The organism is Candidatus Omnitrophota bacterium (assembly GCA_028715965.1).
Classification (GTDB): Bacteria; Omnitrophota; Gorgyraeia; order Tantalellales; family Tantalellaceae; genus JAQUQS01.
The window spans coordinates 1-55,710 of sequence record JAQUQS010000009.1 but is presented as its reverse complement, the minus strand read 5'-3'; the positions used below and the strand labels follow the sequence as shown (position 1 = coordinate 55,710).

Genomic DNA, 55,710 nt, shown 5'->3' with positions numbered 1-55,710 from the left:
TTGGATGCAGAGCCCAGAGGGGTTTCGAGAACCGTTAATGACATATATTATGAAAGATACTACAAACAAAAACACAAGGTCAGATCACTCCTTAAGTTGTGGGGGATACAGGAGCTGTCAAGATTCTATTGCCGCTTGGCTTTTCTTTTTGATCGGATTGATAGCGACTGTTGCTATACGTGTAGTCACGGTTTTGATGCATTTGAAGCCTATCTATGGAAGTATAGCCTGGTATATAGGGATAATTGGATTTTTCCTGTTCTTTGTTTATAAATTCAAGGTTGGACATGCCCGTGCCAAACGCATTGAGGAAAGCGGTCTATCTGAGAAGATCACAAAAAACAAGCCACTAGATTGCGATGATTACGCGCTAATAAATTCTATTCTTTGTGGTATTGGTTCTAAAAAAGAAAGAGTGAACTATTTTTTCATTTTTTTCTTGTCAGCGATCGCGCTTATAATAGCCATGTATATGGACTTTGTGAGATAGAACAGTTAATAGCATTTCACCAAAACCCTTTTTGTCTTCAAAGCTAAAGCTGTCACTGGTTTTGATCTCAAACCTGTACCCTACAAGTGATCAAAACCGTTTTGAGTATGGGGCGTAACCTCGGGCAAAAACGGTTTTTATCCTCCCGTCGGGTTGATGTTGGCAAATGGGGGTGAAAATGTGGGGATGACCCGGGGCGTGGCCCCAGGAAATGCCGAAAACTAGAGAGTTTTTGGCCTGGTGCGTCCTCGGTCCGGTCGCTTTACCGCTGCCTTACGAGTTCTTTTTCTTCCTCTTCTTCCTCAACAGAGGGTAGGGGGAAGTAGCCCGAACTCAATATGCCGCGGAGTTCCTCCTCGATATATGGCCAGATATCTTCCTCGTCCTCGTCGAATTCCCGTTCCGGAGAAGCGAGATATACGCCTGCCGGGACGAGTAGGGCGAGTAAAGTGACCACGGCCAGGATACCCTGTACGCCGGGTGAGAACCACAGGCAAAATTCCTGTGTTCCGCAGATCTGATAGAACGTTTCCATGTTTTCCTCCTTATTTTTGTCCTTCTTTTTCGGGTACAGTGTATCAGGGGAGTGTGAACGCGGGCTTACGGAAAAGTGAAGTCCAGGTGAAATTAAAACCGTTTTTGTTCTTGAAGCTAAAGCTGTTACTGGTTTTGCTCTCAAACCCGTCTTTAAATGGGTCTTCTTATCCTGTTAGGGTTGATAGGGGTTAGCGGAAGTGGTATATTTGAAATGATAAACATAACCGCACAGGCAAAGGAAGTTCCCGTGGGAATCGGGACGCTGACCAGCAACGGAAATGCCGGAGTATCCGGACGAGCCCGGTCTATTGCCAGTTTTGGTAAGTACCTCCTGGGGTGAGGGAAAAGGTCGCTCTGTATTTTTTGAGCGCGTCGAACCGGCCCTGTAGGGCCGGTTTTGTTGTTTCTGGCGGTTGATTTTTATCAACCGGAGCGTTATTGTAATTTTTTTTTACCAATATACACTGGAGGTAACATGAAGATAGGAAAGATCATCAAGAGATTAAGGGAAAAGAAAAAACTGACGCAGCTTGATCTGGCGAACGCTTTGAGGGTCAGTCCTCAGGCTGTTTCTAAATGGGAAAGGGACGAGAACCATCCGGATATAAACACCCTTGTCAAATTCGCCAGGATGATGGAAGTTTCTACGGATCATGTTCTCGGGGTAAATGAGCCGGGAGAGGAAGGGTTCAAGGCTTCGGTACTGGTTTCCAGCATGAACGATTTCGCCGTAAAGTCCACAAAAATGGGTACCAGACAGGTGGCGGAATGGGCGAATGCCGTTTTTTATCATATGACGGAATCCATCCTGAAATACGATGGCGTTCCGGTCAAGTATATCGGCGACGGGTTTCTTTGCTTTTTCACCGGGAACGGTCACGCCGAAAGGGCTTTAAAAGCGTCGATCGATATAAGGAAATGCGCAAATACGGACGCGTTGGTCATAGCCATAAACACGGGAGATATATACCTCGGGACTATAGGACATCCCGAACATTCATCAAAAGATATATACGGTGACGCGGTCAACAGGACGTTCCTTATGAATGAAGAGGCATCCAAAAAGGTCAAAAGCGGCATAATCTTGAGTAAGGCCGCAAAAGATGAGATAAAAGGCGAATATGGTTTCAAAAAACACACGAAAGTGTTGGTCGGACGGCTTAACGAGAAGATCGATATTTATGAAATATCCGGATGATGTACTTAACGGGGAGGGAATATGAAGACTTACGCTTATGGTTTTCCCAGGATAGGGAGGGGAAGGGAGTTCAAAAAAAATGTTGAAGCTTACTGGAGCGGGTGCCTCAAGGAAAAGGAACTTGTTAAGGCAATGTACCGGCTTGAAGAAGAGAGGCTTTTAGGATACCAAAAGCATGTTGATATATTCCCCCTGGGGGAGTTCACCTATTACGACAACATGCTCGATACGGCGCTTATGTTCGGTGTCTACAAAGCGAAAGACCTGGATGATTATTTCGCATACGGTAGGGGTAAAAAAGCCCTGGAGATGAAAAAATATTTCAATACTAATTATCATTATCTGGTGCCTGTCATCAAAAGGGACCAGAAGTTCAAGGTTTCCTGGAATAAACCCATGGCGTATTTCAGGCGCTTTAAGGATAAGGATAAGCCGATATCGATAATAGGACCTTATACTTTTTTAAAACTTTCCAGGGTAGAGGGGAATTTCGAAAAAACCTTCAATGATATATGTGGAGCTTACGGGGAACTGTTTAAGAGGCTTGAGGGGGAAGGGGTAAAGGCCATTCATCTTGAAGAGCCCGCGTTCTGCCTGGATGTCCCGGGAGCGGATGTCACGAGTATAGTTAGGAACTTTAAAAGGATGATATCGGAAGGGCCGGGGATCAGCCTTATTACGTATTACGGTAGTGTAGATTTTTTAAAGGAACTTTACGATGTGCCTTTTTCCGGTCTGGGTCTTGATCTTGTCGCGGGGAAAGATAACCTCGACAATCTCAGGAAGTGCGGGTTCCCCAGCGGCAGGCATCTCATATGTGGAGTGGTCGACGGAAGGGACGTGAGGCGTTCTGATATAGAAGCAAAGGTCAGGCTTGTTAAGGATATCAAGAAGGCGGCTGGGACCGGCGATGAAAATATCCTGGTCTCAAATAGCGCCCCCTTGTTCCATTTACCGGTCTCAACGATCCTCGAAAACGGGCTGAAACGCTCACATAGGGATCTTTTGAGCTTTGCGTTAGAAAGAATGCATGAACTGGGGTTGATAAAAAAAGCTTTTTACGGCGATAAAAAAGAAGCGACGGAGTGGAGCGAGGCTGTCGCGGGCACGAAGATAAGACGAACCGAAGGCATATTCGATACCGCGTCTTTACCGGAGAAGGTCTACGATAAGAGGAAAAAGCTACAGGCTAAAGAACTGGCCCTGCCGTTATTTCCCACGACCACGATAGGAAGTTTTCCCCAGGACGCCGAAGTAAGGAAGATGAGGATGGGATACAGGAAGGGACAGATAGGGGCCGGGGAGTATCGTGATTTTCTCAAAGGAAGAATAAGGGAACTTGTAAGGAAAGAAGAGGACTTGGGACTCGATGTCATTGTCCATGGTGAGTTCGAAAGGACCGACATGGTGGAATTCTTCGCCCAGAAATTGGAGGGTTTCCTGACCACAAGTAACGGATGGGTCATATCCTATGGCACGAGAGCGTACAGGCCGCCTATTGTAATGGATAAAATATACAGGAAAGTACCTCTTACCCTGCGAGAAACTTTATACGCGGGGAAACTGACAGACAGGCCGGTCAAGGGTATATTCACCGGTCCTGTGACCATTCTTGCCTGGGGTTTTTGCGTGAGGACCGAACCAATAAGTACGGTTGCTTTTGAACTTGCCAGGGCTTTGAACGAAGAGGCGAGGGACCTTGTCTCGAAAGGTGTGAAGATAATACAGGTAGATGAACCGGCGATAAAGGAATTCTGCCCCATCAAGAAAAGGAAGGAAGATGCTTATTTCAGCTGGGCGATAAGAAGTTTTAACCTGACCACAAGATTGCCGGAAAAAGTCCAGGTACATACCCACCTATGTTATTCGGAGTTCTCGACCATAATAGACCGTATACTCAAAATGAATTTTGACGTAATAACCATAGAAACGGCAAGAGAAAAAGGTAAGGTCCTTAACGTGTTCGCGAAGGCGGGGTTCAGGCGGCAAATAGGTCCAGGCTTGTGGGATATCCATTCCAAATACCCGGCTAACAACGCCACGATAAGACGTATCCTCGATAAGGGCATAGAACTTTTCGGCGCGGAGAATATATGGATGAATCCGGATTGCGGACTTAAGACAAGGGGATGGGAAGAGGTGGAGGTCTCCCTTGATAAGATCTGCAGTTTGGCCCGGGAATACAGGAAAAATACGAAGTACGCCAAGAACGGTTAATAATACGAACAGGACCGGGATCCTGGTCGTTCTCCGCGAAATAAAAAGCCCCCATCAGAGATGGGGGCTTTTTATTTGTAACTTAGTACCCGGACCGGACTATACCGTGCCTCTTCGGTCCTCAAGTATTTCGCGTATCTCGTGGGTTCTTTGTTTCGTAAGAGGTATCCTCAGAACGAAGAATATCGCGGCCAGAAGCCCTACGACCGGCAGGGAAGCAAGACTCGCCCTGATCCAGAAGATGGTCTCGGGCGCCTGTATCGTAAGCTTCCAGGTGAACCCGGACCATGTCAGGATAAGGCCTGAGAAATAATAACCCAGTGAGTTCCCTAATTTAAGGATGTAGGAACCGCACGCGGTGAAAGAACCTTCCCGCCTTTCATGCGTGTTCATCTCGTCATAATCTATGATGTCGGCGCCTATGGAAGAGTGCAGCATCCAGAGAGAAGCCGCCGCCATACCCATGAGGGCCGAAGCCGTGGTCTGGAGCCATTGGATGGCCGGCGTGTAGAGGAACCAGGACCCGCCGTAACCGCATATACCAACCAGGCAGGCTACCACCGCGGCCCGACGCTTGCCGATCTTATGCGCCAGCATAGCGTGGAGCGGAACGCCTATGAGGCCGCCGATCATGAAGGCCACACCCATCCAGAACTGCCAATTGTCACCGAGTATCTTGTTCCCCTGGGAGACGTAAAATACGGTGGCGTAATAACCGAGAGAACCTACCATGCTGGTGCCGAGAGTAAAGGCACCGCCCATGATAATGAGGTTACGGAACGGTTTGCACCTCAAGGTCTCGCCGAACGAGCTCAATATCGATATCTTCTCCTTGACGTTCACGACCACCTTGTCATAGTAGCGTTCCTTGACCCTGAAGAAGATGACCAGCGCGAAGATGGCCATGACCAGGCCCAATAACGCCGTGTATACCTGCATACCCAGCAGGGTGTTCTTCTGGTCCGTGCCCGGGATGAGGAACCAGGCAAGGTTGGTGAACCGCAAAGCATAAAAATTTCCCAGTTCCGAGACTTTCTGTGTCATACAGCGATAGGACATGATGGATGTACGTTCCTCATAGTCAGGCGTCATTTCCGCGCCCAGGCTGTAATAGGGCACCGTAAAGGCGCTGATTATGGGGATGTAGAACATGGTCGACAGCATCATGTACCAGAAGACTACTGTCACGCCGAGGAATTTTATCTCCACCCACGACGGCGATACAAGGAACAGGATCGGCAGGCACAAGCCGCTCAATATACCGGCTATAAGTATGAACGGGCGCCGGCGTCCGTGCCTTGAACGCAGGTTATCTGATAGCCATCCGACTACGGGATCCACGATCGCGTCCCAGATCCTAATTAGCGTCAGCGCCAACCCAACCAACCAAGGTTCAACACCAAGGTACATGTTGAAAACCGCGAAGGCGACAGCCGGGTACAGCCAGAGGCCCCACATATCGACCGCCGTGCCAAGGCTGTAGAAGAATTTCGTGGGGATCGGGAGCCGATCTCGTAGAGGTTTTTTCCTATTAGTAACGTTGGTTTCCTGCACTACGCTTCCTCCTTTGTTTTTAGCGATTATAACAGGCGTCTATTAGACGCTTTATAGTGGTTGTGGCCACGCATTGTACCGTATCAGCGCCGCCGTAATAAACTTTGACCTCGCCGTTCTTTTCCGGGACCACCCCGCATGTGAATACCACGCTGGGGGTCTGTCCCACAAGCTCGTATTGTTCCTCGGGTATCAGGATAGCGTCCGCGGACATGGCCTTGACCTTTGACGGGTCCTTCAGGTCCAGCAGGCAAACGCCCAGCTGGTAGACGAAATGCGCTTTACATTGTGCCCGCACCCCGTGGAATATCGTGAGCCATCCTTCGCGTGTCCTTATCGGCGCGGCACCTGGGCCGATCTTTGTCCAGGCCCAGCGGATACCTTCCCAGTTCCTGAAAACGCATTTACTCTTTCCCCAGAAGATGAGGTCAGGGGAGTAGGATACCCAGATGTCGCCGGTGTCGGCACCGGTATTGGGCCGATCGAGCCGCGCGTACAGCCCGTTGATCTTTTCCGGGAAAAGCACGCCGTTGCGGTTATCGGTCTCGGAAATGAAGCCCATCCATTTGAATTTCTTGAAGTCCGTTGTTTTTACCAGGCTCAGCCTGCATGTGTGGCCGCTATGCGCGGCATGGACGATGTAATAGTCGTTCCCGACCTTTGTCACGCGCGGGTCGTAGTACATGCCGCAAGTATATTCCTTGAATTCCGGGTCGTTATGAGGCATATCCACCGGTTTCGGCCGCGGCTTGAAATTATAACCGTCCTTGCTTTCCGCGATCCAGAAACGGTCGACAAGGGCGGAGTTCTCCACCCGGCAGACCATTACATATGTGTCCTTGTATTTTACGATGCCGGAATTGAATACGTTCTTGATGTCCGCGTCAGCGGGAAAATCCTTTCCCGTAAGGATGGGATTGCCTTCATAGCGCTTGCATATTGGATACTTCTTCGATTTCAAACGAGACCTCCTTGTTTCTGATTAAGTGATGTCCAGCCACTCCGTGTCGGCCCTGTTCCATTCCAGTATAGTGTGGTTCCTGTCCTCAAAGAACTCCCGGACCTTGCCCTGGTCGTATTTCAGGAGGTCCTGGAGGATAGGCACCAGTATGGCCAGCACGTTATCCGAGATAACGCTTCTCCGGCATATATGCCCCATGTAGGGTGCCGGGGAAACGGTTATGGTATATCCCTGGTAAGATTTGACGTGTAACATCACATGCACGTCACTCGAGCCGTCACCCACGTATATTATGGCGTACCTGGTGACGTTCTCTTTTTGTTTCAACATGTCGAGGGTAGCTACTTTCGCGTGTCCGGCGTTAGTTCTTTCGACGTCCTGGACAACGTTCTTGTCGAAGAGGAATGTCGTTCCGTAGATGTTCTCGATTGGGAAAATGCCCGCTACCGCTTTCTCGATACATTCTTTGGGAGCCGCTGATACGATATACGTGCTGAAACGGCAGCTGTCTATGCCTTTGGCCAATATGCTCATAAGCTCGGGCACGCCTTTTTTCAGCTCGATCTCTTTGCCGACCTCATAAAGAAGTTCCTTCGTGACCTTTCCGGTATAGTCGGGATCACGTGTAATGAGATGGGCGAGCTCGCCACCGAGTTGTACGATGTTCCGGCTTCTTATGCCTTCGATCTTCCTGTCGAAATTTTCAGGAGATATTCCCAGCTTTCCGCTTAATATATATCCAACGTCCCCCTTAGAAAGGGTTTTGTCGAAATCGGAGACAAAGAGTATCTTTCTCACCATTATAAGAACCCCCTTTTATATATCTGAAAGGAATTCGCTCGCTAACGTATCCGGTAACTCTTCTTGATTTTATCTGTTCCGACGGATATCAGAACAGCTATACGCAAGAGGCTATTAGTCTACCATCGTTAAGCCCAAATGACAACATAATTTTGGTATATCCGGTCACGCCGGACAGGGGAAAGGCAAGTCCCCCTTTTCCGGCCGAAAAAGGGGAAAAAAGGTATATACTGCCGGCCTCGAAAAGAGTAAAATATCAGGGTCGCCTATAATATCAAGATATAGAAAGAGGGAGCGCGTACTAATGAGCATAGAAGGAGCATTATTGAACGATCTTGGGATGGACCGTTTGACGGGTCCGGACCTCAGGGAGGCGATAGGGCGTTACGGGGGTCTTCCGGACCGTGAAAAAAGGCGGATAAACCGCGAGATCGCCGGGGATGTCATAAAGACCATGGGGGAGGCTTGTATCTGTGCCGGTAAGGGGAGCGGGACCGGTTCGGGGAAAGCGTCCCTGCCGGGGACCAGAGTGCTGGCGGTGAACCATGCCGGCCCTCTTGACGTCACGATGGAATGGAAGACCGGGCCGGACGGGGGGCTTGAGCTGGTGGAATGCTGTGTGGACTCGGGCGGGGACCAGGTGAACGTATCAAAGGTGTTCAGCCATTTCGGTGAGTATATCGCTCTTATAGCGCTCGTGGGTAATAATGACGGAGTGATAACATCCGAATGGAAGAAGAATTTTCTCGCGGGAGGCATAATAACCGAATTCATCCCTTTTACGGGAGAAGACCAGCAGGTACAAATATATAATATAGTTGATAGGGAACATCTTCCGGCGATGGACGGCTGGGCGGACAGGATTCCGGCAGGCGTGGTCGAAGAGATCAACGGTAAAGCTCTTGATATGCTGGGGGAAATGTCCAAAGGAGGATCGGATAATATATGGATGCTCCTTTCGGCTGGAGGGCCCATAAGGTATGACCGGGAACTCGCCTGCTATGCCTCCCTGGTAAGGCGTGTTAAGGGAAAATACGGTGACAGGGTCAAGTTCCTTATAGATTTCAAGCATATGTCCGGGCCCGAGGAGGCCATGTCGGTCCTGGAGATATCCAGGGATACCCCGCAGGATATAATAAAACCTAACCTGGAAGAATTCGTACAGATCCTTGTTTCAAGCGGTCTCGTGCCGGCCGGCCGTACCACTAAGGATACGATAACCGAGGAAGAGGTCAGGAGATACGCGGTGAAGCTCCGGGAAAGATACGGCCTTCTGGGGGTCCTTGTTTCTATGGACAGGTCGGGGCTTATGCTTGTCCTCACGGACAGGATGATCAGGGAAAAAGGTATAAACATAAATGTGGCATGCCATACGGCAGCCGGGGATTCGCTCAAAGCGGGATTCGTTTACGCGCTTTCGAACGGTAAGTCGTTCGAGGAGGCCGTGCATACCGGTAACCTTTTCGGGGCGTCGACGGCCTCGATGGCCGGGTCAAGGACGGTCACCCCCGAAAAACTCGCCGAGATAGAGGTCTTGGCGCGCGCTCAGGGCGTGGAGCCTGAGGTCATATCCATAGTATAGTTATCCTCCGGGAACGCCAGGCGTGTGGCAAGATCGAACGGTAGCCTGTGGGCGGCAGGCAGGAATGGAAGGGGTAATGAGGAGAATACTATTTTCGCTGGTCTTTCTGTGCATCGTCGCGGTATGGGAAAGCCCGGGATATGCCCAGGAAGAGGAGCTTTTGAATGGCCTGAATCCCGAACAACCTATCCCGGTAGGCGGCATTATCTATAGAAGCGTATTTTACGCTAAAGGCAAGGATCCCTCCACGGGGAAAACGATGGAATTAGAGTTTTTTGTGTATTATAAGGGTGTGAAAGATAATAACATCGTTGTTGAAGCGCATGACGCCGGGAAGGTCTTTACGTTTGAACGTCCACTGAACGACGACAAAAAAACTTTATTGAACCTGACGACCACGAGAACGTACAGCGTAGAAGTGGTCGACGTCAAGGACCGTATCGTGGTAGAGGAGACCGACGGCTATATCAGGGACATCCCCATAAGGGTATATCCCGACCTAAAGCAAATGGTCATCTCCAAGTCGGATGATTTCCAGGATACTATGGGTATACTTAGCGCTGTCGAAGAGCGGTTCGGTATGGAAAAAAGTGATAAAAAAGGAGCGCAAGAGAAATGAGGGTTCCATGGTAAAGCATGTGGGGACCAGCCGGCAAAAGGACATATCCCGGACGCAGCGGTGCAAGAAAGCGCAGATCGGTGCCAGGATAAAAGCCGCCAAGAAAAAGAAGGGCCGGTATGCCTAATATATTTGAGGACATACCCGAATATATAAAGGAAGAGCTTTTTGAGGAATTGGCCGGGAAGGACGGGATCCGGATCGAACGTATCGTCTCCGAGGGGCAATGTACCCCCCCGGGAGTGTGGCTCAGCCAGGAGCGGAATGAGTGGGTACTGCTCCTCGCCGGGGAGGCCGAGCTATCCTTCCGGAATGCCGGCGGAAAGCTCTATATGCGGCCCGGAGAGCATGTACTCATATCTTCCGGGACCGAGCACCGGGTCGAATGGACGTCCACGGAAGAACAGACCGTCTGGCTCGCGGTGCATTTTTGATAGGTATGGCCCCCAGGGCGGGTTTAGAAGGGGATAGAAAAGGCCTCATTTTGCCAAAACGCCTAAAATAAAATATTTACATAATCTTGTTGACTTTGTCATATAATAGCGTAAAATAGTAATCGTTAAGTAGTAGGCGAGCGCAATAAACTTGAACCACAAGGGAGAGCGAATTGCCTTGTGGTTTTTTTTATGTGCGCGAGCTACTAAAGGTAAACACTAAAAGGAGGTAGTAAGAAATGGCTAGAGGTACAGTAAAATGGTTCAATAACCAAAAAGGTTACGGGTTTATTACTCCTGAAGACGCGGGTAAAGATGTATTTGTGCATCACAGCGCTATTCAGGGTGAAGGCTATAAATCTTTGGATGAAGGCCAGGCTGTTGAGTTCGAGATCAAGCAGGGCCCCAAAGGTGCTGAAGCTGCTAACGTAGTAAAGCTCTAACTCTGTAACGGATCCGGGGCCCGATGAGATAAAACTTATCGGGCCCTGTTTCTTTCGTGATACAAAAAGACCTACCAAAAGGCCCATGGGTGTTTATTTACCACAAGGGCGTCCCTATCTTAAATCCGGCTATTTTCAATACAGACATATTGTGATATAGTTAAGATTATACTTTTTTATATTTACCGATATACCGGCATATATGAAGACCGTAAAGACCTGCATCATATCGCTGACCTTATTTTGTTCCGCCATGTGCGCTGAGGCGGCCGCGCAGAATTGGTACGTAATAAATATCTATGACATAGAAAGTGACCGTGGGAGCGTTATCCAGATGAGGGTGGCAACGAGGACCCCGGATGAGGATGTATGCTACGCTATGGTCGGCAGGCCCTGGAAACTCGAGGTGGGAGAGCTTAAATGCGTGAATTCCGACTGTTTCACGGGGCTGGAGTTCGACCATGCCCTGCAGCCTGTTTTTGACGGTACTCCCCAGGAAGAGCCGTATATAATCATAATAGACGCGGAGGGATTGGAATCGGTCATAGATTTCCTGGATGTACCCCGGGGAGATATCGTGCCTCTTACAGAGGGAGTGGCCAAGGAACTGGGTAAGTATATACCTGTGGTCAACGTTATATATTCCGCCGCCTATAAACCGTATGTGGAAGAAGGCGCGCAGGCGGGCGCAACGACGGAAGCGGATGTATTCGGGACAGGTTCCGGGATGGATGAGGTCACGCGTATCCAGGGAGAGCCGGACAGTAAGGCCGGTAACATATGGTTCTATGGATATGATTTTCTGATATTTGACGCTGACGGAAAGGTCAAGGAGATCCGGGATTTTTCAGGCACGCTTAAGGCGAAGAAAAAGAAAATAAGTATATCGCGGCTTATACCCGGAGTGGAAAGCCAGGATGGGGACAATGAGGAAGCCGACCGGGCGATGATAGGGCTGCTTTCACGTTCAGAACTTGGCGAAGAGGAGATAAAAGAACTGGTCGCGGAATTCGAGAGCCTTGGCATAGGCGTGCCCGACATTTCATCCGGGACCGCGATGTCTTATGACAAGGAACTCATAAAAAAAGCCGCCGCTATTGGGCGGATCGCGCACAACATGACGCTTGCCTTGCCGGATACGGCGTTCGCCGAATATGGCAGGCTGGTGAGCCTCATAGATGAAGTGCTGGCCCTGGATACGGACGAGATGCGCAAGGTCATGGACGGGAAAGGATATGACTCGCGGTATTGGCGCACATTGCGGGACAGTATCATGAAAGAGATAACGAGTGAGAAAGCGCAAGTGTTCGGGGTGAGATGAACTTTGCCGGACAATAAAAAAAACCACGCATATGCATGCGTGGTTTTTTATTGTCCGGCCGTGAAGACCTTAAGAGGCGCTTTTTGACGCGGAAGCGAAATGCGTTCTCAACCTGGATACTTTCCTCGCGGCGTTCTCTTTTTTTATGATATGGCTTTTAGCGGCCCGGTCCAGTTTTGACTCGAGCGTACGAAGCAGGGTCTCGGCTTCGTTCTTTTTGCCGTCCGTTATCAAAAGACGCGCTTTTTTCGTCAGTGTGCGAAGCTCAGATTTGACGGCTTTGTTCTTCGCGTGCTTTTTCTTGTCTTTTCTGAGGCTTTTAATAGCTGCTTTTTTATTGGGCATAGAACTTAACTCCTTTACATGCTTAACTTTCGCAAAACAATTAATTTAGGTGCATAATCTAACATACGCCAAATATTTTGTCAACGCTTTTTTGCGGGAGGGGAAAGGCGTCCACGGCCGGGACCAAAGTAAAACTGGCATATTTTCACTTCTATGATATCATTATAGAGATAAATACAGGGCCTCCGTGCCCCGGGGAAAACACATGTCCAATCGCAAACTCATAAAGTCAACAAGTATAATAGGTTCCGCGACTACGGCAAGCCGTATACTGGGGTTCATACGTGATATAATGCTCGCCAGGTTCTTCGGGACCAATATCTTCGCCCAGGCTTTTGTCGTGGCTTTCCGCTTGCCCAATATGCTTCGGGACATGGTGGGTGAAGGGGCCACGGACGCGGCTATAGTGCCGATACTTACCGAATACAGGCATACGCGCCCGGAAAAGGAGTACTGGGAAGCCGCCCGCGTTATACTTAACCTGATGTTAATGGTGCTTATCACCCTCTCTGTTCTGGGAGTGCTGTTCTCGCCTGTGCTGGTACGGCTGATAGCTCCCGGGTTCGTTGTTACGCCGGAGAAATTCCGTATAACGGTCGATCTCACGAGATGGCTTTTCCCATACATATTGTTCCTTGGACTCGTAGCGTATTGTAAGGGAGTGCTCAGCTCGTTCAATTATTTCACGACCCCCGCTTTTTCCCCGGTGATACTTAACATGGCAATGATAACATCTCTGGTATTCCTGTGCCCGGTGTACGGCGTAAAAGGCATAGTGGCGGGAGTGCTTGGAGGAGGGGTGCTTGAGGTCCTTATTCAGGTACCGCCGCTCGTGAAACGCGGGTTCCGTCTTGAAGGCGTGTTCAGGATAGCCCATCCGATAGCGTCCAGGATCGGGAAATTACTTCTTCCGCGGGCATTGGGTACCGCCGTTTACCAGATGAGCGTTTTCGTGGATACGATACTGGCGTCACTGTCGTCGGTAGTCGGCGCCGGAGGGGTCGCGGCTTTATATTATTCCAACCGTCTCGTACAATTGCCGCTCGCGGTATTCGGGATATCACTGGCTACGGCCGTGCTCCCGCGGCTCAGCCGTGAGGCCGCGACCAGGGATATGAACGCGTTCCGAGATACGGTAGCGTTCTCGCTTCGAACGGTGTTCACCATAATGATGCCCGCTATCTTCGGCCTGATGATACTGGCCGAGCCCATGATGAGGATACTTTTCCAGCGCGGCGAGTTCACGGCGTATTCCACCGGGATAACCTCGGCCGCGCTCTTTTACTATTCGTTCGGTCTTTTCGCGTATGCCGGTATCAAGATCCTGGTAAGCGCGTACTATTCCATGGGGGATACTAAGACCCCTGTGAAGACCGCTTCCGTCTCGCTACTGGTGAACATCGTGCTTAATCTGATCCTTATGTGGCCGCTCAAGATAGGGGGTCTAGCGCTTGCCACGTCGATCGCCGCGATAACGAATTTCATCATATTGTACATATTGCTGGCCAGGCGTATCGGTGACCCGGGGACTAAGGGCCTGGCGCTGGCTACCATGAAGATGCTCCTGGCGGCGGGGGTGATGTCCGTTTTCACCTGTTACATGAAGGCGCGTTTCCTGCAGGGGGGGGCCGGAGGATCGCTCATCAAGTCGATAGTGACGCTCGTGGGCACCGTGATCGCCAGCGGCGGTGTATACGTGGTATCGGCTTATTTCATCGGTGTGCCCGGGGTCAGGAGGATCACGGGCTTGTTGCGTGACAGGATGCCAAGTTCCTGACGGGAGAGGGTGTATGGACCGGAAAACACCGGATATCAGGGAAAAGGTAAGGTCATTGCCGGATTCTCCCGGTGTGTACATGTTCCTTGACCGACGCGGCAAGATAATATACGTAGGGAAGGCCGCCAGGTTAAGGCGCAGGGTATCGTCATACTTCAGGAGTTCGAGCGCGAAAAGCGGTAAATTACGCAGTCTTGCCCGGGAGACCAGGGACATAAGGATCGTCCCGGCATCATCGGAAGCGGAAGCGCTTGTTTACGAGGCCGGGCTCATAAAAGACCATTCTCCCAGGTACAATGTAGACCTCAAGGACGACAAATCCTATCCATATATCAAGCTTACGGTGAACGAGAGTTTTCCCAGGGTGGTCATGACGAGGCGCAGGGTGAACGACGGGGCCCTGTATTACGGTCCATATGTGGATGCCGGGCTCCTGAAGGACGCGCTTTCTTTCATGAAGAAGATATTCCCCTTGAGGACATGTGGCCGGTTCCATAAGAACGTATGCCTGGAATACCATCTTGGGCAATGCCAGGGGCCGTGCGAGGGGCGGGTGACCGAGAAAGAATACCGTGAGACAGTGGAGAACCTCAAGAAGTTCCTTGAGGGCAGGAAAGGAGACCTTCTCAGCGCGCTGCGTGAAAAGATGATACGTCACGCGGAAAAACGCGAGTATGAAAAGTCCATGGCGATAAAAGAACGAATAGAGGCGCTTACCGCCGTACGCGAGTTCCACGGCGGGACGAAAAGGCCCATGTACGGGGAGCTGGACGAGCTCAAGAACGTGCTTGGGGCCGTGGCGATGCCTGAGACGATAGAATGTTTCGATATATCCAATATATCCGGGCAGAAGCCCGTAGGGTCCATGGTGAAATTCCGGCATGGCAGGCCGTCGAGGAAGGAATATCGCAAGTTCAGGATAAAAGGTGTCAGCGGCATAGATGATTATTCCATGATGCGTGAAATAGTAAGGCGGCGTTACGCCCGGCTTGTGGCGGACAAGGGGGAGCTTCCCGATCTTGTGCTTATAGACGGCGGAAAGGGCCATCTTTCGGTGGCCATGGCGGTCATGGACGAACTGGGCATAAAGGATATGATGCTGGCCAGTATAGCCAAGGAGTACAACCACTTATACCTGCCGGGACGCGCGCACCCCGTAAGGCTGTCTCCCGGTTCGCGTCTTTTGTCGTTGGTCCAGAGGATACGGGACGAGGCCCACAGGTTCGCGATAACGTACCACAGGAAGGTGAGGGGGAAGGCTTATTTCGGCGGTATGCTCACGGACATAAAAGGCATAGGCCCGGCCAGGGAACGCGAACTTATGGAAAAATTCGGGTCACGCGGTAAGGTCTCTGAGGCTTCTTTTGACGAACTTATCGCCAGAGGTATCGATCGGAGAACGGCTTCGATAATTTCCAGCTATTTTTCTACAGGTAAAGAGCCACGCTAACGTCCCGCATTTACATACACTTTACATATATAGTATATATTGTTATAATGCGCCCTACGGAGGTAAACCATGCTTGAAGAATTAATGAAGTCCATAAAGTCGGTAGATGTTAAACTTGAAGAACTCCGGGGGTATCTTTGACCTCGCTCACAACGAGGAAAGAGCCAGGGAGCTTGAAACTGAATTGAACGATCCGGATATCTGGAAGAACCAGCCCAGGGCGGATTCCCTTTCGAGGGAACTCCGCGCCATAAGGTCGCTTATAGGCCCATATAAGGAAATAGAGGAGCAGTACGTCTCCATACGGGAACTTTCCGAGATGATCGAGGCCGGTGACGAGGATTCCATCAATACCATACACGTGGAAGTCGAGGATGTAAAGGGCAAGATAGACCGTTTGGAGTTCAAATGTCTCCTCGGCGGGGAACTGGACAGGTGCAACGCCATACTCAGCATCAATTCAGGAGCGGGAGGGACCGAATCCTGCGACTGGGCCTCAATGCTATTCAGGATGTACACGAGGTGGGCGGAGAACCACGGGCATGTCATTGAGATATACGACCAGCTCCAGGGGGAGGAAGCCGGCATCAAGAACGTTACCATGCTTGTTAAGGGGGATCTCGCGTACGGGTACCTGAAGGGGGAGTCCGGTGTGCACCGGCTTGTCAGGATATCCCCGTTCGACTCGAACAAGCGCAGGCATACTTCTTTCGCCTCGATAGACGTTATTCCCGACATAGACAAGGAAATAAACGTGGAGATAAACGAGAACGACCTCAGGATAGATACATACAGGTCCAGCGGGGCCGGTGGGCAGCATGTCAACGTCACGGATTCGGCCGTGCGCATAACACACCTACCGACGGGGATAGTTGTTCAATGCCAGAAGGAAAGGTCGCAACACAAGAACAAGGCTACCGCCATGAAGATACTCAAGGCGAAGCTTTATGAGAAAGAGCGCCGTGAACGTGAGAATGAGGCCATGAGGCACCACGGCGAAAAGAAAAAAATAGAGTGGGGAAGCCAGATAAGGTCGTATGTGCTGCATCCCTACAAGATGGTCAAGGACCACAGGACGGGAGAACAGACGTCGAACGCTGAAAGGACCCTGGATGGCGATATAGATATGTTCTCTGAAGCTTACTTGAGGTACATGGCGGCACAGAATAAAAATTAACATTTGGGAGACTAGGGATGTTCAATATCATAAAAAGGATATTCGGTACGCAGAACGAGCGGCAGCTCAGGAAATACACGTCGGTGATCAACGATATCAACGCCAGAGAAGCCGGGATATCGGCCATGTCCGATGACGAGATAAGGGCAAGGATGGCGGGGATAAAAGAGGTCTTGATCAAGGAACGTTCCCAGAACGCCGAGGAGGAGAAGAAGGTCAGGGAGATGATGGTGTCGTCATCCTCGGACGCCGAAAAGAACAAGCACAAGAAAAAACTCATGGAAATAAAGAACCTGCCACTGTCCAGGCACCTGCCGGAAGTTTTCGCGCTAGTGCGGGAGGCCTCAAAGCGGACCATAGGATTGAGGCATTTCGACGTGCAGATGGCGGGAGGCATGGTGCTGCATGACGGGAAGATAGCGGAGATGACCACGGGAGAAGGAAAGACGCTTGTGGCCACCCTGCCGGTATGCCTTAACGCCTTGAGCGGGGAGAGCGTGCATGTGGTCACGGTCAACGACTACCTCGCGAAAAGGGACAGCGAATGGATGGGGCCCATATACAATTTCCTGGGATTCTCGGTAGGGGTGATACAGCATGATATGCGTACGCACGAGAGGCAGAAGGCGTACGCGTGCGACATCGTCTACGGGACCAATAACGAATTCGGGTTCGATTACCTGAGAGATAATATGGTCACGGATATCAGTGAGAGGGTGCAGCAGCATCTAAGTTTCGCCATAGTCGATGAGGTCGACAGCATACTTATTGATGAGGCCAGGACCCCGCTTATAATCTCCGGCCCGGTGGACGAGACCAACGAGGCTTATGACCATATGCGTCCGGTGGTTGAGGAGGTCGTGAGGGAACAACGTAAGCTTGTCCGGGAGTATATCTCAAAATTCCGGGAAGAGGACCGCAAGGGTAATAACGAGGGGGCCGGACAGTTCCTGTACCTCGTGCATAAGTCCGATCCCAAGAACAGGGAATTCCTGGACATCATACTCAAGGAGAAAAAGGCAAAAGAGGCTTTCGACCGCGCGCAGTCGCTACTGGACAGTAAGATCATGGACAAGGAACGCAGTGAATTGCTGGAAGAGCTCTTCTTCGTGTTCGACGAACGCACGCGCGAGGCGACGTTCAGCGCGCGCGGGCAGAGAATGATGAAAGAGCGTTTCGGTGTGGAGTTCATGATAGAGGATATAGAGGCGAAGATAGCGGAACTTTCGGACCGGGATATGCCGGAAGAGGAAAAGGTGAAACAGGAAACAGAGCTCATATCCGCCTATACGAACCAGCAGAGGATAGTCGAGAGCATAAAACAGCTCCTCAAGGCGTATATCCTTTTCCAGAAGGACGTTGATTATGTCATCAACGACAATAAGATAGTCATAGTGGACAGTTTTACCGGACGCATGATGCCCGGGAGAAGGTTCTCCGACGGTATACACGAGGCCATAGAGGCCAAGGAAAGAGTTGAAGTACAGAGGGAGAGCCAGACGCTCGCGACGATAACCCTGCAGAATTATTTCCGCATGTATGACAAACTTTCGGGCATGACCGGTACCGCGAAGACCGAGGAGGTAGAGTTCGAGAAAATATATCTGCTGCCGGTCGTCCAGATCCCGACGAACCGTCCGCTCAAGCGTGACAGCATGCCGGACCGCATATACAAGACCGAGAGGGAGAAATTCAACGCCGTCATCGAGGAGATCTACGAATGTAACAGCATCGGCAGGCCGGTACTTGTCGGCACCGTATCCATAGAGAAATCCGAGGAGCTCAGCCGGCTTTTGCGTTCCAGGGGCGTCAAACACAACGTATTGAACGCCAAATACCATGAGAAAGAAGCGCATATAATCGCCCAGGCGGGAAGGTTCGGCGCGGTCACCATAGCTACGAACATGGCCGGCCGGGGGACTGACATTCTTCTCGGGGGTAACGCCGAATACCTGGCGGATGACGCCGTGGAAAGAATAGAATACGACAGCCCGTCCGACAGGGAGAAGGCCATGGAACGTTTCACGGAAGAGTTCCGCCACAAGACCCGGGAAGAAAAGGAAAAGGTCATACAGGCCGGAGGGCTCCATGTTGTGGGTACCGAACGCCATGAGTCCAGGAGGATAGACAACCAGCTGCGTGGACGATGCGGCAGGCAGGGTGACCCGGGTTCCAGCAGGTTCTATCTTTCCCTCGAGGACGACCTCATGAGGATATTCGGGTCGGACCGGATCAAGGACATAATGGAGCGGCTCGGGATGGAAGAAGGGGAGGTTATCGAGAACCCCCTTGTGACCCGTGCGGTGCGTACGGCACAGAAAAGGGTAGAGGGGCAGAACTTCGAGGTAAGGAAACATCTCCTGAAATATGATAACGTAATGAACCAGCAGAGAGAGGTGATATACAGGCGCAGGCGTATGGTCCTTGAGGACAGGGATATAAGGGAAGAGTTCTTCGAGTGCCTCGAGGTCGGGCTGGAATCGCTTCTTATCGGCTGGGATACGCTACCCGATCCGGATAAACTTTCAAAGGCGCTGATGTACCGGTACGCGATACTCATAAAACCGGATGAATTCATCGGTATGTACGCGGCGGAGGTCGTGGAAAAAGTCAAAGAGGCCGCCTCAAAGAGTTATTCCGTCAGGGAATCGTTCATCGGGAGCGAACGGTTACGCGGTCTCGAAAAAATGGTGATGCTCTCGGTCATCGATTCCAGCTGGAAAGAATATTTGAGGGAGATCGACGAACTGAGGGAAGGTATCTACTGGAGGGCGTACGCCCAGAAGGACCCGCTTATAGAGTTCCAGCACGAGGCGTTCCAGATGTTCCGGGACCTTATAATAAAACTCGACGAACAGGTAGCCGAGAAGATAATGAAGATATCCGCTATGGAGGAGCAGTACAAGAAAAGCGTTTTCCAGACGGGGAAAAAGAACTTCGAGCACAAAGAATACTCGGCCATAGGTGCCGCTTCGAACGCGCGGAATGATATCCGGGACGAAGGCACACCGCCGCCTCCGCTTCCGGGACATCCGGGAACAGCCCGTACGGCGAGCGGTGAGGAGGCCTACAGGAGGGAAAGTCCCAAGGTTGGGCGTAACGACCCATGTCCGTGCGGAAGCGGGAAAAAATATAAAAAATGTTGCGGAATGTAAAACATCCGGTGGAGGGAGCAGGTGCTGAACATAAAGTGGAGAACACTTTCGACCGCTAACAGGTATATGCTGGCGGCGTTATCCGGGATTGTAGGGGGTATGGCCTTTCCACCCGCGGAGCTTTCTTTTACGGCATGGCTCTTTCTCGTGCCGCTTCTCTTTTCGGTCAAAGGCGTGAATGCCCGTACGGCGTTCCTCCTGGGATGGACATCGGGGCTCACTTTTTACGGGACAGTACTCTACTGGATGGTCAATGTTACCGTGCCGGGTACGGTGATCCTTGTTATGACATTGGCGGTCTTTAACGCGGGTTTCGCTCTTGTCGTGTATATGGCCTTCAAAAGGGGGATCGACCTTATGATACTCGCGCCTGTATGGGTGCTCCTTGACTATATCAGGGCGCACCTGTTCACGGGGTTCCCATGGGGTATGCCTGGTTATTCCCAGTCGAAGAACATAAACCTTATCCAGATAGCCGACTTCGCCGGGGTTTACGGCGTATCTTTCATCATAGTCGCTTTTAACGTAGCGCTTTATTCTTATATCACCCGGGGGCAAAAAAAGACGATACATATGTTCATGGCGCTCTTTTTTATCGTAGGCGCCACGGTCTATTCCGTTTCAAGGATAGACGGCATATTCACGGCGGATGGGCCCAAGGTCTCGGTCGTTCAGGGCAATATCCCGCAGAGTTTCAAATGGGACCCGGTCCGCGCGTCGGAGATAATAGAAAAATACGATATCCTTACCCTGGAGGCGGCAAAGGACCGTCCCGACATGATCATATGGCCGGAAACGGCGTTCCCATATCTGGTCGAGGGAAAAGACGAAGCTTCGTATGGCCGCCTGTCCGAAATATCCGAAAGGTCCGGGATACCTCTCCTGGCGGGTATGGTAACTGAACGGGATGGCGAATACTACAACAGCGCCGGGTTTTTCAGCAGGGTGGGAAAATTGGGCGATATTTACAGCAAAGCGCATCTCGTGCCGTTCGGGGAGTATATACCGTTCGAAAAAGCCATGGGTTTTCTCAGGGGTGTCATTGACAAGCCTATCGGAACATACGCCAGGGGTGGGAAAAAGACGATATTCACGCTGGCAACGATAAGAACGGACCGCACTGAAGAAGGGGCGCTTTTGAGGGACACTTCTTTCTACCGTTTAGGCGTGATGATCTGTTTCGAGGACGTCTTTCCGTATATCGCCAGGGACCTGGCGGCCGGAGGAGCGGATCTATTGGTCAACATGACGAACGACGCCTGGTTCGGGCCCACCGCCGCCCCCATGCAGCATATGCAATCGTCCGTGTTCCGGGCCATAGAGAACAGGAAGCCCGTAGTGAGGGCGGCTAATACCGGCATATCGTGCTTTATCGACGTATACGGCCGCGTAACATCCATCTTTTCCCGTAACGGGAACTATACGGATGAAGAAGGAGTACTCACCAGCGATGTGTATGTTTACAAGGGTAGAACGTATTATACCCTTTACGGGGATGTCTTTGTCCTCTTGTGCGCTATCCTTTTTATCATGAGCATGGTCGCGGAGGAGATGATGTCCCGTAGAGCGGATAAGAACGGGGAGGGGAAGGCTTAGAGGGAAGGCGGATAACGCGGGGCACTCGTCCGGTAAGGCTTGCGGAGCGGTGATCCCGGGACGGGATATGAGGGATCTTGGTACGGCGTTCAATAATGAATATAACGACTTGCATCAGTCGTATTCTGAAGGTAAACTTCAGGTGGAGGAGTGTATGTGGCGGTAAAGTTCACGTATGGGGAAAACATGAGACATATAACTAAAATTTCGACATATAGGATAGCGGCCGCTATATTCATCTGCTTTTTCATATGTCCCGATGTATCATATGGAGATACCGTGGTCATGGCGGATAATGAACGTGTAAAAGGCGTTGTCGTAGAGGAATACAGGGACAGGATAGTAATATCCACGATGGACGGCGAGAAAGAGATCATGCGTTCGGATATCAATAATATTATATATGACCTGGAAGAACAGAACCTCACAAGCGTAGGGGATTATTACCAGGATGCCGGCAAATACGAAAAAGCGTATTATTATTACAGCAAGGCGCTCGAGGTCAACCCGAACTATAAGAAGGCCAGGGAGGCGTTGAACCATGTCGGGACATATATACAGCTTACCGGCAGACGCCGGAAGCTTGACCATGTCCGCAGGCTCAATGAGGAGATGACGGGCTTGCGTTCCCCGGTATCTTCCGGGGACGAGAGCAGGGAAAGCAGGCTCGAGGAGGGGCTGGGCATCGGCATCAGGAACGCCAGGGAATCTTTCAAGATAGACAAGGTCGTAATAGGGTCCCCGGCGTCCAAGGCGGGACTTAAAAAAGGAGATATACTTTCGGCGGCGTGGGGAAGAGCTATTGGATATATGGAGCCGGACGAAGTGATGGACAAACTCCTTACCCCGGGCGTTATGGACATAAATATCACGATCGTAAGGCCCCTGAAGATCGATCTTTCCATGGCCACCAAAAGTTATGGGAACCTGCTGGGAGTAAAACTGGGGTTTTCCGAGATGGAAGGTCTTATGATCGAGAAGGTCAAAGAAGGGAGCGCGGCGGCCAACGCGGGGATCGAGCCTGGAGATATAATCATGGCCGTGGACGGGAAGTCTTCAAGATATATGGATATCCGGGACGTGGAAAAAGCGATAGATTCCCACAAGAACAACGCTATTTCCCTGGAAATAAAAAGGGACATAGTCATATGGAAAAAATTCAACAATGACGATATGATGATATAAAAGATTTGGAGGCACGATGCCAAGAGCGGGGAACAAAAGAAAAAAATATATTATACTTCTGAACTTTCAGCTCAAATACATAATATATATACTGCTTTTTCTCTACATCGGCGCGGCTGTGGCCGGATACACAGTTTACTATACGACCTGGACCACGCTCGGGGAAAAGCTCGCCAATGTCTACCCCAGAGGCAGACTTTTCTATATATTCCGCGACGCCAACATCACGCTTCTTTTCCGCATACTACTCATAACCCCGCTTTTTGTTATCCTGGGTGTTTTCATTTCACACAGGATAGCGGGACCTATATACAGGATAGGGAAATACCTGGACCAGCTCATCGGGGGCGATTATTCGAGAGGTCTCGTTCTCAGGAGGAAGGACGAGCTTAAGATGCTGGCCTTCAAACTTTCCAAATTAAGGGATAAACTTCTTGAACAGAGGGAAAAGCGCAACAGGGTGGTAGAACATGTGGCTAAAATGCTGGAGGGGGATATTCCCGATAATGATACCCTGAAAGAGGTAAGAGAAAAACTTCTGGAACTCAGGGAGGGATAGGCCTTCAGACGATCATCCGGACCCTCGCGTAGAAATATTCCGAAGGTGTCCTCCTGCCATGTGGATATGCCGCTCCCGGATAGAATATCCCGTATTTAGCCGAGAAATAGAAATTCTCATAAACCTTCCAGTGCAGATAAAAATCCAACTCCTGTCCTATGTCCGGATCGGATTCAGTAGCGTCAACGTCATATATGCCGCCGAGTTTCTCATCCTTTCGATACAGAAAATATTTCGCGCCTACAGCCACGTTCTCGCCTATGTATGGCATGAACTCGATCGGTTTACAGCTGGCCTCGACCTTATATATGTACATGTTAGAAAGCCTTGGCGCCAGGGCATAGCCCGCGTTGAACACGCCAAAATACATGAAATTAGTGTCGCGCCCTGATACGTTGCCTCCGCTGGTGTTGGTCACCCTTGAACGTTCTTTGTCCCCGGAGCCGTACGCCATTTCCACGTCGACCTTGGGGTGAGAATACGCATCGATGGAATATTTAGCCCCGATATCAAATGCCCAGGCATCTATGTCCTTCCTGGCCAGGTTCGTCTGGGCGGCGTCGGTATAGCTTTTACCATATTCCTTGATCACCTCGAACCAGTACGAAAGGTCGCCGCTCCGGCCAAGGCCACCTATGCCGACGTATTCCGAGTCGTATGTATAGTTCTGGGTGTGGTCGGTAGGGTTTTCATGGGAAAGGTCCCGCTGGACAAGTGTGTAAGCGTAGAAGACCATGTTCCCGGCGATGAAAGATGCTTCCGCCCCGAAAAAATGCCTGTCGCCTTCGTCAGTATATCCGGGTACGCTGTAATCAATATTGTTGTCGAACTCTTTTGTCTTCGAAACGAAGGTCTTGACGTTAAATCTTTTGCCTATCTGGTAACGCATTTCCACGCCATCGTGCATGTCGCTGTAGGTGATGCCCCGGCCCAGCGTGAGGAATTGCCTGCCTACCCGGACCGAAAGCGGGATATTGTACCTGTTGTGCAGGAAAAGCTGGCCATACAGGGAGTCCACTTTAGGCCCTTCCAGGTCGTCGCCTATACCGTTGTACGCGCTACTTACGTTAGGTTTCCATATATAAGTTGTCTTAAGGCGGCCGTATATCATGAACATATCGTAATACATGGCGTTGACCCATAAGCGCGCGTCAGCCGTATATATGTCCTTGATCCAGTCTTCTACCTGTTTGTCGTTGTCTATGTTGTTATAGTGGCGATAGTCCGCCATCAGCCATATGCCGTAATCCAGGGCAAAATCCTTTTCGGCACCCGCAAGGGGGGCTCTCTCGGTAACCTTCAGCTGGCGGTTCTCCTCATCGGATATCTGCCTGTCCTGCTCCTGAAGTCTCAGGGAGGAGGCCTCATCGCTCTGGGAAAAACAGGTAAGAGGAAAAGAAGATAGGCAAAATAATAGCGATAGACAAAAGTTCAATGCCTGACGTGATGCCAACATTTTGAGGTGTGTATTAGTTTTTTGCATTTTTATATAGTATAATAAAAAAATATGAGAAAGCAATCAGGCTTTTAACCATCACGGAGAGAATATGTTCATGAAAAGCTTAGGCGTAGTATATAGATACCTGACCAGGGGGCTTCTTCCCAGGTCCCTGGCACTGGCGGTGTTGCTTTCCCTTGTGTATTTCCACCTCATATTCCCGATGAAGACCGCAAGGACGTTCAACTTGCGTTTATTCGACATCTTTTACAAGCTCAGCCTGGATATGAGGCCGCAAGAGGCGCCCCTTGAGGATGTGGTCATCGTGTCGATCGACGATGAATCAATGAGGGACCTTAACGTGAGATGGCCCTGGCCCAGGGGGATGATCGCCGGAGCGATAAAGAACCTCGCGGAGAAAAAGCCCGCTGCTATGAGCGTTGACCTTGTCTTTATCGGAGAAAGTGAGGACAAGGAGCAGGACCTCATACTGGCGAAAGTGCTCGGGGAGTCGGATAACATATATATTGCTTCGTATTTCGGGGCCGACGGCAGGTATGTCGTGCCCGAAAAGCTTATCGCGAACAGCGCGACAGGGTTCGGCTTTGTGAACAAGCCCAGGGACGCGGATAATTCAGTGAGGCGCATGAGGCCTTATGTGCTTGCGCGTAACGGGAAGATAATAGATCATTCCATAGGCGTAAAGGTGGCTTCACAATATACCGGACAGAGCATAGACGGTCTTGTCGAAAATATGCCTATCCTCAAGGATAACACGGTATACATAAATTATTTCGCGGACAACAAAAAAATAAAGACCATCCCCGTGTGGAAAGTCCTGAGGGGGAAGATAGAAAAGGCCGAGATAGAGAACAAGATAGTTTTTGTCGGGGTCACTTCCGAAGTGTTCCACGATATATACCAGTCCCCGGTGGGGATAGTTCCGGGGGTGTTCATAGGCGCGAATGAGGCCCTTACTTACATTACGGGCCAGTTCATGGTGCATGATGACAGGAAGATGGATCTTTGCGCGGTCCTTGTTTTTGGCCTGTTCGCTATCCTGGTAAGCATGCGGCTGCCGGCTTTTCCGGGTCTTGTCGCTATTGTCCTGGAGGCGGCGGTCTTTTCGGCTATCAGTACATGGCTCATGGCCAGGAACGTGATAATAGAATACTTTGGTGTGTTTTTCGTGATAATATCGGTGTTCGTTATCATATATTCCATAAGGTATGTGCGTCTTACTCTCGAGAACATGTGGCTAAGGAAAGAAGCGGTAACTGATGGCCTGACACGACTGTACGCGTACCGGTATTTTGAGGTCAGCCTTAAACGCGAACTGAAAAGGGCCAGGAGTTCCGGCGGGTACCTGGGTTTGGCAATATACGACCTGGACCATTTCAAGAACATCAACGATACTTATGGCCACGAGTTCGGCAACAAGATCCTCAAGGACGTATCGCGTATAATGCTATACAACTCAAAAGGGGCCGATACCGTAGCCAGGTATGGCGGTGAGGAGTTCTGCGTCATCATGCTCGGGATAAAGCCGGACGACGCTAAGAACGCGGTCGAACGTATACGGCATAAGATACAGGAAGCGAGATTTCAGACCAACAACGGCGACGAGGTCGGGATAACGATAAGCGCGGGGATAGCTACCATAGAAGATATAGATACCGACCAGTATATGGATTTCGTGCGCGCGGCGGATACAGCGCTTTACAAGTCCAAGGACAATGGCAGGAACAGAAGTACCATGTATCGGGATATTAAAGAGGGGTAGTAAGGTAAAGAAGCGGTTATTTCGCGTGGTCATCGACGGCGCTTGAGACAAGCATGTCGCCGACATAATAGGTGCCGCTTCTTACAATAAGGTTATACGAGTTCTCTTCGGTCGGGACGGGAGTAACGCTCTCGACCATTTTACCGTTGAACAGCATGTCGCCTGGGGCGAGTTCTCCGGCGGGTCTTATCTCGCCGTCCGCCATTATGAACGGATGGTTCGGTGTGGCTTTTATGCCGTTTATCTCGAGTTCGGGTTTGCCTTCGGAGACTTGTACTTCCAGTACCTCTGAAAAACCATCCTTGCCGAGTACCATCTCTCCCGGCATGATCTCCGAGATATATTTTATGCCTTTATCCGTAGCTACCTGGGTCAAACCGCCGAAACATATCGGTACGCAGGTTATGACGGGATCCGAGTCCCCGGGGCCTATCCATACCTGGGTGTCGTCGCCGGCGCATCCTCCGGGCATAGTGAACCAGTGGCCAGTATCTACGGGTTCATCCATCCGTACAACGGGCGCGCTGAATTGGAAGGCTATCGTTCTCTGGATGGATTCCCGATCCAGCATCGCTGTCTGCAGGCCTACGTTCTTTTCCTCGGAAACTTCCGCTCCGGGGGTGAACTGCGCCGTCTTGTCTGTTCTTTCCGCCTGCATCTTAATGCCTGATACGGCCGCAAAATCCAGACAGCTGGCTTCTTCCGCTTCATACCAGTCGTCCGCGTAAGAAGTCATGTTAGTCATGCCCAGTATGGGCAGTACTAGCAGGCTAGCGAATAACGCTACACATATGTAGGTGGCCAGCTTCATGACTTCTCCTTAATTTCCGGTACTTTTTATCTCTTGCCTCACTTTAAGTATGCCTAACTATATATGAATTTCAAAGATTTTCCGAATATCTGTTATTATAATAAAAAGCTAGAATACCATAAATAGTATATATATGTTAGTAAAGTAAACGTTAACAACTTAACATGTTTAAAATAATATAGTTATATGCTCATTGCGTTCGCAGTAGTGGATCAATGCTGTTCAGAAGAAGGATCAGGGGGTAATTTCAGCGCAGTGGGGGTGGTGGTAAAAACGTCAGAAGAGGTGTCGGGCTGAGTCTGGTCGCCTATCCCCGTAGTGTCCGCTTCGGAATAGATCATTGTTCCTTCCGGTGAAGTGGACAATGTCTTTATGCCGGAGATCGCTTCAAGAAGATAAGTGTTATCGATCTTCATAGAAGACAGCTCTTCTTTCGGATAAGCCGGGGACAACGCGCTGGTGGTATTGTTCTTCTCGGGATCCTGATGTTTAAGGCCCGCCCGTACAGGATAATCCAGGCCAGTTGATTCTTCCGCTTCGTACCAGTCATCGGCGGAAATAACGGCACAGAATAAGCAGCTTATTAGCACAAAACAAAATAAAAGATATATGTGTCTCATGTTTATTCCTCATCAGTACCCGCGTGACAACCCAGGGCCGCCGGTAATCCAGAATATATGAACACAGTAGGGTCCTCGGGAACATCATATGACCGGGCCATGTCAGAGGCGTTCCCTGTTTCCTGGGCCACAAGATCATCCATTTGCTTGTTATCCCGTAGGGTTTCGGGGACAAAAGCCTTTATATCGTTATCTTGTCCTGGCGAGACGGATTCCTGGCTTACCGTTATAACGTGATCATCCATAGAACTATAACTGGTGGCTTCTTCCGATTCATACCAGTCGTCGGCTAAGGCCGAAAAGCATATAAGCATGAAGGAACATAATATAAGTAAAAGTTTCATTTTTTACTCCTCTGCTGCTTGACAACCCAGGACCGACGTCACCCCGGAATATTCAAATATAGTAGAGTCCTCGGGGACATCATATGCCCGGGCTATTTCAGTGGCGTTCCCTGTTTCCTGGGCCACAAGATCATCCATTTGCTTGTTATCCCGTAAGGTTTCTGGTACGAACGCTTTTACGGCGTTATTATTTGAAGGGGATAGGGATTCACAGCTTGCGGCGATCATATGGTCGTTCAATGAGCTGTAACTGGTGGCTTCTTCCGATTCATACCAGTCGTCGGCAAGGGAAGCGGGGATACTCGCGCACATGACCACCAGAAATAAGGCCAGACATATGAAAAATATAGTCTTCATCTTTTCGTGTCCTTTCCGGCGCGCGTGTTGTTAGATACCGGCAGGAGGAGGGGAACCTGTACCTACTCCTATCGGATCTTCGCCTGCTTCCGCTCCTTCCATTCCATCGTTGTAGCCTCCCGGATCCAGCTTGATGGCTATGGTCGCGGTGTTGACGTCAGATGACGGAGAAATGCCCATGGCCTTGGTCCCCTGAGCATACTCCATCTGGGTATGCAGGTTCTGGGAGGCCGTAAGGGCCATCCTTTCCTCTTTTTCGAACAGGACATTGTTGCTGGCGACATCCAGTTCGCCCTTATTTGCGACCTTGGGAGTGAAGGACGCGGTCGTACTGTTCTTTTGTTCGTCAACGACGTTCTTGATGCCGGCAAGAGCGGCATAATCAAAAGAGGTCGATTCCTCGGATTCATACCAGTCGTCGGCGAAAGACTCCATCCTGTACATGCCGAATACAGGCAAAAAGATGAAACCGAGAAATACTATCAAGCATAAGGAAACGGTTATCTTCATGATATGCCTTTCTTGTCCTTGCCTTAGCTCAAATGAACGAAGCCACTGGCGGTGGAGTGGGACCGGGGTCGTCGCCCTGGTCGCCGGTATCCGTATCATCATCCGGTGGCGGCATGCCCCCTACAGCGGCTACAACATTCTCGTCGAACTGATATGAGATCGGGATGGCCGAGAAAGTATCGGAACCGGTATTAACCCCTTGTATGGTGTCAGGGGAGGTATAACTGTCGTTCGTATTTATACGGCTATCGGATGATAGGGAGGAAAATGTCATTGCTGTCTGGAACTCGGTTTTTACGGCCTGCATATTGTTCGTGCTGGCAGTAACGTCCGCCAGTTCATTCTTTGAGAACACGGGGGTAAGGGATGATGTTTTTTCATTCTTTTCGGCAGACGCGGATTTTATGCCGGCCACCGCGGTATAATCGAAGGAACTCGCTTCTTCCGCTTCATACCAATCGTCAGCGAATGAAGATGTGTCGCCCGAAAAATGCAGGAAGAGGAGGGATATGATGGATAATGTGATAAATAAAGTGAGTTTTTTCATTTTTATCCTCCAGGTCTATGGCGCATTTATCTTGTCCGCAATCTCACGCGCATAACTACACATTGCTCTAGTTAAAGTTTACCCGATGTAATCATAAAGGAAAGCTAGAAAACCATGCTTTTTTTTGGACTAACCTTGGTTCAATGCCATATGCCCCGGTCAAGTGTTCTATATCCGATGGCTTCTGAAATATGCTGGGTAGTAACAATATCAGAACTATCCATATCAGCAATAGTTAGAGATATTTTCAAGATCTTGTGATAGGCTCGTGCACTTATGCCCAGTTCAAGTATAGCTGTTTTGAGCAATTTCTCCGCTTCATCCGATATTTTGCAATACGTTTCAATGTCTTTTGGCCCCATATTCGCGTTAACGCGTTCCGGTCCAAACCTTGAACTTTGTATGTTCCTCGCGGCAAGTACACGTTCTTTTATGTTCGTAGAGCTTTCTCCCGTCCTGCGTCCGGAAAGGTTCTCGTAGGAGAGCCGGGGGACCTCGACATGTATGTCGATACGGTCCAGAAGGGGCCCTGATATCTTGGACAGGTATTTTTGTATCTGGTGCGCGCTGCAGTGACACTGTTTGCGCGGGTCGGTAAAATATCCGCATGGACACGGGTTCATCGCGGCTATCAGGAGGAACCTTGAAGGATAAGTGCTGGACCTCTGTACCCGTGTTATGGTCACCTCACCGGTTTCCATAGGTTGTCGCAATGTCTCAAGGACGTCCCTCCTGAACTCCGGGAATTCATCCAGGAAGAGCACCCCGTGGTGGGAGAGCGTTATCTCTCCCGGCATGGGGCTGGTACCGCCACCGACCATCGCGGCATAAGAGATAGTGTGATGCGGCGAGCGGAAAGGACGCTCCCTGATCAAGGAACCGTTTTTCAACAGGCCCGATATACTGTGGATGTTCGTGGCCTCAAGACGTTCATCATGGGAAAGGTCCGGGAGAATACCGGGAAATCTTTTAGCCAGCATGCTTTTCCCGGAACCGGGTGGCCCGATCATTAGTATATTATGTCCACCCGACGCGGCGACCTCAAGCGCGCGTTTCACATGTTCCTGGCCTTTTACGTCGCGCATATCAGGATAGGTATTGCTTGCGGCGGACGCGTCTTCCCGTACGGGTTCCGCGGGTGTTATCAGGTCGAGCCCTTTCAGGTGGTCTATGACCTCCCTCAGACCGCGCGCGCCATAGATCTCCACTCCTTTTATGTGCGAGGCCTCCTCGGCGTTAGCCGCGGGGAGTATTATGGCTTTGCACCTGTCCTTTAGCGCCAGCGCGGCCGAAAGGGCCCCGCGTAACGGTTTTAACCTGCCGTTGAGGGAAAGCTCCCCGACGAAAGCTGTTCCTTCCAGACAGGCCACGTCCACGATATCCTCGCAGGCGAGCACCCCGATGGCTATCGGCAGGTCCAGCCCGGCCCCTTCTTTTTTGGTGTCTGCCGGGGACAGGTTGACCGTTACTCTTGTCGACGGGAAATGGAATCCGGAGTTCCTGATCGCTGAGCGTATCCTGTCGCGGCTTTCTTTTATCGCGGTATCTGGCAGGCCGACCACTGTAAAGCAGGGCAGGCCACCTGAGATGTCCACTTCAACGTCCACCGCGCAGGCCTCGACGCCTGTATTGCACGCGGATCTGGTCTTAGAAAGCATTTTATCCCTCCCTAGTGTCATGAATAGCGTTTATGATATGGCGTAGTATCTTGAACCCGCCTCTATGGTCAAGGTTAACGGTGATGACGTCTATCCGCGGGGAACGGGGCAGATGCCTATGGGCGGCCATGTAATAGCTGCAGTTCTCCACGAGTTTCCTGGCCTTATACCTGTTTATCGCGAAGGCGGGCGCGCCGTATTTTTCTGATATGCGTGTCTTTACCTCGACGAACACAAGCAGGTCGTTCTTTACGCATATGATATCGATCTCCCCGAACGGCGTGCGTGAATTCCGTTCGATTATCCGGAACCCGCGCGCCCTCATGAAACGCGCGGCCATCTGTTCTCCCAGCATGCCGATATTTCTATTGGTCCTTTCCAGTGCCATTGTCCTCCCGTATCGTGTTCCCGCGGGGATGTCCATCTCGTTCGTCCCCACATGTCTTTTTTACCATAAGCATGAACCTGGCGGCTCGAGAGTCCAGGATGACCTTGAGCCACAGTATCATGGAGATGCCCAGGAATTGAAAAAAATAACGCCTTACAGTGAAAGAAAAAAATAGAGCGAGCATGGCGGACAATAGATACTTTTTGCCGCTAAGATATCCCGTAACGCCTACAAGTATCCGGCGTGTCCCGCGTTCGCGGCATGTTCTATGCGCGGCTATGACCGCGGCGCGGCAATCCTGGCACTCACAAAGGTGTGTTTCTATCCTTTCCCCGGCTTTGTTGTTCCGGTATATGCCAGCGATGTATTCGCCGAGTTCCTGTTCTGATGGACAATTTCGCATGGCGCCCCCTTTTATATTAAGACAAGAGCAGGCGATGGATTGCTGCAAGTTTTTTTAAGGGTGATCGCATATTTTTTCCGATAGAACACGCCTGCCCCTGCATATCATGGCTGAGATAGTGCCGCGTGGAAGGTTCATGATGGAGGCGATCTCCTTTTGGGAAAGGCCGTCTAAAAGAGAGAAAGTGAGCGCGAGCCGCGTTCTCGGCGGCATATCGCTTAGTTTTTCGCGGAGCCGCGCGCGCAGGTCCGCGAGTTCCGTTTTTTGATCCGGACATTCCCGGGGATCAGGTATTATATCCAGAAGACACAGGCCCAGGTCGCCGTCCGGTCGTTCTTCAAGGGAACGCGCCTGCGCTGACCTTTCCCTGAAAAAGACTTTTTTGCAATAGTTCGACGCGGTATTGAACGCTATTATCGACAGCCATGACCTGAGTGCCTCAATATGCCTTAATTGCGATAATTTATCTTTTTCCCAGAGATACAGGAAAACCTCCTGTACTATGTCGTTCACGTGGTCATGTGCCGGTCTTATCCCGTAATCCTTCAGACGCCGGATGATGCCTTTTCTTACGATCGGGGTGTAGCTCTTTATGAAATGATCCCAGGCGTTCTGGTCTTTTTCCAGGCATTTTTTTATCAATAAAGACGGTTCCATTCGGACAGCATAGCACCTTATTTATTAAAAATCAATATATATTTGATGTAAAATGAATATATTTCTGATCCCCGGCGCGGGCTATGGGGTGGGGTGGCCGAAGGATGGATTTCCTTTTGCTTTATTTACAGGAATCGTATATGATATACATGGAAAGGGGGAAAAATGCCGAAAATCATGGTGGTCGATGATCAGAAGAACGTGTGTGACCTCTTGGCGTATGTATTCGAGAACGAGGGGTACGAGATAATCTGCGAAACGAGTTCCGTGATAGCCCTTGAGCGCGTGATCAAGGAGAAGCCTGATTGCGTGCTTCTTGACCTCGTCATGCCGGATATGGACGGCATTGAGTTCCTTATAAGGGTAAGAAAAGAGATCAGCGATATTAAGATCATAATAATGACAGCCCATGGTGATTATGATAACGCGACTAAATGCAAGGAGCTAGGGGCGTACGCCTATATACCCAAACCGTTCGATGTGGACGTTGTCAAAGCTACAATAAGAAAATGCCTCGGGATAAGCGAGGATAAACTGATCATTTGACAGGGTCCGTCCGCTTTCCGTCCAGAGGCCATATGAAAAAGACACGCAGGATACTCGTTATAGGCGGGGCCGACAATATCAACGCGGTCCTGCGGGCCTGTCTTGATAATACGCCGGGATATGATGTCGAGTACGATATCACCGGCGTCCCCGAACTATCCAGGATAACAAGATGTTCCCCTGACATGATACTTATCGACATGAGCGCGCCCGGTGCCGCTTACGCGGATATATGCGCTGAGCTTAAACGTGATTTCGCCACTGTCCATATTCCCGTGATGGCGCTCATGAATAAAGCGGTGCTTACCGCGGGCGGGTTCGAAACCGTCCAGGGTCTTGACGACTACATACTCTCGCCGCCTGATCCGGTGGAACTTAAAGTGCGGATGGATATAGCGATAAAAAGATCACAACAGAGTTTTTACGCGAGTCCGCTTACGGGTCTTCCCGGGGGGATAGTAATAGAGGAGATGTTGAACGAAAGAATAAAGAACGGGACACCTTTTGTCGCCGGCCATGTGGACATAGACAATTTCAAGTCGTTCAATGATAAATACGGGTACCTCAAGGGTGACCGCGTGATCATGCAGACGGCGTATATGCTGAGCGTGTCGGTCAGGAACCACGGGAACAAGTCCGATTTCGTGGGGCATATAGGGGGCGATGATTTCGTCATGATAACCACGCCTGAGAAGTATAATGCCATATGCCAGAATTTCATATGCATGTTCGATACCATCGTGCCTTTCCATTACGCGCCGGCGGACCGCAGGAAAGGGTATATACAGGCGAAGGACAGGGCCAGGAAGATAAGAAGGATACCTATCATGAGCGTTACCGTGGCGTTCGTTATAAAGAACGGGCCGCTTGAGCTCAACAGCATCATTGAGATGAACGAACGTATCGCCGAGGTTAAACAATATCTCAAGGCCATAAAGGGAAGCAAGTATATGGCCGATCGCAGGATAATGGAAAAAGGCGACCATCTCACGGTCAGGCTTTTCAGTAATGACGAATCCATCGTGAAGAGTTATAAGCCGCTCGGGCAGATACTTATCGAGAAGAACATCGTGACGGTAGAGCAGCTTGACAGCGCCCTCAAGACTCACTGGAAGAGGGGGATAATGCTGGGAGAGGTGATGAAGGAAATGGGGCTTATAGATGACGCGGGTCTGGCTGAAGCCCTTATGTGCCAGGGGAACGATCTGGAGGGCTCCGAAGGGACCATTCCGCCAGCGGGCGATAAATATGAACAATGAACAGATAGCCGAAATATTTTTCAGGATAGCCGACGCGCTTGAGATAAGAGGGGACAATGTCTTCAAGATTCGGGCGTACCGGACGGCGGCGCGCAATATAAGTGAACTTGCCCGTCAATTGTCGGACCTTTACGCCGGAGACCCGGGTTCCCTGGATGGGATCGAGGGTATAGGCAAGGACCTCAAGGCGAAGATAATTGAAATGCTGGGAACGGGGGGTCTCGCGTATTACGATGAGCTCATGTCCGAGTTCGAGCCGGGCTTTCTTGACCTCTTGAACCTGTCCGGTCTCGGGCCGAAGAAATTATCCAAATTGCGAAAAGAGCTCGGCATCAATAATGTGGACGACCTGGAAAAGGCCTGTAAGTCGGGCCGTGTAGCCGAGCTGCCGGGGATGGGGGACAAGACCGAGGCCAAGATACTCGAGTCCATTGAGCATTACAGGAAAAAACAGGGCAGGCTTCTATTGCCGGAGGCTTACGCGTACGCCAGGGCCATGATCGAATATCTTGAAAAACCACGCGGGCTTTTCAGGAAGACCGATATCGCCGGAAGCCTGAGGCGGGGAAGGGAGACCATAGGGGATATAGATATACTCGCTACCGTAAGTGACCCCGAAAAAGCGATGGAACATTTCACGGGTTTTCCCGGAGTTGGATCGATCGTGGCGAAAGGCGCGACAAAATCCAGCGTATCGCTCAAGGGGGGGCCGCAGATAGATCTCAGGGTTGTGGACAAGAACTCTTATGGAGCGGCGCTCCAGTATTTTACGGGTTCCAAGGAACACAACGTCAAGTTGAGGCATATAGCAAAGAACAAAGGATATAAGCTGAGCGAATACGGTGTTTTCAAGGTGACCCGGAACGGGAAAGAGGTCTTTGCGGCCGGAGGCACCGAGAGAGAAGTTTACAAAGAGCTGGGACTTGGATTTATCCCGCCGGAAATGCGCGAGAACAGAGGAGAGATAGAGGCGGCTCTTTCCGGGACCCTGCCTTCGCGTCTGGTGGAACTGGACGATTTAAAAGGGGACCTGCATCTACATACCAACGCGACCGACGGCACCGCTACCATAAAGGAGCTGGCTGAAGCGGCGAAGGACAAGGGCTATGAGTATATCGCCATAACGGACCATTCCAAGCTCATAAGGATAGCGAAAGGGATGGACGAGAAAGAGATACTTGCCCACGCCGACAGGATAAGAAAGGTCGCCCGTTCCGTAAAAGGGCTTAAGATACTGGCTGGTGTGGAAGTGGATATCCTGGCGGACGGTACGCTTGACCTGGAGGACTACGCGCTCAAGGAGCTGGACCTTGTTGTGGCGGCCATACACTCGAACTTCTCGCTCGACAGGGAAAAACAGACGGAGCGCATATTGAGATGCCTCGACAACCCGTACGTCAATATCCTGGCCCATCCATCCGGTAGGCTGATATCGACAAGGAAGGGCCTAGAGGCGGACATGGACAGGGTCTTCAGCAAGGCCGCTGAAGCGGGGGTCTTCCTTGAGATAAACACGCATGGTGAGAGGATAGACCTGAACGATGTGAACTCGATGAGGGCAAAGGAACTGGGCGCGGGAGTGGCTATAAACACGGACGCCCACAGCGTGGCCCAGATGGATCTCATGTTCTACGGGGTCGTGACGGCCCGCAGGGGCTGGCTGGAGAAAAAAGATGTGCTGAACACGCATGGGTATGACGCGCTCATCAAGAAGATCAGGGGACGGAGAAGCTGAGACGGATGGCAGAGAACATAAAAAAAAGAATAGAGCGGCTGAAAAAAGAGATACTCGAACATAACCGGCTTTATTATACGGAAGGCGCTCCGAGCATATCGGACTCGGCGTATGACGGCCTCATGGCGGAGCTCAAGGAACTGGAAAAGGGGCATCCCGAATACGCCACGCAGGATTCCCCTACGCGTACGGTCGGGGCCCCCGTTACGGACAAACTTAAAAAGGTGCGGCATATCGTGCCTATGCTCAGCCTGGAGAGCGTGAATGCCGAGGACGGGGCTACGCGTTTCGACTGGACTTGCGAGAAAGAAGCCGGGCATATGTCCGGATACGTGTGCGAACCCAAATTTGACGGTATGAGCATTGAGCTCGTGTATGAAAAAGGGGAGCTCGCGCGCGGCGTCACCAGGGGTGACGGTTTCATCGGTGAGGACGTGACGCTCAATGTAAGGACCATATCGAACGTACCGAAGAAACTAAAGGGAAAGAACGTGCCCGATCTTTTATCCGTGCGCGGAGAGGTCATGATGCACATCAGCGACTTCCAGGAGCTTAACAGAAAGCAGGCGGAAAAAGGACGAGACATGTTCGCCAATCCGCGGAACGTCGTAGCGGGTTCCATGCGGCAGCTGGACCCGGAGGTAACGGCCGCGAGGAAACTTCATGTTTATGTGTACCAGATCATGGATATTTCGGACGGGATGCCCGGGACGCAGAAAGAGGCGCTGAAAAGGCTGACGGCGCTGGGATTCGGAGAAGCTCCCGATATAGAACACTGCGCGGATATACGGGAAGCCATTTCCTATCATCACCGGATGGAGGAAAAAAGGGAGCGGATGGACTATGAGATAGACGGTGTTGTTATCAAGGTGGACGACATACGGCTCCAGGAAAAGCTGGGCATGAGGACCAACAACCCGAAATGGGCCGTAGCATATAAATTCAAACCGAGAAAAGAGATCACGCGGGTCGAGAATATTATTGTACAGGTCGGGCGTACGGGAACGCTCACGCCGCTCGCGCTCCTTAACCCGGTCGAAGTGGGAGGGGTCACCGTGTCACGCGCGACGCTCCATAATATGGACCAGATCGAGCGGCTCGGGGTGAAGATAGGAGACTATGTGAAGGTGGAACGCGCCGGGGACGTTATCCCGTACATATCAGGAGTGCTCAAGGAGAAGAGGACCGGTAAGGAGAAGGATTTCCGTATGCCGTCCAAATGTCCGAGCTGCGGCGGCCACATAGAAAAAGAGGATGTATTTTACAGGTGCCCGAACGGCCTGTCATGCCCCGCTCAGGCGAAAGAAGCCATAACGCATTACGCGTCGAAGGACGCCGCGGACATAGAGGGACTTTCGGAAAAAACGGTGGCGCTTCTTTATGACAGGGATATCATAACCGGGATCGCGTCACTTTACGATATCAAGCGTGAGGACCTTTCCGCGCTCGAGGGGTTCAAGGACAGGAAGATGGCGAACATCCTTGGCGCTATAGAGAAAAGTAAGGATATTACCCTCGACAGGTTCCTTTATGGGCTAGGGATAAAGAACGTCGGGAAACATATCGCGAAGCTTATCGCCGATAAGTTCGGTACGCTGGACAGGATAATGGCGGCGACGAAAGAGGAGCTGGTGGAAATAAACGAGATAGGGCCGGAAATAGCCGAAAGTATCGTCGAATGGTTCTCCGAAAAACATAATATCGCCGCGGTGGGGAAGATACAGAAAACCGGCGTCAGGATAAAAGCGGTGGAGAAAAAGAAGGACGGCGTGTTCTCAGGAAAGAAGGTAGTGTTCACCGGTACGATGAGCGCCATGTCCCGGACCGAAGCGGAAAAACTAGTGGAGTCGATGGGAGGGCAGGCCTCTTCCAGCGTCGGGCCGGGTACGGATATACTGGTGGCCGGGGAAAAGGCCGGGTCGAAACTCGATAAAGCGAAAAAGATCGGAGTGAAAGTCCTCAGCGAGGAAGAGTTCATCAAGATGATATCCAGATGAACTCTCGCTATTGTCTTGCTATAGTAAATAGCAGCAATTATAATAACAGTGTATCCAAGTTTTAAAGCAAGCACGGGCCGTGCGATCGGGCAAAGCAGGGAAGGGCGGGCATATGATAGAGAAGAAAGATACCCAGAAGATCGTGAAAGCCGATACGGAGGACCTTAAAGAGGCTTTTATGCATAACAGGCGGTACGCGCTCGCGAAAGATATCTATACCGCCACGGATTATGACAATTTCAAGTCGCTCGCGATAGCCATACGAGACCGGATAATCGAGAAATGGATACTTACACAGCAACTTTACCACGCCGAGAACTGTAAACGCGTTTATTATCTCTCGCTCGAATTCCTGCTTGGACGGCTATTAGGCAATAACATAATGAACCTTGGACTGGAGAATACCACGACGGAAGCACTCTCGGAACTCGGTTATGACCTGGAAGACCTGCGGGACAAGGAGCTGGACGCTGGTTTGGGGAACGGTGGCCTGGGAAGGCTCGCGGCGTGTTTTCTGGATTCCATGGCTACGCTCGGCATAGCCGCTACCGGCTACGGGATAAGATATGACTACGGGATATTCAACCAGAAGATAATAAAAGGATGGCAGGTCGAGTATCCCGACGAGTGGCTACGCCTGGGCAATCCCTGGGAATTTGAAAGGCCCGAGTATACCATAAAGGTCAAGTTCTATGGTAAAACGGTGAAACGGGTGGACAAGAGCGGCCGGTTCGTGGTTGACTGGGTGGATACCAAGGACGTACTGGCCATGGCGTACGATACGCCTGTATCGGGATACAAGAACGGTGTCGTGAACAACCTGAGGCTGTGGTCGGCCCGCAGTACCGAAGAGTTCGACCTTGAGTATTTCAATGACGGCGATTACATGAAAGCGCTCGAACAGAAGATCTTCTCCGAGAACATATCTAGAGTGCTGTATCCCAGTGATAACGTCTATAAAGGCATGGAGCTCAGGCTGAAACAGGAGTATTTCTTCACGTCGGCGTCCATATACGACATAATCCGCCGCTTCAAGGTGGAGAACAAGGATTTCAGTACGTTCCCCGACAAGGTAGCCATACAGCTGAACGACACGCATCCGGCGGTATCCATAGTGGAGCTCATGAGGATATTCCTGGACGAAGAAGAGCTGGACTGGGATACGGCCTGGGGGATAACCACGCGCACTTTCGCTTATACGAACCACACGATAATGCCGGAGGCCCTGGAAACATGGCCTATCTCCCTTTTCGGCAAACTCCTGCCCAGGCACCTCGACATCATATACGAGATAAACATGCGTTTCATGCAGGAAGTGGCCAGCAGGTACCCGCACGATAAGGACAAACTGAGGAGGATGTCGCTTATAGAAGAAGGCCCTGACAAAAAGGTAAGGATGAGCAATCTTTCCGTGGTCGGGAGCCATTCCGTGAACGGCGTCTCCAAACTCCACACGGAACTATTGAAGACGCGTCTTTTCGCCGACTTTTACGATTTCTGGCCGGACAAGTTCAACGCCAAGACGAACGGCATAACGCAGAGAAGATGGCTGAAAAAAGCTAACACGCGCCTGACGGACCTTGTGACGGAGACCATAGGGGACGACTGGTGCCAGGACCTTTCGCAGATGAAGAAGCTCATACCGTTCGCCGATGACGCCGCTTTTCGCAAGAAATGGCGCAAGGCAAAACTCGAGAACAAGAAGGAACTGGCCGGGTATGTGAAGACCAGGACGGGCCTGGTGATAGACCCGGACTCCATGGTGGATGTACAGGTCAAACGCATACATGAGTACAAAAGGCAGACGTTGTTCGCGCTGTACCTCATATCCGCGTATCTCAAGATAAAGAACGGGGACCGGGACATCGTGCCCCGCACGGCTATCATAGGCGGCAAGGCCGCCCCGGGGTACCTGATGGCCAAGCTGGTGATAAAGTTCATCAATAACATCGCCAATGTCATCAATAATGACCCTGAGACCAAGGATAAGCTCCGGGTGGTATTCCTGGAGAATTACAGGGTGTCCCTCGCGGAAAAGATATTCCCCGCCAGCGACCTTTCCGAGCAGATCTCCACCGCCGGGACCGAAGCTTCGGGTACGGGCAACATGAAGTTCATGCTCAACGGCGCCGTGACCATTGGTACCCTGGATGGCGCTAACGTGGAAATAGCCGAAGAGGTAGGACCCGAGAATATCTTCATATTCGGCCTTAAGGCCCATGAAGTGCAAAGCCTCGAAGCCGGAGGATATGACCCCAGGGACTATATCAGGAAAGACCCTCATCTCGCTGAAGTGATGAAGCTCATACAGGAGGATTTCTTCTCCCAGTTCGAGCCGGGTGTGTTTAAGCCGCTCGTTGACTCGCTCGCGCTGCAGGATAAGTTCAAGGTGTGCGCCGATTTCGCGGATTACATAGCTACCCAGGAGAGGGTATCGGCCGCTTTCCTCGACAAGGAAGAGTGGACTAAAAGGTCCATATTGAACACCGCGAATTCCGGAAGGTTCTCAAGTGACAGGACGATCGCGAACTACGCGGACGAGATCTGGAAAGTACCCTACGGTAGGCCAAGGGTATAGACCGGCAGGATGACGGCACGTTTGATTTTACCGGCAGCATGGGATATAATGGCGCGATATGAAAAAATACATACTTCACGATCCTTCCGGGAACGTAGAATCACATATAGATTTCAAGGGCAACCTTAATCCCGAGCAGTATGAGGTGGTTACCGCGGCGGAAGGACCGTGCCTAGTGCTTGCCGGGGCCGGGAGCGGTAAAACGCGTACCCTGATATACCGGCTGGCGTATCTTCTGGAGAGAAAGGTCGACCCCAGGAATATCCTCCTCATGACATTCACTAACAAGGCCGCGCGTGAGATGAGGAATCGCACGGAGATGCTCCTCAAGTACGAGCCTAAGGGCCTGTGGAGCGGGACTTTCCACCATATAGGTAACAGGACGCTTCGCATGTACGCCGAACATATAGGTTTCGGCAGGGATTTCGGCATACTCGACCAGGACGATTCAAAAGACCTTATCAAGGCGTGCATGAAGGCCATCGGCACAAAGGCCAAGGAAGAAAAGTTCCCCAAGCCTTCAGTGGTACAGTCCATAATAAGCCTGTCGCTCAACACGGGTAAGACCATAAAGAAAGTACTGGAACAGAGGTACTCTTATTTCGAGCGGTTCGCTGGCGAAATAGAGGGCATAATGGCCCTTTATGAGAAAAAGAAGAAAAGTTCCAATAATATGGATTATGATGATCTCCTGATAAAGTGGCGGCAGTTATTGGAGACCGTACCGTCCGCGCGGGAAAGGTTCACCAACCAGTTCCGTTACATAATGGTCGACGAGTACCAGGATACGAACATCCTGCAGGCCTCGATAATCGATATACTTGGGGAGAAGTACCGAAACCTCCTGGTGGTGGGGGACGACGCGCAATCCATTTACTCGTTCAGGGGAGCGCGGGTGGACAACATCCTGGAGTTCCCGTCCAGATATAAGGACGCCAAGGTCTATAAGCTGGAGATAAACTACAGGTCTACTCCGGAGATACTGGAGCTGGCGAACGATTCGCTCCTCAATAATACCAGGCAGTTCGAAAAAACGCTCAAGGCGGTGAACCCGTCGCTGGAAAAACCGGTCCTGGTCGAAGCCAAGGACCTGTACGCACAGGCCTCTTTCCTGGCGCAAAGAGTGCTCGAGATGAGGGAAGAAGGCGTGGAGATGCGTGATATGGCGGTACTTTTCAGGGCGCACTACCAGTCCGCGGAGCTTGAAATGGAGCTCGTCAAAAGAGGCATACCTTATATAGTCCGTGGCGGGATAAGGTTCTTCGAGCAGGCGCATATCAAGGATGTGCTGGCGTACCTGAAAATGGTGGCCAACCCTCTTGACGAGATAGCCTGGATGAGGACGCTTACCATGTGTCCCGGGATAGGACCGGGATACGCCGAAAAGATATACAGCCACTTCATGTCCTCCGGCAGGGACATTATGGCTTTTGTCCGCAGCGAGGACATATCCAGGGTAGTCCCGCCTAAGGCCGTAAAAGGCTACGAGAAGTTCCGCAGGATAATGAAGGTGGCCACTGACCCGGCGACTTTGGCGATCGCGCCCGGGGAGCTTATCGACAAAGTGCTCTCTTCCGGCTACGAGGACCACCTTATGACGAATTTCGAGAACGCCAAGGACCGGTTGGACGATATTCATGAGCTTATAAATTTTTCCCACGAGTATTCCGAGCTCAAGGATTTCCTTAACGATATGACGCTCAGGGAAAGTTTCAGGGGGGAGACCGTACTGGGGGCTAAAGAAGAGGATGAACATCTTGTCCTTTCCACCGTGCACCAGGCAAAAGGTCTTGAATGGGACGCTGTGTTCATAATCGGTCTTTGCGAAGGACAGTTCCCGCATCCAAAGGCCATGCAGGAAGATCCTGAAATGGAAGAAGAACGACGGCTCTTCTATGTGGCCGTGACCAGGGCCAGGAAATATCTTTATCTCCTGCACCCGGTGACAAGGTATGACCACCAGATGGGTACCGTAATATCCAGGCATTCAAGATTCCTGGAAGAGCTTAGCCCCGGGGAATATGAGGTCTGGGAGGTCGAGACGGCCCTGACCGGGTTCAACGACGACCCCGGAGACGAGATGTCGTACGGCGCTGGCGCCGAGATGGACATTATCGACCTTTGAAACGTTCCTGGCTAACCAGGAGGAGAATATCGTGAAAGAACATTTTGCCGCTGGCGGAGTGGTCATAAAAAAGGAGAGAGGGCGCCCCCGGGTGCTTCTCATAAAGGATCGCTACGGTCGATGGACATGGCCCAAGGGACATCTTGAAAAAGGAGAGACGCCGGAAACCGCCGCTTTGAGGGAAATAAAGGAAGAGACCGGCCTGGAGGATATAACTATTGAGACCTTTATCGGCAGGCAGGAATATCACTATATCCTGCGGGGGGAGAAAGTGCATAAGGTGGTGGATATCTATCTCGTCAGGTCTTCCGCGCGGCAGAAACTCGTACCGCAAAAGGGTGAGGTCGAGAAAGCGGAATGGTTCTGGCCCGAAGAAGCCGTAAGCAGGATAGAGTACGCCGGAAGCGCGGAACTCGTGGCTAATGGTATAAAAGCGTTCAAGGAAAGGTTCTGCTGACATATGGGTAAAGAAAGGCCTGGCGTCATATTCTTCGATCTGGGCAACGTCATTGTCAAGGTGCATGAGGATAAGCTCGAGGAGGGATATTCGCGCCACGCGAAATTCAAACCCGGGGATATCCTGGAATATTTCCGGACATCGCGCGAGGTGAAGTCATATGCCGAGGGCAAGATCTCTTCGTCCCAGTTCTTTGCCCGTACACGGAGGCGTTTCAGGATGGACGTCAAGTTCGGTGAGTTCTATGGAATATGGAACGGTATATTCTCTCCTGAGCCGGGAACGGAGGATGTGATCCGGGGGATAAGAAGCGCGTACCCGGATGTTAAGCTTGTGCTGGTGTCGGATACGAACGAAGCCCATTTCGAATACATAAAAGTCACTTATCCGGTGCTGAACATGTTCGATGGATATGTCCTGTCGTACAAGGTCGGCAAACTGAAACCACATCACGCCATGTTCACCGAAGCCTTGAGGGTCGCCGGCAGTAAGCCCAGGGATTCGTTCTATACGGATGATAGGGAAGACCTTATCGCCGCCGCAAGGGTTATGGGTATAAAAGCATTTGTGTTCGTGGACGCGCCTACCTTAAAAAGAGACCTTTCCAGGCTCGGTTTTGACCTCTGATCGCTCGAAATTACTATCAAATAGGGGTTACAGGCTGTAAAAAATACAAGAGGAACCCACCAAATCGTTAGTCTACAAAAAAGCTGGATATATACATTTTGAATATCCGGAACGATAGGGTATATTTATAAGTGTATGTTAAAGTCAAGAAAAGCATGATTTTCACAGGTAAGTAAAAAGTTTTAAAAAGATAAAAATAGGGGGCAAAAATGAAGATCTCAAAATGTTTTCTGCTGGTAGCTCTGCTGGTGACCTTTTTTACGGGAACCCTGTTGGCGCAGACGGTCGGGAGCGCGGTTGCGATCGATCCCGATGATGAGTTGTTGCCCTTGAAGGGGATATCGATATTACCTATTTCCGGGAATAAGGTCGCGATAAAAATAGCGCTTAAGGACGCGCTAAAAAGGGATTGGAATTTCGATAGCTACGGCAGTACATCCTATTCCCCGACAACATGCACAGGCGGGAGCGTTAAAGAGGTGGTGGATCTAGGCGGGGGAAAGTATAAGGTCAACGCGGTCTTGACCTTTTCCCGTACTTCACGCGATCCCTGGTATATTGATTATTACGGTGAGAACGGGTACACGTATTCTTATGAGGAAACGGTCGAATATATAGTCGACGCGAAAACGTTGAAGGTCAATAGCCTGACATATGCCCCCGATAGCGCATATAACGGACAGAAGATCACGGTCACCCCCGGAAGAGAGTTGAGAACGAACCATAGGGAGACAAAAACAAGCTATTATTCCTATATCTACGACCTCAAGGCGGTCACGCTTCTCAGCAAGAGCGGTCAGAGGACGGAAGAAAAAGGCAGGACTTACAGTATCACAAAATACGGCACGACCGAATACAGGAGCACAATGACGTGGAGCAGGAAATATGACAGTGAAGGCAAATACCCCACCAGTTATGTCTCTCTGTCCGAATCTTACAGGAACGGCGTAAAGACCAGTTCGTACAGACAGGAGATGACCTATTCGGCGGGAGGGTACGCCAAAGAGTCCGTATATTCATATGAAAGCGTTTCCGGGTCCAACACATACACCGGCAGCAGCCGGGAAGTATACAATGAGAAGACCCATAACCTGGAACTGTCCGAAGGTAGTTCAAGGACGATAAGTAACGGGGTCGTGATATCGGAAAGCCGCTCAGTTTACAGATATGATCCTGACAAGCTCTGGACGGTAATTTCAGGGTTCTATGAATATAAGACCCTTGATCGCGCGAAGAACATAATGGTGTCCCGGGGTTCAGGATACCTGTACGATAACGGTAAGCTGGGCATGAGCTATTCTTTTAACGGGGCGTATGGACCGGGAAGCGCCGTGCCTTCGTCCATGAAGGTGGTCATAAAGGACGCCGAGGGCAGATCCTTTGAATATGGGCTGGTCTATTCCGTAAGGGATGACGGGCTCATAGAGATAACCGTTACATTGCCGGCGTCCATGCCGCAGGGGTTCCATCCCAAAAGACTGGGACAGGACATCCTGATAGACAGGCCGGAGGAGATAGGAGACCTGCATACTTTCAGCGTGAATTTCACGGAAGCGTTCGGAAAGATGGAAAAATTCATTCCCGATCTCGATAATGTGGAGATAGTGGACTGCCAGTTCGCCGACGACCTCAGTGTGGATTCAATAGATATCATATATAAAGATACTTCCTATAAAGCTTTTTACGGTGATGACGGGGAATGCCGGAGCGTGTTGGCGGATCACGATATGGACGGGGATATAGACGACGAGGATGGTGCTCGCAGGCAGGAAGTGCTGGACGCTTCCGGCATAGAAGCGATAATACCGGACCTCGACGCTGTATTCCTCTGGTCGGTACATTACAACGAGGACGGTGAGGCGGATGAGATAGGGATAACGTACAATGGGGAAGAGTTCCTTTATACGTTCGAGGAGATAGCGGATATGACAGGCGCTGTCCTGGCCGCCAAAGAAGAGGTCGACTGGATGGTATATGATGAGAGCGAGAACGAATACAATTGGTATTATGACGGAGGAGTGGTCGAGGACTACATAAAGCTTATTGGAGTGGAGAAGCAGGAGGACGGGGAATACAAAGTGCTTGTCGGGGTCGACGACATAGAGTTCACGCTGTATATGTACAGTTACTCTTATAACGGCGGGAAACGCTGGTATGTCAGTAACGTGGAGGTCTCTTTTACCGGCGCTGATTATCAGGCGCTTGTGAGGGCGGAGATCGCGGCGTTGTTGAACTGTGATGCCGAGGATGTTGTTATCGAGGACCCGAGTTATTGGGGTTTTCTATATAACAGAACGGAGGGAACGATAAGCTGGAACGCTTCCGTTATAAGCGAAAAAGGTTATATATACCTGTCAGGTGACTATGATATCGCTACGCAAAGTGCCGGAATGGAACAGCGTACGGTTGATGGGATAAACGCCGTAAAGGCGGATGTGGCCTTGAACCTTGGTGTGACGGAAGGGGAGGTCAGGATCGTACAGGCATACTCCTATAGCCAGGTCACGGCTGTAGCCAACGACATATATCTTACGTATACGGCCCAATATGCGTACCGATCAGGACAGCAGTATATAACATACTCACTGTCCATGGCCGTGGTCGATAATGTTGAACTTTTGCAGCCGGCGAAAGATTTCATCTGCAGATCAAATGATATAAGCTCATATGATCTTAAGGTCGTGTCATACTCGCTTGGGGACCACGGGGATATCCTTTTTACGATGGAAGACGCTGAAGGAAATACATACACCGCGAGCGTGGATATCGCTACAGGGAAGATAATATTGACGGACCCTGACCATATCCAGGCTGAGAAGATCGTCGCTGACGACGCCCAGGCGCGTGATTGGAACCTGGACCTTATGGAGGAAATATACCCGGGTGAGGATTACCAGAAAAAGGCATGCAAGGAGGTATCCATACTGTCCATAAAGGAACAGGAGGATGGCACTCGTCTTGTAACGGCCAGGGTAAGCCTGGACAATAACGGGTATACGGAAACGAGGCTAGTGGAATATGTGGTGGATATCGCAAGTGGTAAATGCATATCGATAACGGTAAACGCCTGGCCGACCATGACAATAACAAGGGAAGGGACCAATAAAGAGGTGATCACGTTCGAGCGTTCCGGATATGATTGCAAGGTAACGGTCACATATAACAGTAGCGGGACCAGGTATAAACAGGAAGGCGTGTCCAGCCGTGAATACACGGCGTATGATGGTACCGTAACCACGGAGGCCACTACATGGCTGAGATATTTCAATTATAACACCGATCTCCCGACCTCTTGCTACAGCAGGATGGAGAAGAAGGAAGGGGACGAGGTCGTCGAGACGAAAGAGGTAAGAAGCGCGTATTTCCCGGATGGGACGATGTCCAGTTGGTCGGAGAAGACCATGTGCTACAAGGATTACTATATCGGTAACGGGGAATATCAGGAGCGGAAGGTCATAACGGACGAATCCTTCAGCTATTACCAGGAGAGCGGCAGGATGAGTTCCGAATATACAAGGGAGATAACCAGGGACGAGGACGGAAGGACCATGTCGGAAAGTTACAAGAACGCCAATTACAGCGAGACGGGACAATACACGTATCTGTACCAGTACGATTATGAGAATTACGCGAACGGTAAGAGGGAATTCTATAACCTGCGGAGCATATATATCAACAGCTATTCGGGAGAGCGGGAAGACAGGTACGAGAACCTCAGGTACAATGAAAAAGGCGTCATGACCAGTGAATACAGGACAGCCACCAGAAAGAGCGCCGAAGGAATAACGCTATATAGCTATTACTGCAACGCCAGGTATGATGACGACGGCAGGACCCAGTACCTGGACAGCTATACCAATTATTACTGGGCCAACGGCCGGCTCAAGAGCTCGTATAGCAATGATGTATACGAGAGGTCTGTTTATGATAGCACGACCGGGGAGTATGTAAAACATGTGGTGACCGAGAGCTCTTCCAGGAGCTTGTACGAGAACGGCAGGACAAGTTCCGAGAGCGCGAGCAGGAGAGTGGTCCATGAAAATGGCGTAACGGTCGAGAATTATAACAAGAGCATGAGGGGGGATGAGAACGGGAACATCACCTACCTGTCCGAATATGAATATACCTACTATCCGGACCGTTCCCAGAAAAGCTATTACAGGAGGGATATCAATACCGGTTCCGATGGCCGTGTGGTGGAGTCGAAGGAAGAAAAGAAATGGAACGAGAACGGAGATGTGATATATGAAAATAATTACGAGAGGGAAAAGAACGCCGATGGCGTGGTCGTCAAGGAATACTCAAGAACGGCGGAATATGACGAGCAGGGCGCATGTACTTACCTTTATCTTAACAGTGTGACCAGATACGACAACGGCCGGGACAAAAAGCGCGTGAGGGAGACCATATCCACCTCTTCAAGCAGTTCCTACCGGGATGTTATGTATTCCGAGGACACATATAACGAATCCGGCAGAAGAACGGCCCACCTCTATAAACACGATAACTGGGCCAGCAACGGTATCAAGACATCCCAGCAATATGAAAATTCACGCTGGGACGATAAGGGCGCGCTTGTATACACTAACACCAAGAACGTCTCGTGGGGTTCGGATGGTAAGCTCAGGAGCGTTACGGAACGTCTTTGTGACGTGGATTGGGATACCGGGATAAAACGCGATGAGGAACACAGGGCCTACTATAATACGGCCGGTGTCATCACGAGCAATAGCGAGAACTCTTCGTGCTATGACGCCAACGGTGACTGGGTGTACTCGTGTTCCCTTACGGAGAATTACTCGAACGGTATTCTCGACAGGATATACGCGAGCATGTACGTTGTGTCGGAGAACGCGTACGGATATTACAGCTCGAAGTATTACCGCGTGACCTATGATATAGAGGACGGGAGCGTGGTCTACACCCATGTGTTCGGGCCGGACGGCAAGGAGATAGAGGAACTCAGCGGTGATGGTTACACGAAACCATCGGAGATAGTGGAGAACATGGGCCTGGATATAGCTACGCGCCAGGTAGAGCTTGTGGATGTCGATCAGGACGGGGATATAGACGCGGACGACCTGTATTTCATGAAGAACCTGGTGTCGGCGCCGGTCGAGATAACGGAAGACATGATAAATGACGCTTTCAGCGGAAAGGGCGATATAAACGGGGACGGAAAGACTGATTACACGGATAAGACCCTGGTGGCGTACATCGACGATATATACGCCAGCTCCTCATACAGGGCGAACATAACCGACGGGATGATCGCCAGGGCCGATATAACAGGCAGCGGGTACAGCGGGGACCAGGTAGAACCGGACGGGGCCATAAACTCGAATGACTACTATGCGCTTTATAACCATGTCGCAGGCTATAAGCATTATGACTGGATAGAAGAGGAAGTAGGCGGTTACGCCAGGGGAGACGTGGATATGGACGGGGACATTGACTGGGATGATGTCTATCTGGTAAACACCGCGAGTTACATGGCAAGCCGGAAGATCACGACCGATATGCTCGCCAAGGCCGATCTCGACGGTGACGGTATCGTAAGCTATGATTCGGATTACAAGATCATACAGACATATGTGGACTATATAACCGACAACTATTATATGGAGTGGCCCAGCAATTCGCAGTTGGAGCTGCCTGAGGGGTTTGGTACGGACAATTGGGTGTCACAGAACGGTACGGCGTCCGAGTGGGGAGGTTTCGCGGCCCAGTCCGGGCCTGTGGCGGCGGGAGAAAGTTCGTTCATGGAAAAGGTCGTAACGTTCGACCAGGATTCAGACCTTTCGTTCATGTGGAAAAAGAGCGGGTACAGTACCGATAAGCTCAATGTCTACATCGACGGTGTCCTGGAGGCTACGGTCGATACCTCTTCCAGCAACTGGAATGAGGTCGTCTTGGCGGTCGCGGCCGGGACGCATACGATAAGGTGGGAGTATGACAGGACCGCCTCTACTTATGGCAATTATAATTACGCGTGGGTGGACGATATAAAGATCAACGGAGAACTCCTCGATAATTTCGAACCCGACATGAAGAGCCGGGTGCTCGAGTTCTTCGCGAACGCTGACATGAATGATGATGGCGTGGTGAACGCCGCGGACATAGAGATCGCGATCGATACGATAGGCATGGCCTTAGTGGCCAAAAGGGCGAAAGACGAGGTCGATTACCTGGTCTACGATGCCGATGAAAGCTATTCGTCAAACGCTGAGATGGAAGACTATATAAATATCTCCCTTATAGAGGAACTTGATAACGGTAATTATGGCGTTATCATCAATGTCGGGGACATCGAGTTCACCATAGAGATAAGGGGCGCGGACGACTATAGTTTCAGCTTCTACAGCGTGGACGAGACGATAAGGGATACTTCCGGTTTTTATGAGGATACCGTGAGGGCGGAGCTTGCGGCACTTCTGAACTGTGACCCGAACCTTGTATCCATTGATCCGCCGCATGGATCTTTCCTGAACGTCACGGACGGCACACTGGATTGGGATGCCCGGATAGTGGTAGAAGGGTACGGTACATGCTATCTGGACGGTGTGTATTCCATGTCCGAACACGACGCTACGGTGAACGCGCGGCTAGTGAACACGATCAATGCCGCGAAGAACGATGCCGCGGATAGGCTCGGCGTGGATGTATCCGAGGTCAAGGTCTACCAGGCCAGCGGATATAACACGAAGGTCGCGGCGGGTGGACTGGTCATAGGCTATTCGTTCAGTATTGACTATAATACCGATGAAGTGACGGAGACCAGGATAGATTCCATAACAGGCGCTTCCGGCACGGATCTTTTGCGGGCTGCCAAAACATATCTTGAGGGCCTGTTGTATAACGGGTCTTCTGTCAACCTGGAATGTACGTCTTATGCCTTCAACGATGACGGCGATCTGGTCATCACATTCGATAACGATGGTGAAGAGGTATCCATCGTTATGTCGCCTGAGACCGGAGGGGTAGTAAAGAACGCAGAGGACCTGGAGGCCGATATGGCCATAAAGGCGCGGAGGGCCATAGACTGGATAGTGTCCGATGATGATGAACCTGCCTATTGGTATTCACCGGACCCGATAGAGGATTATATCGAGCTCATAGATATCGTACAGCTTGAGAACGGTAATTACATGGTGGAATGCAAGGTCGATGACCTGCATTTCAAGGTTGAAGTGGGTGCGACACTTAATATCGCGGGATACTACAACTGGACGCTTAAGAACGCGGGTATGATGGATGAGGCGGGTAATCTCCCGGGTAAGTATGTGGACGCGATAAAGGACCTCTTGAACTGCTCAGGGGAAGATATAACCTTTATCTATGACGAGAATATCTCCTATTCGAGCCAGGACGTTTATGACCGTTCTGACGGCCTTGTGTTCTGGCAAGTCAAGGTAAAGACGGGCGACTACAGTTACATGTATATAGACGGGGCATACGACATAGCGACCATGGATCCGGGGATTGAAAGCTCGATATTGGCCCCGGTCACGGCCGTAAAGGAGGACATGGAAGAGAAGGGTATAGCGAACGAGGATATCGTAATGATCTACGCATCCACCAGTAGCTGTACCGCCAAGGCGAACGGTCTGGAGTTCTACTTCCGGATGAACTATACCTATAAGTACGACTATGAGAAAGGAACATATATTTACACCATGACCAAGGTCAATCTTGCGGGGCTCGAGAACGCGGATGGGGTCGACCTTTATTATGACGCCAGGAAATTCGCGGCCACGGAGATGGGGACCACTTACTATAGCGGGCTGGAATGCACGGATTATTCGCTTACGGATGACGGTAAGGTGACGCTTACCTTTACCTATGGCGACCAGACGCAGTCGGTCGATGTTGATACTGAGACCGGAGAAGTGACTTTGCCCCAGGAGATCGTCGTGGAGAGGATGGGCGAGATGGTCATGCTGGATGACGACATGGAAGACGCTCCGGAAGCGGCGGAAGTGGAAACGGCGATCGTTACCATGCCGGAGACGGTGTCCGACGATACCGGGCTCATGTCCGCGGGTACAAGTATCATATATACGAGTACGGTCTCGGTGCCCATCGGTTCCGCTAACCCCAGCATAGAGAAAGAACTCGAGAGCAAAATGGCGGCCCATGTCGAGTCCTCAGAACAGGCCGACCAGAGCGGATCCAGGGAACAGCTAGAAGTGGACGCTGAACTGCAGAAACCTGGCGTGGTCGAATAATAACGACGTATCCATATGTATAGAAAAAGGCGCTTCAGTACCCTGAAGCGCCTTTTTATCGTCAGGAATAACCTAGTTCCCTGAGACTGTTAGGGTCTTTTTTCCACTTTTCCTTTACCTTGACCCACAGGTCCAAATGTACGCGGGAGGATATAAGGGATCCTATCTCTTTCCGGGCGGTCTGTCCTATTTTTTTTATCATGGCGCCTTCTTTGCCCACGAGTATGGATTTCTGCGAGGCGCGTTCCACGAATATCGTGGCGAACACCTTCACGGGTTTTTTGCCTTCGGAGGGAACTATTTCGTCCACTACCACCGCTACGGAATGAGGTATCTCCTCGTATGTGAAAAGCAGGGTCTTTTCCCTTATTATCTCCTGTATGCAGAAGCGGTTATCTTTGTCAGTCAGTTCGTCCTCGGGATAAAGGAACGGGCCTTCCGGCAGGTATTTCTTTATGGTCTTCACGAGATGGCCAAGGTCTTTATCCTTGAGGGCGCACATAGGTACGATCTCGGCAAATGGGTAGATACCGGTGGCCTTGTCTATGAGAGGTAACAGGAGTTTCTTATCCCTTACCTTGTCCACTTTATTGATCACCATGAGGACCTTTTTGCCGGTACCCGCGTCAGGGAGCTTTTCCACTATACGCATATCGTCGGAGTTGAACGCTATACCGGCCTCGGTCACGAAAAGGACGATGTCACATTCAAGTATAGATGATTCCGCCCTGGTGAGCATGACCTTGCCCAAGAGGTCATGCGGCCTGTGTATGCCCGGAGTGTCGGTGAATATTATCTGGGCGTCCTCATCGGTATAAATGCCCTTGATATTATCCCGTGTGGTCTCGGGTTTTTCCGTGACTATGGCGAGCTTTTCCCCGAGAAAACCGTTAAGCAAAGTGGATTTCCCTACGTTCGGCTGGCCTGTTATCGCTACAAAACCGGATATTGTCATAGCAGTGATTATATAATAAAGCCCGCGCGTAGGCAAGATAAAGGCTGAAAGATAAAATAAACATTGGCAATTCGGCTTTTAATCGTATAATAATTATATTAACAATCGTGAGAATATATATCACGCCCGGGGAATGGGAACCACACCATGAACGAACATACACACAAACATAAGAGCGAAAGGACCGTAAGAAAACGGGAGGAAAGGATACGTTTTTTTGAGGATATCCTGGCCCGGGAGAACGACGGCAATATCGCTCCCATACTTCAGGATATGTCGCCGGAGGACATCGCCGAGATCCTGGGAGAGTTCTCCGCCGAGGAAAAGGTCCGCATATTCAAGCTGCTCAATGAAGAGAACGCGGCTGTAGTACTTGACGATACGGACCCCCAGTCCAGGCTGCAGATACTCCAGAAAATAGACAAAAATACGCTGGCAAAGGTGCTTGACGTTATGCCTGTGGACGAGGCCGCTGATGTCGTGGAGGATATGCCCGAGCACAAGAGGGAAGGTATCCTCGACCTGATGGAAGAGGATGACGCCGAGGATGTCGAGGAGATCCTCAGCTATCCCGAGGATAGCGCCGCGCGCGTAATGAACCCTGAATTCGTTTCCGTGAGCGAGGATTCCGATGTAGAGGGGGCGATAAACAGGATCAGGGGCATGGAGATAGATGAGGATTTTTTCTATGTTTATGTTACGGACGCCATGGACAGGCTGAAAGGTACGATAAAGGTCATCAAACTGCTTACGGCCCCCAAGGGTACCCTTGTAAGGGACCTCATGGAAACGGATATATATTCCGTTCCAGTCGACGAGGACCAGGAAAAAGCCGCTATGGTGATGAAAAAATACGATCTTTTCTCCCTGCCGGTCGTGGACAAGGATAACAAGCTGGTCGGGCGCATAACCGTAGATGACATAATGGACGTTATTGAGGAGGAGAGCGGAGAGGATATCAGCCGCATGACCGGTACGATAGAAGCGGAACATGGTACGGAGACCACCATAAGGGCCACAAGTAACAGGTTGCCGTGGCTTATAAGCTGTATGCTCGGCAGCATAATCACCGGACTCGTTATAAGGACGTTCCAGGTCACCCTTACGGAGATGATAGCCCTGGTATCGTTCATACCGGTGGTTACGGCCACAGGGGGGAATTCAGGCGTGCAGGCCTCGACCGTTGTCGTACGGGAGATAGCCCTGGGGTATATGGACCTGGGGAGGGTAGCGGAAGAGCTATGGAGGCAGTTCAAGATAGCCCTGGGATTGGGGATCACCTGCGGTATAGTGCTTTCCGTGATAGTCAATTTCATGGTGAAGAGCAGTCTGGTAGGGGTGATAGTCGGGACATCTATTTTCCTTGTGGTGATCTGGTCTAATTTCGTAGGGGTCATGACACCCGTTATATTCAAGAAGATAAACATAGACCCCGCGCTTGCCTCCGGACCGCTCATAACGACCTTGAACGATATAATAGGGGTTTTCATATACCTCAGCATAGCCACGGTATTCTTGAGTAAATTCTGAACATATGGTACAGGTTGACACGGCGAAAAGTGTCGTGTTATACTCGGGTTTTTCACAACGTTAATCATTCCTGGAGGTGTTCTAAAATGAAGAAGATCATCGGTCCCCTCGCTGGCGGGGTAATAACGCTCATTGGCCTTATACTTCTTGTCGCGTGGTGGTATGAGTTCGTTTTCCTTGTGCGGGGGGTACTGCCGGTGCTCCTTATCACCGGTGGGGTCATAGGCATAATATCCGGTTTCTCAGAGATGAGGGATACGGCCAAGAATAAGTTCTGAACACGTAGTATATTCATTCATATGCGGTCCGGGAAAGGGTATATGTTGTCCAATGCGCGCGCGATAACTATGTTATTACTGCCGTCGCTGTTACTGTCGTTAATGACGGCGGGGTGTTCGCCGTCCGGGGCGGAACTTGATAAAAAAGTACTGGGTTATGATCCCGGGTTCAAAACGCAGATAGAGAAACGGGACTCGATAAGGCGCGAGATAAGTTCCTACAAGAATGTCAGGAACAAGAAGGTCTCGGAGATAAACAACGCAATAGCCGTGCTCAAGGAAAAGAAGGCGTCGGCGGAAAAAGAATATCTCGCGCAATCGGAGACCGCCAGGCGCAAGATCCAACCGGACATCAGGCAGCTTGAAAAGGAACTGATGGAGGCCAGGAGCGGGTACCGGATAAAGGACCTTGAGCTGAACGACATCATGAAGGATATAAAAGAGATAGAGGCGCTTCTTGGCAAGAAAGAGAACCTGT

The 55,710-nt window shown here is 50.7% G+C and carries 45 protein-coding genes; 28 read left to right on the top strand and 17 right to left on the bottom strand.

Going from position 1 to position 55,710, the window contains the following annotated elements:
- Window positions 1-490: hypothetical protein (locus tag PHH49_05800; protein MDD5488457.1), on the top strand; the 490-nt coding region annotated here is incomplete at its 5' end.
- A gap of 262 nt (window positions 491-752) precedes the next feature.
- On the opposite strand, the gene PHH49_05795 is transcribed toward PHH49_05800, so the two are convergent.
- Window positions 753-1,025, bottom strand: coding sequence for a hypothetical protein (locus PHH49_05795; protein ID MDD5488456.1), 273 nt, complete (start codon window positions 1,023-1,025; stop codon window positions 753-755).
- Between the two features lie 477 nt (window positions 1,026-1,502).
- On the opposite strand from PHH49_05795, the gene PHH49_05790 reads away from it, so the two are divergent.
- Window positions 1,503-2,225: a helix-turn-helix domain-containing protein gene (locus PHH49_05790; GenBank protein MDD5488455.1), complete on the top strand. Its 723-nt coding sequence runs from the start codon at window positions 1,503-1,505 to the stop codon at window positions 2,223-2,225.
- Between the two features lie 21 nt (window positions 2,226-2,246).
- Window positions 2,247-4,442: a 5-methyltetrahydropteroyltriglutamate--homocysteine S-methyltransferase gene (gene metE, locus PHH49_05785; protein MDD5488454.1), complete on the top strand. Its 2,196-nt coding sequence runs from the start codon at window positions 2,247-2,249 to the stop codon at window positions 4,440-4,442.
- Window positions 4,443-4,541: 99 nt separating this feature from the next.
- On the opposite strand, the gene PHH49_05780 is transcribed toward metE, so the two are convergent.
- The 3 genes from PHH49_05780 to PHH49_05770 form a co-directional block, all read right to left on the bottom strand.
- The gene (locus PHH49_05780) at window positions 4,542-5,900 is read right to left on the bottom strand and encodes an MFS transporter (protein ID MDD5488453.1); all 1,359 of its coding nucleotides are present in this window, start codon (window positions 5,898-5,900) and stop codon (window positions 4,542-4,544) included.
- 115 nt (window positions 5,901-6,015) lie between these two features.
- Entirely contained in the window at window positions 6,016-6,957 is a 942-nt protein-coding gene (locus tag PHH49_05775; GenBank protein ID MDD5488452.1) for a glycoside hydrolase family 130 protein, read from the bottom strand.
- 21 nt (window positions 6,958-6,978) lie between these two features.
- The gene (locus PHH49_05770; protein MDD5488451.1) at window positions 6,979-7,758 is read right to left on the bottom strand and encodes an HAD-IB family phosphatase; all 780 of its coding nucleotides are present in this window, start codon (window positions 7,756-7,758) and stop codon (window positions 6,979-6,981) included.
- Window positions 7,759-8,062: 304 nt separating this feature from the next.
- On the opposite strand from PHH49_05770, the gene PHH49_05765 reads away from it, so the two are divergent.
- From PHH49_05765 to PHH49_05745, 5 genes are all read left to right on the top strand, one after another.
- Window positions 8,063-9,340 carry a PfkB family carbohydrate kinase gene (locus PHH49_05765; GenBank protein ID MDD5488450.1) on the top strand — a complete coding sequence of 426 codons (1,278 nt, stop codon included), beginning with the start codon at window positions 8,063-8,065 and terminating at the stop codon, window positions 9,338-9,340.
- Between the two features lie 76 nt (window positions 9,341-9,416).
- Complete coding sequence (locus tag PHH49_05760; GenBank protein ID MDD5488449.1) at window positions 9,417-9,959, top strand: hypothetical protein; 543 nt, start codon at window positions 9,417-9,419, stop codon at window positions 9,957-9,959.
- Between the two features lie 119 nt (window positions 9,960-10,078).
- On the top strand, window positions 10,079-10,393 hold the full coding sequence (locus tag PHH49_05755; protein ID MDD5488448.1) for a cupin domain-containing protein: 315 nt from the start codon (window positions 10,079-10,081) through the stop codon (window positions 10,391-10,393).
- A gap of 239 nt (window positions 10,394-10,632) precedes the next feature.
- Window positions 10,633-10,836, top strand: a complete 204-nt coding sequence (locus PHH49_05750; protein ID MDD5488447.1) for a cold shock domain-containing protein — start codon at window positions 10,633-10,635, stop codon at window positions 10,834-10,836.
- Between the two features lie 202 nt (window positions 10,837-11,038).
- Entirely contained in the window at window positions 11,039-12,157 is a 1,119-nt protein-coding gene (locus PHH49_05745) for a hypothetical protein (protein MDD5488446.1), read from the top strand.
- A gap of 69 nt (window positions 12,158-12,226) precedes the next feature.
- Here PHH49_05745 and rpsT read toward each other — a convergent pair whose 3' ends face one another.
- Entirely contained in the window at window positions 12,227-12,502 is a 276-nt protein-coding gene (rpsT, locus tag PHH49_05740; GenBank protein ID MDD5488445.1) for a 30S ribosomal protein S20, read from the bottom strand.
- Between the two features lie 205 nt (window positions 12,503-12,707).
- Here rpsT and murJ point away from each other — a divergent pair, with 205 nt between their 5' ends.
- From murJ to PHH49_05705, 7 genes are all read left to right on the top strand, one after another.
- The gene (gene murJ / locus PHH49_05735; GenBank protein MDD5488444.1) at window positions 12,708-14,279 is read left to right on the top strand and encodes a murein biosynthesis integral membrane protein MurJ; all 1,572 of its coding nucleotides are present in this window, start codon (window positions 12,708-12,710) and stop codon (window positions 14,277-14,279) included.
- A gap of 13 nt (window positions 14,280-14,292) precedes the next feature.
- Complete coding sequence (locus tag PHH49_05730; protein MDD5488443.1) at window positions 14,293-15,729, top strand: excinuclease ABC subunit UvrC; 1,437 nt, start codon at window positions 14,293-14,295, stop codon at window positions 15,727-15,729.
- Between the two features lie 69 nt (window positions 15,730-15,798).
- A protein-coding gene (gene prfB, locus PHH49_05725) for a peptide chain release factor 2 (GenBank protein MDD5488442.1) occupies window positions 15,799-16,906 on the top strand; the annotation gives its coding sequence in 2 pieces (ribosomal slippage) (window positions 15,799-15,864 and window positions 15,866-16,906; 1,107 coding nt in all).
- A gap of 17 nt (window positions 16,907-16,923) precedes the next feature.
- Window positions 16,924-20,061: a preprotein translocase subunit SecA gene (gene secA / locus PHH49_05720; GenBank protein MDD5488441.1), complete on the top strand. Its 3,138-nt coding sequence runs from the start codon at window positions 16,924-16,926 to the stop codon at window positions 20,059-20,061.
- A 21-nt stretch (window positions 20,062-20,082) separates the two neighbouring features.
- Complete coding sequence (lnt, locus tag PHH49_05715) at window positions 20,083-21,657, top strand: apolipoprotein N-acyltransferase (GenBank protein MDD5488440.1); 1,575 nt, start codon at window positions 20,083-20,085, stop codon at window positions 21,655-21,657.
- Window positions 21,658-21,843: 186 nt separating this feature from the next.
- A complete protein-coding gene (locus tag PHH49_05710; GenBank protein ID MDD5488439.1) occupies window positions 21,844-22,842 on the top strand; it encodes a PDZ domain-containing protein in 999 nt (332 codons plus the stop codon).
- A gap of 16 nt (window positions 22,843-22,858) precedes the next feature.
- On the top strand, window positions 22,859-23,401 hold the full coding sequence (locus tag PHH49_05705; protein MDD5488438.1) for a hypothetical protein: 543 nt from the start codon (window positions 22,859-22,861) through the stop codon (window positions 23,399-23,401).
- A gap of 4 nt (window positions 23,402-23,405) precedes the next feature.
- On the opposite strand, the gene PHH49_05700 is transcribed toward PHH49_05705, so the two are convergent.
- Window positions 23,406-24,884: an alginate export family protein gene (locus PHH49_05700; protein ID MDD5488437.1), complete on the bottom strand. Its 1,479-nt coding sequence runs from the start codon at window positions 24,882-24,884 to the stop codon at window positions 23,406-23,408.
- Window positions 24,885-24,948: 64 nt separating this feature from the next.
- Here PHH49_05700 and PHH49_05695 point away from each other — a divergent pair, with 64 nt between their 5' ends.
- Window positions 24,949-26,622, top strand: coding sequence for a diguanylate cyclase (locus PHH49_05695; GenBank protein ID MDD5488436.1), 1,674 nt, complete (start codon window positions 24,949-24,951; stop codon window positions 26,620-26,622).
- 16 nt (window positions 26,623-26,638) lie between these two features.
- Here the strand turns inward: PHH49_05695 and PHH49_05690 are convergent, their stop codons facing one another.
- The 10 genes from PHH49_05690 to PHH49_05645 all read right to left on the bottom strand — a co-directional run bounded on the left by PHH49_05690 (window position 26,639) and on the right by PHH49_05645 (window position 32,917).
- Complete coding sequence (locus tag PHH49_05690) at window positions 26,639-27,433, bottom strand: Hint domain-containing protein (protein MDD5488435.1); 795 nt, start codon at window positions 27,431-27,433, stop codon at window positions 26,639-26,641.
- 212 nt (window positions 27,434-27,645) lie between these two features.
- Window positions 27,646-28,053 carry a hypothetical protein gene (locus PHH49_05685; GenBank protein MDD5488434.1) on the bottom strand — a complete coding sequence of 136 codons (408 nt, stop codon included), beginning with the start codon at window positions 28,051-28,053 and terminating at the stop codon, window positions 27,646-27,648.
- 2 nt (window positions 28,054-28,055) lie between these two features.
- Window positions 28,056-28,397: a hypothetical protein gene (locus tag PHH49_05680; GenBank protein MDD5488433.1), complete on the bottom strand. Its 342-nt coding sequence runs from the start codon at window positions 28,395-28,397 to the stop codon at window positions 28,056-28,058.
- Window positions 28,398-28,400: 3 nt separating this feature from the next.
- A complete protein-coding gene (locus tag PHH49_05675) occupies window positions 28,401-28,754 on the bottom strand; it encodes a hypothetical protein (GenBank protein MDD5488432.1) in 354 nt (117 codons plus the stop codon).
- Window positions 28,755-28,784: 30 nt separating this feature from the next.
- Entirely contained in the window at window positions 28,785-29,264 is a 480-nt protein-coding gene (locus tag PHH49_05670) for a hypothetical protein (GenBank protein MDD5488431.1), read from the bottom strand.
- 28 nt (window positions 29,265-29,292) lie between these two features.
- Window positions 29,293-29,811, bottom strand: coding sequence for a hypothetical protein (locus PHH49_05665; GenBank protein ID MDD5488430.1), 519 nt, complete (start codon window positions 29,809-29,811; stop codon window positions 29,293-29,295).
- 140 nt (window positions 29,812-29,951) lie between these two features.
- Window positions 29,952-31,469, bottom strand: coding sequence for a YifB family Mg chelatase-like AAA ATPase (locus PHH49_05660; GenBank protein MDD5488429.1), 1,518 nt, complete (start codon window positions 31,467-31,469; stop codon window positions 29,952-29,954).
- Between the two features lies 1 nt (window position 31,470).
- Window positions 31,471-31,857, bottom strand: coding sequence for a YraN family protein (locus PHH49_05655; GenBank protein ID MDD5488428.1), 387 nt, complete (start codon window positions 31,855-31,857; stop codon window positions 31,471-31,473).
- Entirely contained in the window at window positions 31,835-32,260 is a 426-nt protein-coding gene (locus PHH49_05650) for a hypothetical protein (GenBank protein MDD5488427.1), read from the bottom strand. The genes PHH49_05655 and PHH49_05650 overlap by 23 nt, the downstream gene beginning before the upstream one ends.
- A gap of 54 nt (window positions 32,261-32,314) precedes the next feature.
- Entirely contained in the window at window positions 32,315-32,917 is a 603-nt protein-coding gene (locus PHH49_05645; GenBank protein ID MDD5488426.1) for a sigma-70 family RNA polymerase sigma factor, read from the bottom strand.
- Between the two features lie 165 nt (window positions 32,918-33,082).
- Here PHH49_05645 and PHH49_05640 point away from each other — a divergent pair, with 165 nt between their 5' ends.
- The 9 genes from PHH49_05640 (at window position 33,083) to PHH49_05600 (ending at window position 52,469) form a co-directional block, all read left to right on the top strand.
- Complete coding sequence (locus tag PHH49_05640) at window positions 33,083-33,463, top strand: response regulator (GenBank protein MDD5488425.1); 381 nt, start codon at window positions 33,083-33,085, stop codon at window positions 33,461-33,463.
- Window positions 33,464-33,495: 32 nt separating this feature from the next.
- Window positions 33,496-34,722: a diguanylate cyclase gene (locus PHH49_05635; GenBank protein ID MDD5488424.1), complete on the top strand. Its 1,227-nt coding sequence runs from the start codon at window positions 33,496-33,498 to the stop codon at window positions 34,720-34,722.
- The gene (gene polX, locus PHH49_05630; protein ID MDD5488423.1) at window positions 34,712-36,457 is read left to right on the top strand and encodes a DNA polymerase/3'-5' exonuclease PolX; all 1,746 of its coding nucleotides are present in this window, start codon (window positions 34,712-34,714) and stop codon (window positions 36,455-36,457) included. The genes PHH49_05635 and polX overlap by 11 nt, the downstream gene beginning before the upstream one ends.
- A 5-nt stretch (window positions 36,458-36,462) precedes the next feature.
- On the top strand, window positions 36,463-38,454 hold the full coding sequence (ligA, locus tag PHH49_05625; GenBank protein MDD5488422.1) for an NAD-dependent DNA ligase LigA: 1,992 nt from the start codon (window positions 36,463-36,465) through the stop codon (window positions 38,452-38,454).
- 112 nt (window positions 38,455-38,566) lie between these two features.
- Window positions 38,567-41,032, top strand: coding sequence for a glycogen/starch/alpha-glucan phosphorylase (locus PHH49_05620; protein MDD5488421.1), 2,466 nt, complete (start codon window positions 38,567-38,569; stop codon window positions 41,030-41,032).
- Between the two features lie 58 nt (window positions 41,033-41,090).
- A complete protein-coding gene (locus PHH49_05615) occupies window positions 41,091-43,157 on the top strand; it encodes a UvrD-helicase domain-containing protein (protein ID MDD5488420.1) in 2,067 nt (688 codons plus the stop codon).
- Window positions 43,158-43,188: 31 nt separating this feature from the next.
- Window positions 43,189-43,614 (top strand): NUDIX domain-containing protein, encoded by a 426-nt coding sequence (locus PHH49_05610; protein MDD5488419.1) that lies wholly within the window; start codon window positions 43,189-43,191, stop codon window positions 43,612-43,614.
- A 3-nt stretch (window positions 43,615-43,617) separates the two neighbouring features.
- Complete coding sequence (locus PHH49_05605; GenBank protein ID MDD5488418.1) at window positions 43,618-44,241, top strand: HAD hydrolase-like protein; 624 nt, start codon at window positions 43,618-43,620, stop codon at window positions 44,239-44,241.
- A 209-nt stretch (window positions 44,242-44,450) separates the two neighbouring features.
- Window positions 44,451-52,469: a hypothetical protein gene (locus tag PHH49_05600; protein ID MDD5488417.1), complete on the top strand. Its 8,019-nt coding sequence runs from the start codon at window positions 44,451-44,453 to the stop codon at window positions 52,467-52,469.
- Between the two features lie 61 nt (window positions 52,470-52,530).
- On the opposite strand, the gene era is transcribed toward PHH49_05600, so the two are convergent.
- Window positions 52,531-53,424: a GTPase Era gene (era, locus tag PHH49_05595; GenBank protein MDD5488416.1), complete on the bottom strand. Its 894-nt coding sequence runs from the start codon at window positions 53,422-53,424 to the stop codon at window positions 52,531-52,533.
- Between the two features lie 147 nt (window positions 53,425-53,571).
- Between era and mgtE the strand changes: the two genes are divergently transcribed.
- The 3 genes from mgtE to PHH49_05580 all read left to right on the top strand — a co-directional run.
- Window positions 53,572-54,954 carry a magnesium transporter gene (gene mgtE, locus PHH49_05590; protein ID MDD5488415.1) on the top strand — a complete coding sequence of 461 codons (1,383 nt, stop codon included), beginning with the start codon at window positions 53,572-53,574 and terminating at the stop codon, window positions 54,952-54,954.
- Window positions 54,955-55,040: 86 nt separating this feature from the next.
- Window positions 55,041-55,232: a hypothetical protein gene (locus PHH49_05585; GenBank protein MDD5488414.1), complete on the top strand. Its 192-nt coding sequence runs from the start codon at window positions 55,041-55,043 to the stop codon at window positions 55,230-55,232.
- A gap of 102 nt (window positions 55,233-55,334) precedes the next feature.
- A partial coding sequence (locus PHH49_05580; protein ID MDD5488413.1) for a hypothetical protein occupies window positions 55,335-55,710 on the top strand: 376 nt, incomplete at its 3' end.

Coding starts and splice junctions, on each gene's coding strand:
- secA (MDD5488441.1), top strand. CDS start 16,924: ATGTTCAATATCATAAAAAGGATATTCGGTACGCAGAACGAGCGGCAG.
- PHH49_05755 (MDD5488448.1), top strand. CDS start 10,079: ATGCCTAATATATTTGAGGACATACCCGAATATATAAAGGAAGAGCTT.
- PHH49_05760 (MDD5488449.1), top strand. CDS start 9,417: ATGAGGAGAATACTATTTTCGCTGGTCTTTCTGTGCATCGTCGCGGTA.
- PHH49_05705 (MDD5488438.1), top strand. CDS start 22,859: ATGCCAAGAGCGGGGAACAAAAGAAAAAAATATATTATACTTCTGAAC.
- PHH49_05605 (MDD5488418.1), top strand. CDS start 43,618: ATGGGTAAAGAAAGGCCTGGCGTCATATTCTTCGATCTGGGCAACGTC.
- PHH49_05750 (MDD5488447.1), top strand. CDS start 10,633: ATGGCTAGAGGTACAGTAAAATGGTTCAATAACCAAAAAGGTTACGGG.
- PHH49_05730 (MDD5488443.1), top strand. CDS start 14,293: ATGGACCGGAAAACACCGGATATCAGGGAAAAGGTAAGGTCATTGCCG.
- PHH49_05600 (MDD5488417.1), top strand. CDS start 44,451: ATGAAGATCTCAAAATGTTTTCTGCTGGTAGCTCTGCTGGTGACCTTT.
- rpsT (MDD5488445.1), bottom strand. CDS start 12,502: ATGCCCAATAAAAAAGCAGCTATTAAAAGCCTCAGAAAAGACAAGAAA.
- PHH49_05670 (MDD5488431.1), bottom strand. CDS start 29,264: ATGAAGATAACCGTTTCCTTATGCTTGATAGTATTTCTCGGTTTCATC.
- metE (MDD5488454.1), top strand. CDS start 2,247: ATGAAGACTTACGCTTATGGTTTTCCCAGGATAGGGAGGGGAAGGGAG.
- PHH49_05585 (MDD5488414.1), top strand. CDS start 55,041: ATGAAGAAGATCATCGGTCCCCTCGCTGGCGGGGTAATAACGCTCATT.
- PHH49_05690 (MDD5488435.1), bottom strand. CDS start 27,433: ATGAAGCTGGCCACCTACATATGTGTAGCGTTATTCGCTAGCCTGCTA.
- PHH49_05795 (MDD5488456.1), bottom strand. CDS start 1,025: ATGGAAACGTTCTATCAGATCTGCGGAACACAGGAATTTTGCCTGTGG.
- PHH49_05615 (MDD5488420.1), top strand. CDS start 41,091: ATGAAAAAATACATACTTCACGATCCTTCCGGGAACGTAGAATCACAT.
- PHH49_05640 (MDD5488425.1), top strand. CDS start 33,083: ATGCCGAAAATCATGGTGGTCGATGATCAGAAGAACGTGTGTGACCTC.
- ligA (MDD5488422.1), top strand. CDS start 36,463: ATGGCAGAGAACATAAAAAAAAGAATAGAGCGGCTGAAAAAAGAGATA.
- PHH49_05635 (MDD5488424.1), top strand. CDS start 33,496: ATGAAAAAGACACGCAGGATACTCGTTATAGGCGGGGCCGACAATATC.
- PHH49_05650 (MDD5488427.1), bottom strand. CDS start 32,260: ATGCGAAATTGTCCATCAGAACAGGAACTCGGCGAATACATCGCTGGC.
- PHH49_05685 (MDD5488434.1), bottom strand. CDS start 28,053: ATGAGACACATATATCTTTTATTTTGTTTTGTGCTAATAAGCTGCTTA.
- PHH49_05710 (MDD5488439.1), top strand. CDS start 21,844: ATGAGACATATAACTAAAATTTCGACATATAGGATAGCGGCCGCTATA.
- PHH49_05790 (MDD5488455.1), top strand. CDS start 1,503: ATGAAGATAGGAAAGATCATCAAGAGATTAAGGGAAAAGAAAAAACTG.
- PHH49_05620 (MDD5488421.1), top strand. CDS start 38,567: ATGATAGAGAAGAAAGATACCCAGAAGATCGTGAAAGCCGATACGGAG.
- murJ (MDD5488444.1), top strand. CDS start 12,708: ATGTCCAATCGCAAACTCATAAAGTCAACAAGTATAATAGGTTCCGCG.
- PHH49_05700 (MDD5488437.1), bottom strand. CDS start 24,884: ATGCAAAAAACTAATACACACCTCAAAATGTTGGCATCACGTCAGGCA.
- PHH49_05675 (MDD5488432.1), bottom strand. CDS start 28,754: ATGAAGACTATATTTTTCATATGTCTGGCCTTATTTCTGGTGGTCATG.
- PHH49_05765 (MDD5488450.1), top strand. CDS start 8,063: ATGAGCATAGAAGGAGCATTATTGAACGATCTTGGGATGGACCGTTTG.
- era (MDD5488416.1), bottom strand. CDS start 53,424: ATGACAATATCCGGTTTTGTAGCGATAACAGGCCAGCCGAACGTAGGG.
- PHH49_05780 (MDD5488453.1), bottom strand. CDS start 5,900: ATGTGGGGCCTCTGGCTGTACCCGGCTGTCGCCTTCGCGGTTTTCAAC.
- PHH49_05695 (MDD5488436.1), top strand. CDS start 24,949: ATGTTCATGAAAAGCTTAGGCGTAGTATATAGATACCTGACCAGGGGG.
- polX (MDD5488423.1), top strand. CDS start 34,712: ATGAACAATGAACAGATAGCCGAAATATTTTTCAGGATAGCCGACGCG.
- PHH49_05680 (MDD5488433.1), bottom strand. CDS start 28,397: ATGAAACTTTTACTTATATTATGTTCCTTCATGCTTATATGCTTTTCG.
- PHH49_05665 (MDD5488430.1), bottom strand. CDS start 29,811: ATGAAAAAACTCACTTTATTTATCACATTATCCATCATATCCCTCCTC.
- PHH49_05645 (MDD5488426.1), bottom strand. CDS start 32,917: ATGGAACCGTCTTTATTGATAAAAAAATGCCTGGAAAAAGACCAGAAC.
- PHH49_05745 (MDD5488446.1), top strand. CDS start 11,039: ATGAAGACCGTAAAGACCTGCATCATATCGCTGACCTTATTTTGTTCC.
- PHH49_05770 (MDD5488451.1), bottom strand. CDS start 7,758: ATGGTGAGAAAGATACTCTTTGTCTCCGATTTCGACAAAACCCTTTCT.
- PHH49_05655 (MDD5488428.1), bottom strand. CDS start 31,857: ATGGCACTGGAAAGGACCAATAGAAATATCGGCATGCTGGGAGAACAG.
- mgtE (MDD5488415.1), top strand. CDS start 53,572: ATGAACGAACATACACACAAACATAAGAGCGAAAGGACCGTAAGAAAA.
- PHH49_05660 (MDD5488429.1), bottom strand. CDS start 31,469: ATGCTTTCTAAGACCAGATCCGCGTGCAATACAGGCGTCGAGGCCTGC.